This window comes from Allorhizobium paknamense (genome assembly GCF_030815125.1).
In the GTDB taxonomy this organism is placed as follows: domain Bacteria; phylum Pseudomonadota; class Alphaproteobacteria; order Rhizobiales; family Rhizobiaceae; genus Allorhizobium; species Allorhizobium paknamense.
Map to the genome: position 1 here is coordinate 1 of NZ_JAUSWH010000011.1, position 57,671 is coordinate 57,671.

At 61.1% G+C, this 57,671-nt stretch carries 46 protein-coding genes (1 of these 46 running past the window's edge); 28 read left to right on the forward strand and 18 right to left on the reverse strand.

The window, feature by feature from the left end:
• Positions 1-91: 91 nt before the first annotated feature.
• Both QO005_RS15985 and QO005_RS15990 read right to left on the reverse strand, forming a co-directional pair.
• Positions 92-802, reverse strand: a complete 711-nt coding sequence (locus tag QO005_RS15985; RefSeq protein ID WP_307159062.1) for a pyrimidine 5'-nucleotidase — start codon at positions 800-802, stop codon at positions 92-94.
• Positions 803-820: 18 nt separating this feature from the next.
• Positions 821-1,765 (reverse strand): nucleoside hydrolase, encoded by a 945-nt coding sequence (locus tag QO005_RS15990; protein ID WP_307159063.1) that lies wholly within the window; start codon positions 1,763-1,765, stop codon positions 821-823.
• Positions 1,766-1,987: 222 nt separating this feature from the next.
• On the opposite strand from QO005_RS15990, the gene QO005_RS15995 reads away from it, so the two are divergent.
• The 12 genes from QO005_RS15995 to QO005_RS16050 all read left to right on the forward strand — a co-directional run bounded on the left by QO005_RS15995 (position 1,988) and on the right by QO005_RS16050 (position 14,638).
• The gene (locus tag QO005_RS15995) at positions 1,988-2,413 is read left to right on the forward strand and encodes an Hsp20 family protein (RefSeq protein WP_307159064.1); all 426 of its coding nucleotides are present in this window, start codon (positions 1,988-1,990) and stop codon (positions 2,411-2,413) included.
• A 46-nt stretch (positions 2,414-2,459) separates the two neighbouring features.
• On the forward strand, positions 2,460-2,717 hold the full coding sequence (locus tag QO005_RS16000) for a BQ00720 family protein (RefSeq protein WP_307159065.1): 258 nt from the start codon (positions 2,460-2,462) through the stop codon (positions 2,715-2,717).
• A 311-nt stretch (positions 2,718-3,028) separates the two neighbouring features.
• On the forward strand, positions 3,029-4,249 hold the full coding sequence (locus QO005_RS16005) for an alpha/beta hydrolase (protein WP_370878090.1): 1,221 nt from the start codon (positions 3,029-3,031) through the stop codon (positions 4,247-4,249).
• Positions 4,250-4,387: 138 nt separating this feature from the next.
• Positions 4,388-5,452: a proline racemase family protein gene (locus QO005_RS16010; RefSeq protein ID WP_307159066.1), complete on the forward strand. Its 1,065-nt coding sequence runs from the start codon at positions 4,388-4,390 to the stop codon at positions 5,450-5,452.
• A gap of 55 nt (positions 5,453-5,507) precedes the next feature.
• Positions 5,508-6,218: a Crp/Fnr family transcriptional regulator gene (locus tag QO005_RS16015; RefSeq protein ID WP_307159067.1), complete on the forward strand. Its 711-nt coding sequence runs from the start codon at positions 5,508-5,510 to the stop codon at positions 6,216-6,218.
• A gap of 542 nt (positions 6,219-6,760) precedes the next feature.
• Positions 6,761-7,153 carry a response regulator gene (locus QO005_RS16020; protein WP_307159068.1) on the forward strand — a complete coding sequence of 131 codons (393 nt, stop codon included), beginning with the start codon at positions 6,761-6,763 and terminating at the stop codon, positions 7,151-7,153.
• 4 nt (positions 7,154-7,157) lie between these two features.
• Positions 7,158-7,655, forward strand: coding sequence for a putative pterin-binding protein (locus QO005_RS16025; RefSeq protein ID WP_307159069.1), 498 nt, complete (start codon positions 7,158-7,160; stop codon positions 7,653-7,655).
• A complete protein-coding gene (locus tag QO005_RS16030; RefSeq protein WP_307159070.1) occupies positions 7,652-9,919 on the forward strand; it encodes an ATP-binding protein in 2,268 nt (755 codons plus the stop codon). Before QO005_RS16025 ends, QO005_RS16030 begins: the two co-directional genes overlap by 4 nt.
• Positions 9,920-10,084: 165 nt before the next feature.
• Entirely contained in the window at positions 10,085-11,179 is a 1,095-nt protein-coding gene (locus QO005_RS16035; RefSeq protein ID WP_307159071.1) for an HD domain-containing phosphohydrolase, read from the forward strand.
• A gap of 469 nt (positions 11,180-11,648) precedes the next feature.
• Positions 11,649-12,686, forward strand: coding sequence for a dihydroorotase (gene pyrC / locus QO005_RS16040; RefSeq protein ID WP_307159072.1), 1,038 nt, complete (start codon positions 11,649-11,651; stop codon positions 12,684-12,686).
• 148 nt (positions 12,687-12,834) lie between these two features.
• Complete coding sequence (locus QO005_RS16045) at positions 12,835-13,524, forward strand: orotate phosphoribosyltransferase (protein ID WP_307159073.1); 690 nt, start codon at positions 12,835-12,837, stop codon at positions 13,522-13,524.
• A gap of 187 nt (positions 13,525-13,711) precedes the next feature.
• Complete coding sequence (locus tag QO005_RS16050; protein ID WP_307159074.1) at positions 13,712-14,638, forward strand: carbohydrate kinase family protein; 927 nt, start codon at positions 13,712-13,714, stop codon at positions 14,636-14,638.
• A 44-nt stretch (positions 14,639-14,682) separates the two neighbouring features.
• Here the strand turns inward: QO005_RS16050 and QO005_RS16055 are convergent, their stop codons facing one another.
• Entirely contained in the window at positions 14,683-15,423 is a 741-nt protein-coding gene (locus QO005_RS16055) for an SDR family oxidoreductase (RefSeq protein WP_307159075.1), read from the reverse strand.
• A gap of 380 nt (positions 15,424-15,803) precedes the next feature.
• Between QO005_RS16055 and QO005_RS16060 the strand changes: the two genes are divergently transcribed.
• Complete coding sequence (locus QO005_RS16060; protein WP_307159076.1) at positions 15,804-16,436, forward strand: LysE family translocator; 633 nt, start codon at positions 15,804-15,806, stop codon at positions 16,434-16,436.
• A 284-nt stretch (positions 16,437-16,720) separates the two neighbouring features.
• Here QO005_RS16060 and QO005_RS16065 read toward each other — a convergent pair whose 3' ends face one another.
• The 4 genes from QO005_RS16065 to QO005_RS16080 form a co-directional block, all read right to left on the reverse strand.
• On the reverse strand, positions 16,721-18,022 hold the full coding sequence (locus QO005_RS16065; RefSeq protein ID WP_307159077.1) for an ABC transporter ATP-binding protein: 1,302 nt from the start codon (positions 18,020-18,022) through the stop codon (positions 16,721-16,723).
• A 57-nt stretch (positions 18,023-18,079) separates the two neighbouring features.
• Positions 18,080-19,813, reverse strand: coding sequence for an ABC transporter permease (locus tag QO005_RS16070; protein WP_307159078.1), 1,734 nt, complete (start codon positions 19,811-19,813; stop codon positions 18,080-18,082).
• A gap of 633 nt (positions 19,814-20,446) precedes the next feature.
• Positions 20,447-22,072: a glucose-6-phosphate isomerase gene (pgi, locus tag QO005_RS16075; protein ID WP_307159079.1), complete on the reverse strand. Its 1,626-nt coding sequence runs from the start codon at positions 22,070-22,072 to the stop codon at positions 20,447-20,449.
• A 311-nt stretch (positions 22,073-22,383) separates the two neighbouring features.
• Positions 22,384-24,081 carry a long-chain-fatty-acid--CoA ligase gene (locus tag QO005_RS16080; protein WP_307159080.1) on the reverse strand — a complete coding sequence of 566 codons (1,698 nt, stop codon included), beginning with the start codon at positions 24,079-24,081 and terminating at the stop codon, positions 22,384-22,386.
• 342 nt (positions 24,082-24,423) lie between these two features.
• Here QO005_RS16080 and galE point away from each other — a divergent pair, with 342 nt between their 5' ends.
• Positions 24,424-25,407 carry a UDP-glucose 4-epimerase GalE gene (gene galE / locus QO005_RS16085; protein WP_307159081.1) on the forward strand — a complete coding sequence of 328 codons (984 nt, stop codon included), beginning with the start codon at positions 24,424-24,426 and terminating at the stop codon, positions 25,405-25,407.
• A gap of 55 nt (positions 25,408-25,462) precedes the next feature.
• A complete protein-coding gene (locus tag QO005_RS16090; protein WP_307159082.1) occupies positions 25,463-25,744 on the forward strand; it encodes a BON domain-containing protein in 282 nt (93 codons plus the stop codon).
• Positions 25,745-25,913: 169 nt separating this feature from the next.
• Here the strand turns inward: QO005_RS16090 and glgX are convergent, their stop codons facing one another.
• A complete protein-coding gene (gene glgX / locus QO005_RS16095; protein ID WP_307159083.1) occupies positions 25,914-27,995 on the reverse strand; it encodes a glycogen debranching protein GlgX in 2,082 nt (693 codons plus the stop codon).
• A 142-nt stretch (positions 27,996-28,137) separates the two neighbouring features.
• Between glgX and QO005_RS16100 the strand changes: the two genes are divergently transcribed.
• The 3 genes from QO005_RS16100 (at position 28,138) to QO005_RS16110 (ending at position 31,574) form a co-directional block, all read left to right on the forward strand.
• Positions 28,138-28,917 (forward strand): SDR family oxidoreductase, encoded by a 780-nt coding sequence (locus QO005_RS16100; protein WP_307159084.1) that lies wholly within the window; start codon positions 28,138-28,140, stop codon positions 28,915-28,917.
• Positions 28,918-29,042: 125 nt separating this feature from the next.
• Complete coding sequence (locus tag QO005_RS16105) at positions 29,043-30,836, forward strand: cation:proton antiporter domain-containing protein (protein WP_307159085.1); 1,794 nt, start codon at positions 29,043-29,045, stop codon at positions 30,834-30,836.
• Positions 30,837-31,193: 357 nt separating this feature from the next.
• Positions 31,194-31,574, forward strand: coding sequence for a response regulator (locus QO005_RS16110; RefSeq protein ID WP_307159086.1), 381 nt, complete (start codon positions 31,194-31,196; stop codon positions 31,572-31,574).
• Between the two features lie 146 nt (positions 31,575-31,720).
• On the opposite strand, the gene QO005_RS16115 is transcribed toward QO005_RS16110, so the two are convergent.
• From QO005_RS16115 to QO005_RS16130, 4 genes are all read right to left on the reverse strand, one after another.
• Entirely contained in the window at positions 31,721-32,377 is a 657-nt protein-coding gene (locus QO005_RS16115) for a sulfite oxidase-like oxidoreductase (RefSeq protein WP_307159087.1), read from the reverse strand.
• Between the two features lie 100 nt (positions 32,378-32,477).
• Positions 32,478-33,476 carry an Hsp33 family molecular chaperone gene (locus QO005_RS16120; RefSeq protein ID WP_307159088.1) on the reverse strand — a complete coding sequence of 333 codons (999 nt, stop codon included), beginning with the start codon at positions 33,474-33,476 and terminating at the stop codon, positions 32,478-32,480.
• Positions 33,477-33,815: 339 nt separating this feature from the next.
• On the reverse strand, positions 33,816-34,370 hold the full coding sequence (locus QO005_RS16125; RefSeq protein ID WP_307159089.1) for a CAP domain-containing protein: 555 nt from the start codon (positions 34,368-34,370) through the stop codon (positions 33,816-33,818).
• Positions 34,370-34,636: a DUF6460 domain-containing protein gene (locus tag QO005_RS16130; protein WP_307159090.1), complete on the reverse strand. Its 267-nt coding sequence runs from the start codon at positions 34,634-34,636 to the stop codon at positions 34,370-34,372. The genes QO005_RS16125 and QO005_RS16130 overlap by 1 nt, the downstream gene beginning before the upstream one ends.
• Positions 34,637-34,833: 197 nt before the next feature.
• Between QO005_RS16130 and QO005_RS16135 the strand changes: the two genes are divergently transcribed.
• A complete protein-coding gene (locus QO005_RS16135) occupies positions 34,834-35,775 on the forward strand; it encodes a class I SAM-dependent DNA methyltransferase (protein ID WP_307159091.1) in 942 nt (313 codons plus the stop codon).
• Between the two features lie 113 nt (positions 35,776-35,888).
• Positions 35,889-36,524, forward strand: a complete 636-nt coding sequence (locus tag QO005_RS16140; RefSeq protein ID WP_307159092.1) for a DUF6198 family protein — start codon at positions 35,889-35,891, stop codon at positions 36,522-36,524.
• 51 nt (positions 36,525-36,575) lie between these two features.
• Here the strand turns inward: QO005_RS16140 and QO005_RS16145 are convergent, their stop codons facing one another.
• The 3 genes from QO005_RS16145 to QO005_RS16155 form a co-directional block, all read right to left on the reverse strand.
• Positions 36,576-38,789: an FAD-dependent oxidoreductase gene (locus tag QO005_RS16145; RefSeq protein WP_307159093.1), complete on the reverse strand. Its 2,214-nt coding sequence runs from the start codon at positions 38,787-38,789 to the stop codon at positions 36,576-36,578.
• Between the two features lie 15 nt (positions 38,790-38,804).
• Positions 38,805-40,013, reverse strand: coding sequence for an acetyl-CoA C-acetyltransferase (locus QO005_RS16150; RefSeq protein WP_307159094.1), 1,209 nt, complete (start codon positions 40,011-40,013; stop codon positions 38,805-38,807).
• 108 nt (positions 40,014-40,121) lie between these two features.
• Entirely contained in the window at positions 40,122-41,915 is a 1,794-nt protein-coding gene (locus QO005_RS16155; protein WP_307159095.1) for an acyl-CoA dehydrogenase C-terminal domain-containing protein, read from the reverse strand.
• 304 nt (positions 41,916-42,219) lie between these two features.
• Between QO005_RS16155 and QO005_RS16160 the strand changes: the two genes are divergently transcribed.
• The 8 genes from QO005_RS16160 to QO005_RS16195 all read left to right on the forward strand — a co-directional run bounded on the left by QO005_RS16160 (position 42,220) and on the right by QO005_RS16195 (position 53,800).
• Entirely contained in the window at positions 42,220-45,813 is a 3,594-nt protein-coding gene (locus tag QO005_RS16160; protein ID WP_307159096.1) for a peptidoglycan-binding protein, read from the forward strand.
• A 296-nt stretch (positions 45,814-46,109) separates the two neighbouring features.
• On the forward strand, positions 46,110-47,036 hold the full coding sequence (locus QO005_RS16165) for a sulfite exporter TauE/SafE family protein (RefSeq protein WP_307159097.1): 927 nt from the start codon (positions 46,110-46,112) through the stop codon (positions 47,034-47,036).
• Between the two features lie 8 nt (positions 47,037-47,044).
• Entirely contained in the window at positions 47,045-47,836 is a 792-nt protein-coding gene (locus QO005_RS16170) for a TIGR02186 family protein (protein ID WP_307159098.1), read from the forward strand.
• A 108-nt stretch (positions 47,837-47,944) separates the two neighbouring features.
• Complete coding sequence (locus tag QO005_RS16175) at positions 47,945-49,684, forward strand: alkaline phosphatase (RefSeq protein WP_307159099.1); 1,740 nt, start codon at positions 47,945-47,947, stop codon at positions 49,682-49,684.
• A 179-nt stretch (positions 49,685-49,863) separates the two neighbouring features.
• Positions 49,864-50,325 (forward strand): hypothetical protein, encoded by a 462-nt coding sequence (locus QO005_RS16180; protein ID WP_307159100.1) that lies wholly within the window; start codon positions 49,864-49,866, stop codon positions 50,323-50,325.
• Position 50,326: 1 nt separating this feature from the next.
• A complete protein-coding gene (locus tag QO005_RS16185; protein ID WP_307159101.1) occupies positions 50,327-51,010 on the forward strand; it encodes an ABC transporter ATP-binding protein in 684 nt (227 codons plus the stop codon).
• Positions 51,007-52,284, forward strand: coding sequence for an ABC transporter permease (locus QO005_RS16190; protein ID WP_307159102.1), 1,278 nt, complete (start codon positions 51,007-51,009; stop codon positions 52,282-52,284). The genes QO005_RS16185 and QO005_RS16190 overlap by 4 nt, the downstream gene beginning before the upstream one ends.
• A 193-nt stretch (positions 52,285-52,477) precedes the next feature.
• Positions 52,478-53,800 (forward strand): histidine-type phosphatase, encoded by a 1,323-nt coding sequence (locus QO005_RS16195; protein WP_307159103.1) that lies wholly within the window; start codon positions 52,478-52,480, stop codon positions 53,798-53,800.
• Here the strand turns inward: QO005_RS16195 and pdeM are convergent, their stop codons facing one another.
• The 3 genes from pdeM to QO005_RS16210 form a co-directional block, all read right to left on the reverse strand.
• Entirely contained in the window at positions 53,801-54,526 is a 726-nt protein-coding gene (pdeM, locus tag QO005_RS16200; protein WP_307159104.1) for a ligase-associated DNA damage response endonuclease PdeM, read from the reverse strand. It abuts the gene before it with no gap.
• A 10-nt stretch (positions 54,527-54,536) separates the two neighbouring features.
• Positions 54,537-57,044 carry a ligase-associated DNA damage response DEXH box helicase gene (locus QO005_RS16205; protein WP_307159208.1) on the reverse strand — a complete coding sequence of 836 codons (2,508 nt, stop codon included), beginning with the start codon at positions 57,042-57,044 and terminating at the stop codon, positions 54,537-54,539.
• 63 nt (positions 57,045-57,107) lie between these two features.
• A protein-coding gene (locus QO005_RS16210) for a transporter substrate-binding domain-containing protein (RefSeq protein ID WP_307159105.1) crosses the window boundary here: on the reverse strand, positions 57,108-57,671 show its 3' portion. Its footprint extends 132 nt past the window's final position; 564 of the gene's 696 nt are visible here — the last part of the coding sequence; its start codon lies off the right edge, out of view — the gene reads right to left on this strand; the stop codon is at positions 57,108-57,110.

Here is a 57,671-nt window from a genome sequence, read left to right on the forward strand (position 1 = left end):
GAACAAATCTGCTCGTGTCCATTCAAACCTCCTCGGTTGGAAGTTTGAATCACAATCTCAGCAGAAAGGGAATCCTAATTGTCCACACACCCTAGATCAGGCCCCTCAGGAAGGCGGTGAGATCGTCGGTGGCGTAATCGACATGCGCGTGCCCCTCGGTGCTTTCCAGCCGCTCCCACTGTTCCAGAACCACCTCTTCCAGATTGCGCGGCACGATCAGCACGGTCTTCATGCCCAGCGCCTTCGGCACGACAAGATTGCGCGGCAGATCCTCGAACATCGCCGCATGGGCGGTATCGATCCGGTTGAGGCTGTGGAACTTGTCATAGGTGGCGCTGGCGGGCTTGGGCACATAATCCGCCGCGACGATATCGAAGATCTCATCGAAATGGTCGAGAATGCCCAGCGCCCGGGCGGCGGCTTCGGCATGGGCGACGGTGCCGTTGGTAAAGATGAACTTGCGGCCGGGCAGGGCCTTGATCGCCGCGCCCAGCGCCTCGTCCGGCAAGAGCAGCGAATAGTCGATGGCATGGGCCTTTTCGAGAAAGTCGTTCGGATCTGCGCCATGATGCAGCATCAGCCCGGCCAGCGTGGTGCCATGGTCATGGTAGTAGCGCTTCTGCAGCAGGCGCGCTTCTTCCGGCTCCATCTGCAACAGGGTGGCGACATAGGCCGTCATGTTGCGGTCGATCTGGTCGAAGAGATTGATGTGATGCGGGTAGAGCGTGTTATCGAGGTCGAAGACCCAGTCGCGCACATGCGCGAAATCGCGCGGATCGGCATGGGAGGCGGGAAGCGTCATGGTCGACCTCGATCTCTCTCAAAGGCGGGCGAGGCGTTCGGTCAGCAGGGCGAAGAAGCCGTCCGCATCGACCGTGCGCATCACCATGGCATTGGGCTTGCGGCCGCTGACGCGCCACCAATCCACCACCGTCATGCCGACGGTCAGATCCGATTCCGTTTCGATCTCGACATTGCAATGGCGGCCGGCAAACAGCTCCGGCTTGACGAGATAGGCGATCACGGTCGGATCATGCAGCGGGCCGCCGTCCGAACCGTATTTCTCGATGTCGAAGCGTTCGAAGAATTGCAGCCATTCCACCATGACCTGTGCGGGGCGGGTGCCGATGGCACCGATGCGGGCAACGCGCGCCTTGGTGGTCATCAACTGATGGGTGACATCGAGCGGCATCATCACGATCGGAATGCCCGAACCGAAGACGATTTTCGAGGCCTGCGGATCGACATAGATGTTGAATTCAGCGGCGGGCGTGATGTTGCCGCCTTCGGAAAAGCCGCCGCCCATCATCACCAGTTCGCGCACGCGCGGCGCTATGTCCGGCGCCTTTTGCAGGGCAAGCGCGATATTGGTCTGCGGGCCCAACGTGCAGAGCGTGACGGTGCCCGGCTCTTCGCGGCGGATGGTCTCGATGATGAAATCCACCGCATGCTGGTCGCGCACCGTCATCGTCGGCTCATCGACCACCGCGCCATCGAGGCCGGTCTTGCCATGCACGTGCTCTGCCGTCACCTGCGGTCGCTCCAGCGGCTTCAGCGCGCCTTCATAGACCGGCAGGTCGGGACGTCCCGAAAGCTCGCAGACGATACGGGCATTGCGGCTGGTCATGGTCAGCGGCACATTGCCCGCCACCACCGTCAGCCCCAGAACCTCCACCTCGTCCGGGCTGCCCAGCGCCAGCATGATGGCGGCTGCATCGTCCTGGCCGGGATCGGTATCGATGATGATCTTGCGGGGCTGTGCCATGAAGGATGTCCTGCTCGCCTGTGGCAGGGTCGTCTTGAGCCTGCCGGTGTCCGATGGTGGTTTTCGTCGCTGCGCCCGGGAGGGCCGATGTCCTCCCTCCCGGCAGACGCGCTTGATGAACGGCTTGCTCCCTGCTTGTCAAGCGCTTGCACCATCCGGGCAGGCTCACCATATCCTGATGCGTGACGCCCGAAGGGGCCAGTTTGTCATGCCGAGGAAAGAATGCGCCGACCCAAGACCGTTTCCACCCCGCTTCTTTTGGGGTTCGATCTGACAGAAGCCCTGATCGCCCAGCTTGCCCGCGCCAATGACGGCTATCCGCCCTATAATATCGAACTGGTGCGCCGCGCGGGATCGGCCAGCCAGCGCCTGCGCATTACCCTTGCGGTGGCGGGTTTCAGCGAAGATGAGCTGGATGTGACCGTGGAAGGCAATCAGCTGATCATTCGCGGCTCGCAGATGGAGCGCCCCGAGGCGGAATATCTCTTCCGTGGCATTGCGGCCCGGCAATTCCAGCGTGTCTTCGTCATGGCCGACGGCATGGATGTGGCGGGGGCGGCGCTGCGCAACGGATTGCTGGTGATCGAGCTCATTCGGCCCGAGCTTCAGGAAATGGTGAGAAAAATTAACATTTCCGCCTCAGAGTAGGACCATGGCGGAGTATCCGCCGCTCCCTCACTGAAGGAGAACGGACATGTTGATCAAAGAAGCCACCCCGCGTCTCACGCAATCCGAATTTGCCCACCTCGGCTCCGGGGAACTGGCTTACATCCGCAAGATGCGGGTGGACGAGGTCTCGCGATGCTTTCCCGATGCGCCGGACATCGATCCGCGCGCCGATCTCTGGGCCCTGTTCGCCGCTGACGGTACGCCCATTCTGTTGACCGACAACCGCTCTTCCACTTTCTTCAAGGCGGCGGAAGACGAGTTGCGCACAGTCAGCTTGCACTGATCCTTGCTCCTGCATAATTCCTTAAATCGGAATCGATTTAAGGATAAAATTATGCAGCAGCTTTAAAGTGTTACAGCTCCGTGCGATTGATAAAACGCACGGAGCTGTAAGGCGTAATTTGAAGCGTCTAAATTAGGCAGGGCGATTGTCTCTGGCCTTTGCGGCGTGATGACGGTAAAGCGATTTCAACACCTCGATTGACGCCTCCGGGCCTGCATGGATGATCGATGATGATGAAATCGCTGCACGTCCCGACAATGGCTTTTGCAGAAAGGCGCGCCTTTCGCCAGCGCCTGCCGTCGGTCATCGGCATGATCATGGTGCTGGTTGTCATCGCCGGCTGCGCCACCCGGGTGCAGGGCGTGATGCAGCCAGTCAAGCTTTCCACACCCTTGCCGGGTACAGAAGTGCAGATGCTGGCGGCCACGACGCGGGCTCCGGCCGATGACAAGGCGATCCTGTTTACCGGTGAGCGCGGATCCGGCCTGATGGTGGATGCCGTAACCGTCTCCATCCCGCCCGATGCCAATCGCAAGATCGGCGAGGTGCAGTGGCCGAAAAAGCTGCCGCCCAATCCCGCCAAGGATTTCACCACCGTTTCCGTCAAACCGATCCTGAACGAAGCCGATGGCCATGCCTGGCTGCACGCCCATCTGCCGGGCAAGAGGCGCGTGCTGGTCTTCGTGCACGGCTTCAATAACACCTATGAGGATTCGGTCTATCGCTTTGCGCAGATCGTGCATGATTCCCGCGCCGATGTCGTGCCGGTGATCTTCACCTGGCCCTCGCGCGCCAGCATTTTCGACTATAATTACGACAAGGAAAGCACCAATTATTCCCGCGATGCGCTGGAAGACATGCTGACCCGCATCGTGCGCGATCCCCAGGTCTCGGAAGTAACGGTCATGGCCCATTCCATGGGGTCGTGGCTTGCGGTCGAATCTTTGCGCCAGATGGCCATCCGCCGCGGCCGTGTCGACCCGAAGATCGCCAATGTCATCCTCGCCTCGCCGGATCTTGACGTCGATGTCTTCGGACGGCAGATGATGGCGCTGGGGCCGCGTCCGCCGCATTTCACGCTGTTCGTTTCGCAGGATGACCGGGCGCTCAGCATTTCCAAGCGCATTTCCGGCAATGTCGACCGGCTGGGGCAGATCGATCCCACCAAGGAGCCCTATCGCTCCCGGCTGGAAATGGCCGGGATTACCGTGCTGGACCTGACCAAGCTGAAGGCTGGCGACCAGCTCAACCACGGCAAATTTGCGGCAAGCCCGGACGTGGTGCGGCTGATCGGCGACCGGCTGATTGCCGGGCAGACGGTGACCGATTCCAATGTCGGTTTCGGGGAGGCGCTGGGTGCCGTCACGATCGGCGCCACCAATACCGTCGGGCAGGCGGCCAGCACGGTCATCAGTGCCCCGATCACCATTTTCGATCCCCGCACGCGGCGCAATTACAGCCAGCAATGGCGTCAACTGGGCGAGAGCGCGGGCTCCACAGTCGGCGCGGTGGGCGATACGGTGCCGCGCTGACATCGATAATGCCGGCTGGCCATTCAAGTTTCTGCAACAATGCTCTTGAGGCTTTGCTTTCGCATGGCTATGCTCTTCTGATATATCACGGTGGGGCTTTTCTGGCGTCGCCGATGGCTGTTACGGGAGAGCCTTGCCATGAGATGGAAACGTATGATGCAGGTGCTGGACGTGCACTGCGAGGGAGAAATCGGCAAGGTGGCGACCGGCGGCGTGCCGAAAATTCCCGGCGCCACGGTGGCCGAGCAACTGGCCTGGCTGAACAGCGATCCCAAGGGGCGGGAGCTGCGGCATTTCCTGGTTCTGGAGCCGCGCGGCGCGCCGATCGGCTCGGTCAACCTGCTGCTGCCGCCAAAGCATCCGGAGGCGGATGCCGCGTTTATCATCCTTCAGCCCGATCAGGCCCATGCCAGTTCCGGCTCAAATTCGATTTGCGTGACCACGGCGCTGCTGGAAAGCGGCATGGTGGAAATGACCGAGCCCGAAACCGTGATCGTGCTGGAAACGGCGGCGGGGCTGGTGCGCGCCCGCGCCACCTGCCATGACGGCCATTGCGAAAGCGTGGAACTCACCATGGTTCCCTCCTTCGTGCATGCGCTGGATATGGACATCGACACGGCCGAGTGGGGCAAGATCCGGTTCGATCTGGCCTATGGCGGCATTTTCTATGCGCTGGTGGATGTGCCGCAACTGGGCCTGACCATCGAGCCCAACAATGCGCGCCGTCTGGTGGAGGCCGGCATGGTGCTGAAGGAGGCGATCAACCGGCGCTTCACGGTCGTGCATCCCGAAATTCCGGAAATTTCCGGCGTGGCCTATGTGATGTTCCGCGATGTCGATCCCGATGGCGCGGTGCGCACCTGCACCACCATGTGGCCAGGCCGCGTGGACCGTTCGCCCTGCGGCACCGGCAATTCCGCCAATCTTGCGGTGCTGCATGCCCGCGGACGGGTGAAGCCCGGCGAGCGTTTCCTGTCGCGCTCGATCATCGGATCGCAATTCGAGGTCGGCCTGTCCGGCCTTGCCACCGTGGCCGGGCGGCCTGCCGTCATTCCCACCATTCGCGGACGCGGCTTCACCTTTGGTCTGCATCAACTTGCACTTGACGCCTTCGACCCGTTGCAGGCAGGATTTGCATTGACCGATGTCTGGGGGGCGTCCCTGGCTGGTCTTGCCGATGTGCATCCTGCGGACGAGAAATAGCGTCTCGCGGTGTTCCCCGTTGAGAAGGACGCCTGCGGATCAAGATGGAGCGTGAATGGCAGACGCATTGAGCGCAGTTCGGGAACCGGTCCTCAGCAGGGCAGCGATTTTTCGGTCTCTGTCCGAAGAGGACGATCTGCGCTGGTCTCGCCAATGTCTGCAAACCCAGGTGGCCCCCGGAACCGTGCTTTTCGATTATAATGGCGAGGGCACCCATGTGTTCTTCAGCCTTGAGGGGTCGCTGCGGCTGACCGTGCGGCTGGGCGACAGGAAGGAATTGTTCCTGGAGGAATTTCCACCAGGCCAGGTGGTCGGTGATCTTTCGGCGCTGGATGGCCATACCTATGCCGCCTGTCTGATGTCTTCCACGGAAGCGCAATTGTTGATGATGCCGCAGGCGCTGTTTCGCCAGATCGTCGCGGAGCGTCCGCCAGTTTGCCTGGAGCTGGTGACCGTTATGGCCAGACGGCTGCGCAGCCTCATCCAGCGCATGAGCGAACTGTCCTATCTCGACGCGCGCCACCGTCTTTACAATACGCTGCTCAGACTGTCCCAGCCCTGCGATGAGCAGAAGGATCGCCGGATCATCGCGCCGCCCATTATCCATGCCGATCTTGCCGAATATATCGGCGCCAGCCGCGAAACCGTGTCGCGGGAAATGTCGCGGCTGTTGCAGGACGGCGTGATCGAGCGCACCAGCGATGCCATCATCCTGCGCCAACCGCGCGAATTGCTGCGCCGGCTCTCAAAGGTCGGCTTGGCCTGATACCAAGGCTCAAAGATGCATACGCATCCTCGCCTTGAAGGAATTTCGAATATCTCAAATGCATCACGGGCTTGAGACATTCGAAAAGGGAATACCTACGGTCATTTTCAATGACCGTTGGTATGAGGCGGGCGGCGAAAAGTATTATGACCTGAAAAGGTCGAAACTCCGTCCCATTCCTGGGCGGTTGAGCAGGGGAATCGCTAAAATTCTAACTGTCTGCTTCAGTCAATCTCAGTTCCTTGTTGCTAAAACGGGATTGTCAGGTGCCGGGATGCCGTCTTGAAGACGTGCTCCCGACCGGGCCAGGGCGCGGAGATCGCTTTCGATCCTGCATGATGCAAGGCGCGCCCCGCTGGTATAGCCCAGCATGTCATGACCCGCGAAAGCGGCGATCATCCTTCTTTCCTCCGAGTTTTCAAGGTCTTGGATGAGGCGAGGGTAGGAGCCTGATGCTTTGGCGGCACCCATCATTGAGGATCTGATCGGTTCCCTTCCCGGCGTGGCAGGTGCGCGGGATCGAGCCGAAGAAGGAGCAAGCGGTGAGCATTCTGATCGTCGAGGATAACCCGACCAATGCCATGATCCTGAAGCATCTGGCCAAGAAGGTCGCCGACGAGGATATCGTCGTGGAGGCCGATGCCGCCAAGGCGCTTGCTCAATGCCATAACCAGCAATTCGACCTGCTGATCATCGACCAGATCCTGCCGGGCATGAGCGGGTTGCAGTTCGCCAAGGCCATTCGCCAGCTCAGCCGCTATGACGAGGTGCCGATCGTCATGGTCACGGCCGATCATGAGCCGGGCCTTCGCCAGGCGGCGCGAGAGGCGGGGATCGGCGATTTCCTGACCAAACCGGTCGAGGCCTTGGCCTTCCGGCAATTGATCGCCAATCACCGCAGCCGCCGTGCGGCCCCCTCCGACAAGGATGCATAGGCTCATGCCCCGGCTCTTCCTTGCCCTTTTCTGCTTTCTGTCCCTGACCGCCGGGGCGCATGCGCTTGATGCGCCGTCCGGGCCGGTGGTCCTGACGGTGAAAGGTCAGGTTTCCAAGCCCAATCAGGGAACGGCGGCGGTCTTCGATCTCGCGATGCTGGCGGCATTGCCTGCCCGCTCCGCCGAGATGGAAACGCCCTGGACCAAAGGCAAGACACGCTTTTCCGGCCCGCTTTTACGCGCCGTGCTGGATGCTGCAGGCGCTTCCGGCAAGGTGCTGGTGGTGCGCGCGCTCAATGATTACATGGCAGAGGTGCCGATGGAGGATGCCGACAGGCTGGAGACCATGCTGGCGACGCATCAGGACGGCAAGCCGATGCCGGTGCGCGACAAGGGGCCCTTGATGCTGGTCTACCCCTTCGACCTCGACAGCGCGCTGTTTACGGAAAAATACTTCGCCCGCTCCGTCTGGCAGATCAAGGAAATCGAGGTTCTTCCGTGATCCTGCCAACCCGACCAGGCTTTGACCGGCGCCCGCCCCAGCCCAAGACCACCTTGATCCTGCACATTCTCTCTGCGGTGCTGCTGGTCACTTTCCTGCTGCTGTTCAAGGATGTCTCAGACCGCTTTCGCCTGCTCTATGACGATGTCCGCGAAAATGCCGTGTGGTCGGCCTATCAGCTTGACCGTGAGGCCCGCACGGTCAATCACACGCTGGCGGATGTCAGGCGGTTGCAGAGCCCGGATGCGCAGGCACTGTCCGGTCTTTCGCTGCGCTATGACATTCTCGTTTCGCGCAACAAGCTGATGCGGGAATCCCGCTTCGGCGATTACTTCCGCGATAACCGCTCCGTTGCCGACAGTCTGAACGCCATTGACCGGATCATTTCAGGGCTGCAACCGCGCTTCGACGCGATGGCCGCCGGCAAGCTCCCGTCCACCGCAGATATCGCCTTCCTTTCGGACGAGTTGACCACGCTGTCTCAGAAGACCGAGGCGCTGCTGATCTACACCAATACCTATGTGGCCGATGAACGGTCCGGCATCCGCGCCACCATGATCGAGCTGGAGCGGACCTCGGCGATCATGCTGGCGCTGCTGCTCCTGTCGGTGATCTTCCTGGTGGTGACGCTCCGCCGCCAATTGCAGGCGGCGCGCATTGCCGGCCAGCGGCTGGAAGTGGTGACGCGGGAACTGTCTGATGCCTATGAGGCCGCCGATGCCGGAAACCGGGCGAAATCCCAGTTCATGGCGACCATGGGTCATGAAATCCGCACGCCGCTCAACGCCATTCTCGGCATGGCGGAGCTGCTGGAATATTCCGAACTGCCGCGCGACGCCATGGTCAGCGTCAAGACCATCCGCTCCTCCGGGGAAGCGCTGCTGGAGGTGATCAACGAGATCCTCGACTATTCCAAGATCGAGCACGGCAAGCTGGAACTGGAAGAGCGGGCCGTGGATATTTCCGGCCTGGTGGAAGGCACGGTCGCGATCATGCAGGGCCGGGCTGTCGACCAGGGCAATGAACTGGTGCTCGATATCCCGGTGTCGCTGGACGCGCTTTACGTCAGGACCGATCCGACGCGGCTGCGGCAGGTGCTGCTCAACCTTCTCAGTAATGCGGTGAAATTCACCCGCAACGGTTTCGTGACGCTGCGCCTCAGGGAATTTTACCGGGGCAGTGCGCTGATGCTGCGCTTCGAGGTGGAAGATACCGGCATTGGTATTGACGAGGCGGGGCTTGCCAAGTTGTTCAAGCCGTTTTCGCAGGTGGATGCCAGCATCAGCCGCAAATATGGCGGCACGGGTCTGGGGCTGACCATCTGCAAGCAGATCGTCGAAAAGCTGGGCGGCGAACTGGGCATGAGCAGCACGGTGGGCGTGGGCAGCATCTTCTGGTTCGAACTGCCGGTGATTGCCGCCGACAAGGGCGAGGTGCGCCAGAAGCGGTGCCGCAGCCTGCCGGACGAGGATTTCCCGCATCTGAAGATCCTGGTGGTCGAGGACAACAAGGTCAACCAGCAGGTGGCAAGCCGCTTCCTGGAAAAGCTGGGCCAGGACGTGGTGCTGGCCAATGACGGTTCTGAGGCGGTGGCGATGACCGAGGAGCAGGCCTTCGATCTGATCCTGATGGATATGCAGATGCCGATCATGGACGGCATCGAGGCAACGCGGGAAATCATCGCAAGAGGCGGCCCCTCGGCGCTGACGCCGATCGTTGCCATGACGGCGAATGCCTCCGATGACGACCGCCGCCGCTGCCGTGCCGCCGGCATGGTGGGCTTTGAGAGCAAGCCGGTCACGATGGACCGCCTGCGCGACGTGATCCTGGCGTTTGCGCCAGCGGAACCGGCAGCGGGCGATGAACCCCATACGGGGCAAGAGGATATTTTCGACATGAGTATGGCCGGTCGCGGGGCAAAGCCTCTGACGCTTGAGGATCACCTGAATGAATTGAACGGGCTGGACAGCGCCCGTTACGAGGAACTGGTCGAGGCGCTGGGCGAGGATGTCTATCAGGAGCTGATCGAATCCTTCTTCAACGATGCCGACATGCTGATCGGCGAGCTGAACAGGGCGCTTGCCCGTGGCAATCCCCAGGAAATCGACCGGGTGCTGCACACCATCAAGGGGGCGGCGATCAATGTCGGCTTGAGCGATATTGCAGGCCAGGCGCATGCCCTGCGCGCAAGCCAGCCGACGGTCACCGATATCCATCGCCTGCACCGGCAGATCGAGGAGATGAAAATGAAACTCGTTGCCTGAACCGGCTGGTCCGGCAAGGGCGGTGGCGCTCTGCAAGGCCGGGTGACAAGCAAGACCCGGAATATCTTCGGGCAGATCGGTGAATGTATCTGGGATAGTTTATTATGATGCGCTTGATGGTAAGGTTTTCGACTTTGCGCGGGCGCGATTGCAACGGAGGTTGCCATGCGTATTCTGATCGTTGATGATAACAATACAAATTTGAAGCTTTTGACGCGGCTGGTGAAAAAGATCGACCGTTGCGAGCCCGTGGCCTTTTCATCGCCGGATGAAGTGCTTTCGGCCCTGCCGGATCTCGATTTCGATGTGGCGATCATCGATTACCAGATGCCGGTCTATAATGGCGTCGAGCTTTACACCGAGATCGTCCGCTTCGAAAAATACGCGGACGTGCCGGTTGTGTTCATCACGGCAGACAAGGACATGACGACCCGCATGGCGGCGCTCAATGCCGGGGCCATCGATTTTCTGACCAAGCCGGTCAATCCGGTCGAATTCCATGCCCGCATCCAGAACATCGTCAGCCTTGCCGAGGCGCGGCGGCAATTGGCCGATCAGGCTGAATGGCTACGGCGCGAGGTCGAAAAGGCCGTGTCGGAACTGCGGCTGCGCGAACAGGAAATCATCGAGCGGCTGACGCTGGCCGCAGGCTACAAGGATCCTGAAACCTCCCGGCATACGCTGCGTGTGGCCGCCTATTCGGAGGCCATTGCCCGTGAACTTGGTCTGCCGGATCAGGTCTGCATCGATCTCAAGCTTGCAGCGCCCATGCATGACATTGGCAAGGTCGCCATGCCGGATACGGTGATGCTGAAACAGGGCAAGCTCACCGAATCCGAATATCGGGAAATGCAATCGCATGCGCAGATCGGCAGCGAGATCCTGGCGAAATCCCATTCCTCGCTGCTGCAGCTGGCCTCCGAAATCGCGGTGAGCCATCATGAGCGCTGGGATGGACAGGGCTACCCGAACCGGCTGGCAGGCGATGCCATTCCGCTGTCGGGCCGCATTGTCTGCATTGCCGACAATTTCGACGCCCTGACCACCGAACGGCCCTATAAGCCCGCCTGGTCCTATGAACGGACGGTGGAGCATATCCTCGGCCGCTCCGGCACCCAGTTCGACCCCGCCTGCGTCGAGGCCTTTGAAAGGGCGCTGCCGGTGATCCGGGAGATCATGGAGGCAGACCGGCGTGAACAGGCCGAACTGGCCGCCCAGAAGGCGGCGCTGGAGCCGGGACGGCGGCTGGCGGCGGGATAACTCCTGAAGCATTTCCTGACGGAAAACCGGGGCCCACTTTTCCTGGAAATGCTTCCATTCTTTGTTTTACGCATTTCCTGACGGAAAACCGGGGCCCACTTTTCCTGGAAATGCGTTAAGCAGCAAACAAAGCTCTTGTCTCCCGGGCGAAACATGGTATCGACGGCGGGATCGGGATGCGCTTCAAGCATCCGGCTTGCTGCCACGCCTGGTCATCCTGTTTTCGCAGGTTCAGCGGCAGTTTTTAGGCCAAAGCATTTTCAGGAAAAGTACCCTCACGGTTTTTCGCCTGAAATGCAGGAGCAAAGAGCATGGCGCCGCCTGCTAAACTTCTGTTTTGACGCATTTCTGGACGGAAAACCGGGACCCGCTTTTCCTGGAAATGCAGCAACTTTTTGCTTCACGCATTTCCAGACGGAAAACCGGTTCCCGCTTTTCCTGGAAATGCTCTGGCATGATTGGAGGCCCCATGCGCTCGTTGACCATCCGCCGCCCTGATGACTGGCACCTGCATTTGCGAGACGGATTGATGCTTCGAGGCGTGATCGGCGATAGCAGCCGCCACTTTGCCCGCGCCATCATCATGCCCAATCTCGTGCCGCCGGTGGTGACCACGGCTGACGCCGAGGATTATCGTAGCCGCATTCTCGATGCCCTGCCGCAAGGCCATCGCTTCGAGCCGCTGATGACGCTCTATCTCACGGAACAGACCGATCCGGACGATGTGGAGCGCGGCAAGGAGAGCGGGCTGATCCATGCCGTCAAGCTTTACCCGGCGGGGGCCACCACCAATTCCCATGGTGGCGTGCGCGACATCGACAAGGCCATGCCGGTGCTGGAGCGCATGGCGAAGATCGGTCTCAATCTCTGCGTTCATGGCGAGGTGACGACGCCGGAGGTCGATATTTTCGACCGCGAGGCCGTGTTCATCGACACCGTGCTGGATCCCCTGCGCCGCCGTCTGCCGGAGTTGAAGATCACCATGGAGCATGTGACGACCAGCGACGGCATCGACTATATCCGCGCTGCGGACAAGAATCTCGCCGGATCGCTGACCACCCATCACCTGATCATCAACCGTAACGCCATTCTGGTCGGCGGCATCAAACCGCATTATTACTGCCTGCCGGTGGCAAAGCGCGAGAGCCATCGTCTGGCGCTCAGGGCCGCCGCCGTATCCGGCGACAGCCGCTTCTTCCTCGGCACCGATTCGGCTCCTCATGTCGATCCGTTGAAGGAATGCGCCTGCGGCTGCGCGGGTATCTACACCTCGATCAACACGATGAGCTGCCTTGCCCATGTCTTTGAGGAGGAAGGCGCGCTGGACAAGCTCGAGGCCTTCGCCTCGCTCAACGGTCCCGCATGGTACGGGCTTCAGCCGAATGACGAGACCATCACCCTGACAAAGCGCGAGGAGCCGGTGGCCTACCCGGAAAAGATCGATACCGGTGCCGGACCGGTGACGGTGTTCGATCCGATGTTCCCGCTGCATTGGGCAGTCGAATAATACCAAGGCTCGAAGATGCTAACGCATCCTGGCCTTGAAAGGATTTCGAATATCTCAACTGCGTCAGATGCTTGAGATATTCGAAAAGGGAATACGAAGTGTCATCTTCAATGACACTTCGTATAAGACCATACAAAGGAGAAAGCCGATGTCCGCCATGTCCTTCACCGATCCTGCCGTCATGGCGGACCTGCTGGCCAAGATGCTTTGGGAAATCAAGGCGGTGCATTTCAATGCCGCTGAACCTTACAAGCTGTCCTCCGGCATGCGCAGCCCGGTCTATATCGATTGCCGCAAGCTTTTGTCCTATCCGCGCGTGCGCAGCGCCGTGATGGATTTCGCGGTGGCGACGCTGCTTTCCAATGCCGGTTTCGAGCAGTTCGATTGCATCGCAGGCGGCGAGACGGCAGGCATTCCCTTTGCCGCCCTTTTGGCCGACCGGCTGGGCCTGCCGATGATCTATGTGCGCAAACAGCCCAAGGGCCATGGCCGCAATGCCCAGATAGAGGGCCATATGCCGGAAGGTGCGCGCGTGCTGGTGATCGAGGACCTGACCACGGCAGGCGGCAGCATGTTCACCTTCATCGATGCCGTACGCGCCGCAGGCGGCGTTGTGGATCACGGCATTGCGCTGTTCTTCTACGGCATTTTCCCCGAAGCCCATGAGCGTTTCGACAAGGGCGGCGTCAAGCTGCATTATATCGCCACCTGGCGCAATGTTCTGGCCGTTGCCCGTCAGCAGAAGCTGTTTGACGACAAGACGCTGGCCGAGGTGGAAGCCTTCCTCGATGCACCGCTCGCCTGGTCGGGCCGCAATGGCGGCGTGAGCGCGCTTTGATGTGATGCCAATGCCCTGGGTATTTGCTCAGGATATTGGCAGATGCGTGAGAATAATTTAAATCGATTAGGATAAGCAATCCCAGTGAAGGTGGTATCCGGTTTCGCGTCCGGGATTGCGTGAAGCAAAAAATAGAAGGCACGTCCCGTGGACGGGGCTGCTTTCTGTGACCCGAGAGGAGGTAGAGATGATCCTGTGTTGTGGCGAAGCCCTGATCGACATGTTGCCGCGCGAAACCACGCTGGGTGAACCGGGATTTGCGCCCTATGCTGGCGGCGCGGTGTTCAACACCGCCATTGCGCTGGGCCGTCTGGGCGTGCCGTCTGCCTTCTTCACCGGCCTTTCTGATGACATGATGGGCGATATCCTGCGCGAGACCCTGCGCAAGAGCCATGTGGATTTCAGCTATTGCGCCACGCTGTCGCGTCCCACCACCATCGCCTTCGTCAAGCTGGTCGACGGTCACGCATCTTACGCCTTTTACGATGAAAACACCGCTGGCCGGATGATCACCGAGGCCGATCTGCCTGCTCTCGGTGCCGATTGCGAGGCGCTGCATTTCGGCGCTATCAGCCTGATCCCCGAGCCTTGCGGCTCCACCTACGAAGCCTTGATGGCACGGGAAGCCAGGACGCGGGTGATTTCGCTCGATCCGAATATCCGCCCCGGTTTCATCAAGGACAAGGCCGCCCATCTCGCCCGCATTCGCCGCATGGCCGCCATGTCTGACATCATCAAGTTTTCCGACGAGGATCTCGCCTGGTTCGGGCTGGAGGGCGATGAAGACACCCTCGCCCGCCACTGGCTGCATCATGGCGCAAAACTGGTGATCGTCACCCGGGGTGCCGATGGCGCTGTCGGCTATACGGCGTCTCACAAGGTGGAAGTCCCGAGCGAAAAGGTGACTGTGGTCGATACGGTCGGCGCTGGCGATACCTTCGATGCGGGCGTTCTGGCATCGCTGAAGATGCAGAACCTGCTCACCAAGCAGCAGGTGGCGAGCCTGACCGAAGAGCAGATTGCCACGGCTCTGGCGCTCGGCGCAAAGGCGGCAGCCGTCACCGTGTCACGAGCTGGGGCCAATCCGCCCTTTGCCCATGAAATCGGGCTTTGAATTTTGTAAGGGAAGTTGATGAAACTTCCCTTCATTCAATTCTTCTATACCACGCCACCATTGGCGTGAATGGTCTGGCCATTGATCCAGCCGCCTTCCGGGCCGGTGATAAAGGCAATGACGGCGGCGATTTCTTCGGGTGAGCCGATCCGGTTGAGCGGCGCAAGCCGGGCAAAGGCGGCAATCGCCTCCGCGGATTTGCCGTTGAGAAAGAGATCCGTGCCGGTCGCGCCGGGGGCGACCGCGTTGACGGTGATGTCACGCCCGCGCAGTTCCTTGGCGAGACTGGCCGTCATGGCTTCAATGCCCACCTTGGTGGCGGCATAGATGCCGTAGTTTTCGGCGCGAAGGGCCGCCACCGAGCTTGAAACGCTGACGATCCGCCCGCCTTTGCGCATGCGTTGCGATGCCTCCCGCAACCCATGGAAAGTGCCTCTGAGATTGACGGCGATCTGCCGGTCGAACTCCATGTCGTCAATCTCGGCAATCGGCTTGCGCACCATGATCCCGGCATTGTTGACCAGCACATCGACACCGCCGCACAGGCTTTCGGCCCTGTCGAACAGCGCCGGAAACAAGCCGGGGTCGGCAACATCGCCAGCAACGGCAAGGCCGTTCCCGCCCGCGGCGGTCATCTCCGCGACGACCCCCTGAAGCTCTGCTCCATCTTCGAGATCGGCGGCCAATACGGTGAAGCCCTCTTTGGCAAGACGTAACGCCGTGGCAGCGCCTATGCCGCGTGCAGCTCCGGTGATGATCGCCAGCCGTGTTTCAACCCTGCTCAAATCCCATGCTCCTGATCGAGGGTGAACATGTCTTTATATGCATCATAGCCGAAAAGCTTGCCATAACGACCCCGGGAAGTGAGGGGCTTCAGCGTGTCTTCCGCATGATTTTCGGATTGAAGCATTCACTTGCCGGTCCTCATCTCACTCCGGTCGGATTATGCTCTAGCCGCTCACTAGTTTTTTGAAACCGAGAAGATGCGGTGATAAAACTTTTGGTTGAAGCGACTTTCGGTGCGGTTTACCTTGCGGAAAATATGTTTTGACGCATTTTGCAAAACTCTGGTTTTGGGATCTGGAGCATGTCCGGTGAAACCCGTGTTTACCGGAGACTCGAGCGGTCCAGCCTCATCGATAAGGGGCAAACAAGAGGGATGATCATGCCGGACATAACCAGTCTGCTTGCTTTTGCACTCATTGCGCTCGGCATGGTGCTCACCCCCGGCCCGAACATGGTCTATCTGGTTTCCCGATCGATCTGCCAGGGTCGCGCTGCGGGGTTGATCTCGCTCGGAGGCGTTGCCCTCGGCTTTGTGTTCTACATGCTTTGCGCCGCGTTCGGGATCACGGCGATTGTCATGGCCGTTCCCTATGCCTATGACGCGCTGCGCTTCGGCGGTGCGCTTTATCTGCTCTATCTGGCATGGCAGGCCGTGAAGCCGGGTGGCAGGTCACCTTTCCAGGTGAGAGATTTGCCGGAAGACAGTCCCCGAAAACTTTTTCTCATGGGATTTCTCACCAATCTGCTCAATCCGAAGATCGCAGTGATGTATCTCTCGCTCCTGCCGCAGTTTATCAGCCCGGAGCAGGGTAGCGTTCTCGTTCAATCCCTGACCCTCGGCTTCACCCAGATCGTCATCAGCGTCAGCGTCAATGCCATGATCGCCCTTGCTGCTGGAACCATCGCAGGCTTCCTTGCCAGCCGTCCGACATGGCTCGTTGTGCAGAGATGGTTGATGGGAACAGTGCTGGCCGGTCTTGCCGTCCGCATGGCAATGGAAGCCCGCCGGTAGGGCAGATTACATCCAGGTTACGGAAATTCCCAATCGAACAGAAAAACCGGAAACGTTTGTTAGAGCGCTTTTCGATCTGACTGGATCAGATCGGCGCTCTAACGGTTTATTTTTGAAGCATAATCTTGTCGATCCTCGTTTCACTCCGGTCGGATTATGCTCTAAAGCCGTTCCGGGAAAAGTGGATAGCGGTTTTACTGGAAAAGCTTAGAGGCGCTTTCGACCTGATTGGTCAGATCGAAAGCACTTCATAGATTTGGGTTCAGGCCATTTTATCCTCTGGCCTATTCCAGGCTGAACATTTCCGTGTGCTCATCATAGGCGAAAAGCTCGGCATAACGACCCCAGGAAATGACGGTCTTTAGCGTGTCTTCCGCATAATTTTCCGACATGTAATCCTCCAGCTCGGTCAGGAAACGGGCGGCGGGGGCGGTGTGGGAGGGGCGCTCTTCCAGCACGCGGCGCATCAGCCCGGCCAGCGGCACATAGGCCGTGAGGTGGCTGGCAAACAGCGTCTTGCGGCTTTCGGTGTCCATGTCGGCAAAGCGTTTGCCTTCCTCCGTCAGCACCACATCACCTTCGCTGAGCTGGGCAAAGCGCAGCAATTGCAGGGCTTCCGCCAGGTGGAAGAGTTCGTCGGCCTCCAGTTGCAGCACGCCTGCCAGCACCGGCAGGTCGGCGCGGCCATGATAGGGTTCGCGGGCCAGTGCCTCCAGAAGACCGGCCATGACGTTGGTGGAGACCGGCTCCAGGATCATGCCGACACCGGTGCCGGGAATGCCCTCGGCGCTCGGCGCCTTCGGTTCCGGTCGCTGGGTCATGCGGGCATAGATGCTGTCCACCAGCTGGCGGAACATCGGATCGAGACGGTTGCGCGGGTGCGGCAGGTCCACCTTGATTTCCGAGGCGACACGGCCCGGATTGGAGGAGAAGACCAGGATGCGGTCGCACATCAGTACCGCCTCCTCGATGTTGTGGGTGACGATCAGCACCGATTTGATCGGCAGCCGGCCTTCCATCCACAGGTCGATCATGTCGGTGCGCAGCGTTTCCGCCGTCAGCACGTCGAGCGCCGAAAAGGGCTCATCCATCAGCATCAGATCGGGATGCACGACCAGTGCGCGCGCAAAACCGACCCGCTGGCGCATGCCGCCGGAGAGTTCTTTCGGATAGGCGTTTTCAAAGCCGCCGAGGCCGATCAGGTCGATGGCCGCTTCGGCGCGCTTGCGGCGTTCCTCGCGCTCCACACCCTGGGCTTCGAGGCCGAGTTCTACATTTTGCAGAACTGTCAGCCAGGGAAAGAGCGCGAAGGACTGGAATACCATGGCAATGCCGGGCGGCGGGCCGTCAATGGCTTCACCCCGGCACAGCGCCTTGCCGGAGGAGGGCGAAATCAGCCCGGCGATGATGCGCAGCAGCGTGGACTTGCCGGAGCCGGAACGGCCCAGCAGGCCGACGATCTCGCCTTCGCGAATGGTGAGATCGACATTTTCCAGAACCATCACGTCATTGCCACTGCCCTTGGGAAAGGACCGGCAGGCCTGTTGGATGTCGATCAGCGGAGCCTTGTTGATAGTGTCGAGCATGGGGCGACCCTCTTGGTCAGCAGTGAAACATCAGAAAGGTGGAAAGGGTGATGCCAGTTACAGCCGCAAACGCCGTTCGCCGAGCGTGTAGAGCGGCCGCCAGACCAGCCGGTTGAACAGCGTGACGAAGGCGCACATGACGATGATGCCGAGCACCACCCGCTGGAAATCGCCCTTGGCCGTGGCATCGGCAATGTAAGAGCCGAGGCCGGGGGTGGAGAGTTGCTCATTGCCCCAGCTTGCCACCTCCGCGACGATGCTGGCATTCCACGAGCCGCCGGAGGCGGTGATGGCGCCGGTGACGTAATAGGGGAAAATACCGGGCAGGATCACCTTCACCCACCAGCGCCAGCCGGTGATGCCGAAGCTGCGGGCCGCTTCCTTCAACTCGCTCGGATAGGCGGAGGCCCCGGCGATGACGTTGAAGAGAATGTACCATTGCGTACCAAGGATCATCAGCGGGCTCAGCCAGATATGCTGGTTGAGATCGAAGCGGACGATGACCACGACAAAGACCGGGAAGGCGAGGTTGGCCGGGAAGGCGGCCAGGAATTGCGCCAGCGGCTGCACTTTTTCGGCAATGCTGGGGCGCAGCCCGATCCACACGCCGACCGGCACCCAGATGGCCGTGGCCAGCACCATCAGCACCACGACGCGGGCGAGCGTGATGAAACCGTAGAGCACGGATGTGGCGACATCGCTCCAGCCGATGGCGGTTTGCAGATAGCTGATGCTGATGACAGCGGCATAGATCCCGGCCGCGGCGAGAATGGCGAGCCACAATCCGTCGAAGACGCGCGATGAGACGGCGGTATTCTGCGGTGCCGTTTTCGCCCGCTTGAACTGAGGAAACCGGAAGGACCAGACGAGGCGGGCCAGCCAGCCGAGCGGTGCGGTCAGCGCTGCAATCACCCGCGAGCGGCGCATCAGGTCGAGCATCCAGGAGGTCGGCTCCTCGGTGGAGGCGGTGGTTTCGAAACGGAACTTGTCGGCCCAGGCGACCAGCGGGCGGAAGAGCAACTGGTCATAGAGGATGATCACGGCCAGCATGGCGGCTATGGCATAGCCGATGGCGGCGATATTCTGCTCCTTGATCGCCAGCGCCACATAGGAGCCGACACCCGGCAGCGTCACCGTGGTATCGCCGACGGTAATCGCCTCCGAAGCCACCACGAAGAACCAGCCGCCGGACATGGACATCATCGCATTCCAGACGAGACCGGGCATGGCAAAGGGCACGTCCAGCCGCCAGAAGCGCTGCCAGGCGCTGAGGTGAAAACTGGCGCTTGCCTCTTCCAGATCCTTGGGCTGGCTGCGCATGGACTGATACATGCTGAACGTCATGTTCCAGGCCTGGCTGGTGAAAATGGCGAAGACGGAGGCCAGTTCGGCACCCAGCACCTTGCCCGGAAACAGGTTCATGAAAAAGGTGACGGTGAAGGTGAGGAAGCCGAGGATCGGCACCGATTGCAGAATGTCGAGGATCGGGATCATCACCATTTCGGCCCGGCGGCTGCGGGCCGCCACCGTGGCATAGATGAAGGTGAAGATCAGCGAAAACACGATGGCCGCCAGCATGCGCAGCATGGTGCGCAGCGCATAGAGCGGCAGGTTCGAGGGATCGAGCGACAGCGGCGCGGCATCGAGCGCCGTCAGCGGCTGATTGGTGGCCTCGGCCCCATAGGCAATGGCGACGATGATGCCGACGACCAAAAGCAGCGCCACCAGATCCCACAGCGTGGGCAGGACAGAGCGGCGCAGCGCCAGCGGTGCGTTTTTCTGAAAGAGCATTGGCAAGCTCCGAGGCTGAGAAGGCATAAAAGATCGAAGGATTACGCGGCGCAAGCCACACGGATGCGAGAAGCTCGCCACCGTTTGAAGCTTGACCCTGTGCCATCGCCATCCTTGGAAAAGGCCATAGCGACAAGCCCGTGACAGGCTGATGACAGAGGCAGGCTCTGTGCTGGATCAGAGCATGATTCGACCGGAGTGAAGCGAGGATCGATAAAATTATGCTTCAAAAATAGAATGTTAGAGTGCCGATCTGATTGAATCAGATCGAAAAGCACTCTGAGACATGATTGATTGAGAGCGGTCATTGCGGCTCATCCTTTCCCGGTCATCACAGACCGGCGGACGAGCGGAAAGCTCAGCCGGTCGTGGGCCGAATGGTAGAGGTTCTAGATCGACTGGAACTGTCCATAAGCTTTCATCTGCTGGCGACATGCAGGGGAACCATTCCCGCAGCAAGGCGCCAACTCCCTGGTTTGAAACGTCATTCCGGGCCTATGCCGGTCTTGCTTCGTCTCGACGCTGCTCATGCGCCTGTTCTCGATCTTCGTCAAGCGCGCTGGCGTTGTGGGCCGTCAAAAAACAAATGCGGCGCATTGCTGCGCCGCACAAAAATTCGTGATCTTCAGAATATCAGTTTGAGGCTGCGTGGATGGCGGCCACCAGACCGGCGGTCGAGCCGTCCTGTCCGTCGGTTCCCGCCTTGCCCTGCACCACCGGCAGAAGTCCGGTCGCCAGCTCCTTGCCAAGCTCCACGCCCCATTGGTCGAAGGAGTTGATGTTGAACAGCACGCCTTCGACAAACACCCGGTGCTCGTAAAGGGCGATCAGACGGCCCAGCGCATAAGGGGTCAACTGCTCGTAGACGAAGGTGATCGACGGGCGATTGCCGGTGAAGACGCGGTGCGGAGCGATATGGTCGGCCTTGGCCTCGTCGGCGCCGGCCTTCAAAAGTTGCGCCTTTGCTTCTTCCAGCGTGCGGCCCTTCATCAGCGCTGCGGATTGGGCAAGGCAGTTGGCGATCAGCAATTCGTGCTGATGGCGCAGCTCCGGCTCGAAACCATTGGCCGCCACCATGAACTCCGCGGGGATGATGCTCGTGCCCTGGTGGATGAGCTGGTAGAAGGCGTGCTGGCCATTGGTGCCGGGCTCGCCCCAAACCACCGGGCCAGACTGGCCTTCGACCGGCTTGCCGTCGAGGGTGACGCCCTTGCCGTTCGATTCCATGTCCAACTGCTGCAGATAGGCGGCAAACCGCGACAGCCGCTGGTCATAGGGCAGGATGGCGCGGGTCGGATAATCCAGCACATTGCGGTGGTAATAGCCGATCAGGCCGAGCAGCATGGGCAGGTTTTGCCGGAAGGGTGCGGTGCGGAAGTGATTGTCCACCGCATGCGCGCCGCTCAGGAACTGGTCGAAATTATCGGCGCCGATGGCAATCATCAGCGGCAGGCCGATGGCCGACCAGATGGAATAGCGTCCGCCGACCCAGTCCCAGAAACCAAAGACCCGGTCCTTGCCGATCCCGAAGGCGGATACCTTGTCCAGCGCGGTGGAGACGGCGGCGAAATGATCGCCAACGGCTGCCTCGCCCAGCGCATCGGCAATGAACTTGCGGGCTGTGGCCGCATTGGTCATGGTCTCGATGGTGGTAAAGGTCTTGGAAGCGACGATGAACAGCGTGGTTTCCGGCTCCAGCAGCTTCAGCGTATCGGCAATATGCGCGCCGTCGACGTTGGACACGAAATGCAGGCGCGGGCCGTCATGGAAGGGAGCAAGGGCAAGCGTTGCCATGGCCGGGCCAAGGTCGGAGCCGCCAATGCCGATATTGACCACATCGGTATAGGCCTTGCCCGTGGAGCCTTTCAGCGTGCCGGTGCGCACGCCTTCGGCAAAGGCGGCCATGGCATGCAGCACGCCGTTCACATCCGGCATGACATTGTGGCCGTCCACGACAACCGGCGTATTGGCCCGGTTGCGCAGCGCCGTGTGCAAAACGGCACGGCCCTCGGTGAAATTGATGGCTTCGCCGGTAAACATCGCCTCGCGCTTGGCGGCAACGCCGCCATCCTCTGCGAGCTTTTCCAGGAGTGCCATGATCTCGTCGTTCACGGCACATTTGGAATAGTCCATCAGGAGATCGTCCAGACGGGCGGTGAATTTTTCGAAGCGTTTCGGGTCGGACGCGAAGGCTGCGCGGATATCCGTCGCGGATGTCTTTGCAACGGTGGTCTTCAGCTGTTCGACGATGGCCTGCATAGGGTCCTCCAATCCGGTCAAGGGGGGCCGGTAACGGTGGAGGACCCTACTGCATAATTCCTTAAATCGGAATCGATTTAAGGATAAAATTATGCAGCAGATTTAAAGTGCTACAGCGAACCTTTGTGCGCCATATATGTGGCGCACGGCGCTGTAGAGCATTTCCAGGAAAAGTGGAAGCCGGTTTTCCGTCCGGAAATGCGCAAAAACAAAGAGTTAGAGCGCCGATCTGATTCAATCAGATCGAAAGGCGCTCTAAATGCTCAGAGGGTTCTAAACAAGTTGCGAAAGACAGGAAAAATCCTGCGCCTTCACTCCCGCAAATTCTTTCTCAGAATCTTGCCCACGTTCGACTTCGGCAGTTCGCTGCGGAATTCCACATAGCGCGGGCGTTTGTAGTTGGTGAGATTGGCGGCGCAATGGGCCTTCACATCGGCTTCCGTCAGGCTTTCGTCCTTGCGCACCACGAAGAGCTTCACGGCCTCACCGGAATGCTGGTCCGGCACGCCGATGGCCGCCGCTTCCAGAATGCCCGGATGCATGGCCGCAACCTCCTCGATTTCGTTGGGGTAGACGTTGAAGCCCGAGACCAGGATCATGTCCTTCTTGCGGTCGACGATCTTGATATAGCCCTTGTCATTCATCACCCCCATATCGCCGGAGCGGAAAAAGCCATCCGCTGTCATCACGCGGGCGGTTTCCTCCGGCTTGTTCCAGTAGCCCGCCATGACCTGCGGGCCGCGAATGCAGATTTCGCCCACCTCGCCAATGGGAAGGCTGTTGCCGTCCTCATCGCGAATGTCGACGTCGGTGGAGGAAATCGGAATGCCGATATAGCCGGTGAATTCACCGGTATTCATGGGATTGGCGGTGGCGACCGGCGAGGTTTCCGAAAGGCCATAGCCTTCGGTGATCGGGCAGCCGGTCACCTGCTGCCAGCGCTCCGCCACCGGCTTCTGCACCGACATGCCGCCGCCGAAGGTGAGCTTCAGATGCGAGAAATTCAGTTTGCGGAAGCCCTCATTGTTCAAAAGCGCGTTGAACAGCGTGTTGAGGCCGATAAAAATGTTGATCGGGTATTTTTCCAGCTCCTTCACAAAAGCCGGAATATCGCGGGGATTGGCCAGAAGCACATTATGCCCGCCGATCGCCACGCCCATCAGCGAATTCACCGTCAGAGCGAAGATATGATAGAGCGGCAACGCGCAGATGAAGGTCATGATCTCCGGTCGGGGCCGGTTTTCGAAGGAGGAGTTGAGCCAGAGCGCCATCTGCATCTTGTTGGCGATCAGGTTGGCATGGGTCAGCACCGCGCCCTTGGAAACGCCGGTCGTGCCACCGGTATATTGCAGGAAGGCGATGTCGCCGCGGTTGATGGCAACGGGCGTAAAACCGCGTCGGCTGCCTTCCGACAGCACCTTGGCGAAAGGCTTCGCACCCGGCAGGGACCAGGCCGGGACCAGCTTCTTCACCTTGCGAACGACGAAATTCACCAGATGTCCCTTGAGCCCGAGCATATCGCCGAGGCTGGTGACGACGATGCGGGTCAGCCCTGTCCTTGCGCGGACCGCCTCGACCGTATGGGCGAAGTTTTCCAGCACGAACAGCGCCACGGCGCCGCTGTCGTTCAGCTGATGCTCCAGTTCGCGCGGCGTATAGAGCGGATTGACATTGACCACCGTCATCCCCGCCTTGAGGATGCCGTAGACGATGACCGGGTTTTGCAACACGTTCGGCATCATCACCGCAATGCGGTCTCCCTTGCGGAAGCCTTCGCCCTGCAGCCAGCTGGCGATGGCGGTCGCCTTCTCTCCCAGCTCGCGATAGGTCATGGAGCGGTCCATGCTGGTAAAGGCCTTGCGGTCGGCATAAAGGCGGCAGCTCTCATCGAAAAGTGCCCCCAGTGATTCATGCTTGAAAGGCGGCAGTTCCGCCGGCACCGAGCGCGGATAGGACTGGAGCCAGATACGGTCCGGCGCGTGGCCTACAGGCATGGACAGGCTATTCATTCCTCACTCCCCTTTTTCGCCGGCGCGCTCCCATCTCCTCCTGGGGCCGCGCGCCCGTCTGCTCTATCAAGACTATGTCAGCAGCCTTTCGATCCTGCAATGTAGCTTTGCATAACTTTAACGTAAACGTCAAATATTTGCGTGTAGATAATCATTTTTCCCCTTCAGGCTGTAGGGCGCTGCGGAAAGCCGGCGGGCATGATGGCCGTGGAGACGGTGATGAGCGGGTGTTTGCCAGGATCTGGCTCCCGGTCGCAGCCTGAGGGGCACGTAAAACCGCTTTCCACTTTTCCTGGAAATGCTCTAAGACTGCCGCACTGCAACAGCGAAGGAAGCGAAAGCATGACTGAAACGCCTGTTCTCGTGGTCGGTGGTGCCGGCTATATCGGTTCGCATACCTGCCTGGAATTGTCGCGCCGGGGCTATCTGCCCATCGTCTTCGACAATCTCTCCAATGGCCATGGTGAATTTGTCAAATGGGGACCGTTGGAACAGGGCGATATTCGCGACCGGGCGCGGCTGGATGAGGTGCTGGCCAAGCACAAGCCGGCGGCCATCCTGCATTTTGCAGCGCTGATCGAAGTGGGCGAATCGGTGAAGGATCCGGTGGCCTTCTACGAAAACAACGTCATCGGTTCCCTGACCCTGCTGGCGGCGGCGCAGGCTGCGGGCATCAAGGCCTTTGTCTTCTCCTCCACCTGCGCCACCTATGGCCTGCCGGAAAGCCTGCCGCTTGACGAGACCCACCGCCAGGCGCCCATCAATCCCTATGGCCGCACCAAATGGGTGGTGGAGCAGGCGCTGAAGGATTACGACACCTATACCGGCTTCCGCTCCGTCATCCTGCGCTATTTCAATGCTGCGGGCGCCGATCCCGAATGCCGCATCGGCGAATGGCATACGCCGGAAACCCACGCCATTCCGCTGGCGCTGGAAGCAGCCCTTGGCCGCCGCCAGGGCTTCAAGGTGTTCGGCAGCGATTACGAGACCCGTGATGGCACCTGCGTGCGCGACTATATCCATGTGCTCGATCTGGCGGACGCGCATGTCCGGGCGGTAGACCACCTGCTGAAGGGCGGCGAGACGGTTGCGCTCAATCTCGGCACCGGCACCGGCACCACGGTCAGGGAACTGCTCGCGACCATCGAAAAGGTCTCTGGCAAACCCTTCCCGGTGGACTATGTGGAGCGGCGCGAAGGTGACAGCCACACGCTGGTGGCCAACAATGAAAAGGCGCGGCAGGTGCTGGGCTGGGTGCCGCAATATTCGCTGGAGGATATCATCCGCACGGCCTGGCGCTGGCACTCCACCGCCAACGTGCTGTGAACCAAACCGCGCGTCATGCGTTGAAGCCTGATAGCTTCACTGAAAGGAGCGCATCATGGTATTCAAACCCGCGAAGAACCACGGCGAACAGCCCGAGATCATCAGCGAAAACCCGCCCATGGCGGAACTGGAGGCGGCGGTTGCTGCAAAGCTGGCCATTTCCCATGGTCTTGACGCCTCCGGGATCGATGTGACCGCGATGGAAGACGAAATCTGCCTGACCGGGACAGTGTTTTCGGAAGGCGAGGTCGACCGGGCGGTTGAAGTGGCGCTCTCCGTGCCGCATGTCTATAAGGTTTCCGTGGACCTGACGGTGATCAGCCGCACGCTGCACTAGAGCATTTTAATGGTTCACGGAAACATTGAAACGCTCTAAATCTTGGTTTTTACGCATTTCCTGACGGAAAACCGGAGCCCGCTTTCCTGGCAATGCTCTAAACATCGGCTTGATTCCAGACTGAAAAACCCCGGTTTTCCAACCGGGGTTTCTTTGTTTCCTGTTGTGTTTACACCGTTCTGAATACCGCCATGCTACGGCCGCTCAGCGTAACGCCCTGGCCCTCTTCCACGGTCTCACCCCGGCGCTCCGGTTCGGAGGTGACGAGTTCCAGCACCCGCTCGCCGCCGGTTTCCCTGGGAATGGTGAAGGTAATGTCTTCATCGACCGGATTGAATAGCATCATCACATCCGACCAGACGCCCTCCTGGTCGCGCAGATCATCGCGTTGCAGCCGGGCAATGATGGCGTTGTGCCGCTCCCATTGTTCTGGCTTCTGGCGTCCGCCTTTGACATTGTACCAGTCGATCAGCATGCCGTCGCGCCAGTTTTCCCGGCGTAGCAGTGGCTGGGCCTTGCGCAGCGCAATCAGCCGGCGGGTGAATTCGCGCAGCTCTTCGGCGCTGCCGGGCAGGTTTTCCCAGTGTACCCAGCTGATTTCGCTGTCCTGGCAGTAGCCATTATTGTTGCCGAGTTGCGAGCGCCCGAATTCGTCGCCTGCCAGGATCATTGGCGTTCCGTGCGAGAACAGCAGCGTCGCCAGGAAATTGCGCTTCTGCCGGTCGCGGATGGCGTTGATTGCCTCGTCATCGGTGGGACCTTCGAAACCGTAATTATGGCTGCGATTGTCGTTGTGGCCGTCATTATTGTCTTCACCATTGGCCTCGTTGTGCTTGCCGTCATAGGAAACGAGGTCGTTCAGGGTAAATCCGTCATGGGCGGTGATGAAATTGACGCTGGCCCAGGGGCGGCGGCCCCGCAGATCGTAGATATCGCCGGAGCCAAGCAGGCGGGCGGCGAAGTCCGGGGCGCTGTTGTCTCCGTTCAGCCAGTAGTCGCGCACGCTATCGCGGTATTTGTCGTTCCACTCTGCCCAGCCGGGCGGGAAGCCGCCGACCTGATAGCCGCCGGGGCCGATATCCCAGGGCTCGCCGATCAACTTGACCCGTGAGAGAACCGGATCCTGCGTCACTGCGTCGAAAAATCCGCCGCGCTGGTCGAAGCCTTCCGGCTCACGACCGAGAATGGTGCCGAGATCGAAGCGGAAACCATCGACATGCATGTCTTCTGCCCAGTACCGCAGGCTGTCCATCACCATTTGCAGCACGCGCGGGTGCGAGGTGTTGACGGTGTTTCCGGTGCCGGTGTCGTTGATATAATAGCGGTGATTGTCGGGCAGGGTGCGATAATAGGAGAAATTGTCGATGCCCTTGAAGGAGAGCGTCGCGCCCAGCTCATTGCCTTCGGCGGTGTGGTTATAGACCACATCGAGAATGACCTCGATATTGGCATCATGGAAGGCGCGCACCATGTTGCGGAAGCCTTGCAGCCCCTGCGGCCCGTAATAGCGGCTGGCGGGTGCGAAAAAGCCGATGGTGTTATAGCCCCAGTAATTCTTGAGGCCCTTGTCCTGCAGCAGGCTGTCATCGGGGAAGGCATGGATCGGCAGCAGTTCGACAGAGGTAATGCCGAGGCTCCTGATGTAATCCACCGCCGCCTTGTGCCCGAGCCCCTCGAACGTGCCTCTCATCTCCTCCGGGATAGCGGGGTTCAGCCATGTGAAGCCCTTGACATGGGTTTCATAGACAATCGCATCGGCCCAGCGAATGCCAGGTGCGCGATCCTGTCCCCAATCCGCCTGGTGAGGATCGGTGATCCGGGCTTTGGGCATGAAGGCGGCGCTGTCGAGATCGTTGAAGGAAAGATCCTTCTCCGGATCGTCGAAATGGTAGCCGAACACCGCCGGATCCCACTGGATGTCGCCGATCAGTTCCCGGGCATAGGGGTCGATGAGCAGCTTGTTGGCATTGAAGCGGTGGCCATTGGCCGGGTCATAGGGGCCATGCACCCGGTAGCCGTAAAGCGTGCCGGGCTTCAGCCCCGGCACATAGCCATGCCAGACTTCATTGGTATATTCCGGCAGCGTCAGGCGCGCGATTTCGATCTTGCCGGTGGGATCGTAAAGGCAAAGCTCCACGCGCTCGGCATGGGCGGAAAACAGCGCGAAATTCACGCCCTCGCCATCGTAATGCGCCCCCAGCCGCTGCCAATCCCCTGCGATTACGGAAAATTGCGTCACATGCGTGTCCATTGCGGCCCCCGGCTTCGTGCTGATGTGCGCTCATAATTGCCGGGGAAGGGCCTTTGTTCCTTTGCTTCTTCGCCTGCTCCCCGGGAACAAGTTTTCGCAAGCCCGGTTTCCACCCCGATGACACATGCCGTGAGGAGGCTTCATGGAACGGGGTGAAAAAGTGGCGCTCGTGACCGGCAGCGGTTCCGGCATCGGCCGGGCTACTGCCATGGCCCTGGCCGCACAAGGAATGACGGTGGGTCTGCTCGGGCGTACAGAGGAGGAGTTGCAGGCGGTGGCCCGGGAAATCCGCGAGACCGGCGGCGAGGCTCTCGTCCTGGTGGCCGATGTGTCCGACGCCGAGGCCATGGCGTCCGCGATCGCGTCTCTGGTGGATGAAGGAGGCCGCCTCGATGTCGTGGTCGCCAATGCCGGGATCAATGGCACCTGGGCACCGATCGATGACCTGCAGCCGGAGGAATGGGACAAGACCATGGCGGTCAATCTGCGCGGCACCTATCTCACCCTGCATCACAGCGTTCCCTATCTGAAACGTGAGGGCGGTGCGGTCGTGGTGGTCTCTTCCATCAACGGCACGCGCACCTTCACCACGCCGGGCGCCACGGCCTATGCGGCCACAAAGGCGGCGCAGGTCGCCATGGTGCAGCAGCTTGCGCTTGAGCTTGGCCGTCAGGGCATTCGCATCAATGCCGTCTGCCCCGGCGCCATCGACACCAGGATCGATGACAATACGGAAAAGCGCAACAGCGAGCGCGCCGCCATACCTATCATCCTGCCGGAAGGGGAAATTCCGCTGACGGAAGGGCAGGCCGGGACGGCGGAGGATGTGGCGGACGTCATCGCTTTTCTCACCTCGGATGCCTCCCGGCATGTCACGGGTACGGCGATTTTCATCGATGGCGGTCAAAGCCTTGTTCGGTAGGATCTGCTCTACGCTGCGGCATGCCGCGAAAGGGTAAGAAACTCTGCCCTTTTTCTCAGCTTTGCCTTGCACCGGCCCGCTCACCACCCTATCTTCACGAAATATTACAAAGATAAGGAGGGCCGATGCCGCACGCGACACCGTTGATCACCATTCTCGTCGCGGGCTTCGTGCTGGCCTTTCTGTTTGGAACGCTGGCCAATCGGTTCAAGTTGCCGCCTCTTGTGGGCTATCTTCTGGCGGGTATCGTCGTCGGTCCCTATACGCCGGGCTATGTTGCCGATCAGGCGCTGGCGCTCGAACTGGCGGAAATCGGCGTTATCCTCTTGATGTTCGGCGTCGGTCTGCATTTTTCCCTGAAAGATCTTTTAAGCGTGCGATTCATCGCATTGCCCGGCGCGCTGGTGCAGATCGGGTTTGCGACTTTCCTCGGCTGGGGACTGGGTCTTGCTTTCGGCTGGAGCCATGGCGCGGGTCTGGTCTTCGGTCTGGCGCTTTCGGTTGCCTCCACCGTGGTGCTGCTGAAGGCGCTTCAGGAAAGGCGGCTGGTCGAAAGCGAAAAAGGCAAGATTGCTGTCGGCTGGCTGATCGTCGAGGATCTGGCCATGGTACTGGCGCTGGTGCTCATTCCGGCCATTGCCGGAGCCTCCGGCGATGGCCATGGCGGTGGTGGTGGCGATCCGCTGGCGCTCTGGCTGTCGCAGCTTGCCGGGTTCCAGCCGGGGGTGGGCGCGATCATCGCGGTGACGCTTCTGAAGGTTGTGGCCTTCATCGGCTTCATGATGATCGTCGGGCGGCGGGTCATTCCCTGGGCCTTGCATTACACCGCGCATACGGGCTCCCGGGAACTGTTCCGGCTGGGCGTGCTGGCCATTGCGCTGGGTGTCGCCTTCGGCGCCGCCAAGCTTTTCGGCGTGTCGCTGGCGCTGGGGGCCTTCTTTGCCGGGATGATCCTGTCGGAAAGTGAGCTCAGCCATCGCGCGGCCCAGGAAAGCCTGCCGCTGCGCGATGCATTTTCGGTGCTGTTCTTCGTATCCGTCGGCATGCTCTTCGATCCGATGAGCGTCATGCGCGATCCGCTGCCAATGCTGGCCACCATTGGTATCATCATCGTCGGCAAATCGCTGGCCGCCTTCCTGATCGTCATTGCCTTCCGGCGCAGCATGGCAACGGCGCTGATCATATCCGCCAGCCTGGCCCAGATCGGCGAATTTTCCTTCATTCTGGCGGAACTGGGTGTGGGCCTGAATATCCTGCCGGAAGAAGGCCGCCACCTGATCCTGGGCGGTGCAATCATCTCGATCATCCTCAATCCGCTCGTCTTCCTGGCGGTCGATTGGCTGCGGCCCTGGCTGGAAAAGCGCTATGGCAGCGACAGGACGCAGGAAAAGAAGCCGCAGGACAAGCCGGCGGAAACCATTGCCACGGGCGAGGCAGCCGCTGCCGCAGCCCCGGCGGCGCCTGCGGAGGAGCCAGATGACGTGCCGGTGTCCCTGAGCGGCCATGTGATCGTCGTCGGCTATGGCCGGGTGGGCAGCGTGGTGGCGGAAGAGTTGCAGAAATCCGGTCATCCCGTCCTGGTCATCGAGGATGCCGAAAGGCGGCTACAGGCGTTGAACGAGCAGAACCTGCCGCATCTGGCCGGTAATGGCGCACAGGCAGGTCTGCTGGAGCGGGCGAACCTCGCGGGAGCCTCGGCTCTGGTCATGGCCATTCCCAATGCCTTCGAGGCCGGGCAGATCGCCTTGCAGGCCAAGAAGATCAACCCGGCGATCCGCGTGATCGGACGCGCCCATTCCGATGCCGAGGTGGAGCACCTGCAGCAACTGGGCACGGATGAGGTGGTCATGGGCGAGCGGGAGATTGCGCGGGCCATGGCGCACTTCATGACGGCACCGCCTCAGGCTGTTCCGGCCTGAGGCTCCGTTTCGTTTAGAGCATAATCCGACCGGAGTGAAACGAGGATCGACAAGATTATGCTTCAAAAATTATGTTAGAGCGCCGATCTGATTCAATCAGATCGAAAAGCGCTCTAATACGACCGGTCATTGAAAATGACCGGTCGTATTCCCTTTTCGAATATCTCAAGCCCCCGATGCAGGAGACCTATTGTTGCTTTTTGCAATGATGGGACAGAGAAATGAAATTAAGAGCGGGGTAATAAGGGCTGTAATCTTGTAATATTAACCATTCATTTACCATGATATTCTTGATTTGGTTCATAGTTGAACAAACTTCGTTCTGCGGCGTTAGCCCGGCATGAAGGAGATGATGCCATGCAGCCAGAACCGGAAACTGTCCTCATCGTAGAAGACGACGCCTTTATTTCCATGGATGCCGCAGAAAGCGTGGCGCGCGCTGGCGCCAATGTCGTCACCACTGAAACGGTGAGCGATGCGCTCGACTGTCTCGAAGCCAACCGCATCACGGCGGCGATCCTCGACTTTCAGGTTCTGGATGGCAATGTCGCCCCGGTGGTGGAGCGCTTGAAGCGGGCAGGTATTCCCTACCGGGTGGTCTCCGGTTCGCCGGTTCATGAAATTACTGCGCGCGGCATTCCCGCTGACCGGATCGTACCCAAGCCCGCCGATTATCTGAAGGTCATGGTGCAACTGGTCAAGGACCGGCCTTGGAGCGCTTTACGGGCAAACCACTGAAAACTGCATCCCGGTCATCATGGCCGCATGTCCTGAAGATGTCTTTTCAAACCTCTCTACAGCGCCGTGCGCCATTTAGGGCGCACAACGGTTCGCTGTAACGCTTTAGATCTGCTGCATAATTTTTTTCTTAAATCGATTCCGATTTAAGGAATTATGCCGTAGCGTTCCTCGCGCCAGGGATCGCCGCGCATATGATAGCCGTTCCTTTCCCAGAAACCGGGCTGATCGGCCTGCAACAAGGTGATGCCGGTCAGCCACTTGGCGCTTTTCCAGAAATAGAGATGCGGAACCACCAGCCGCACGGGGCCGCCATGTTCGGCGCTCAAGGGCCGTCCTTCCCAGCTATGGGCGAGAATGGCGTCTTCGGCTGCAAAATCCGCAAGCTTGAGATTGGTGCTATAGCCGTCATGGCTGGTCAGCATGACGGCATCGGCCTCAGCTTTTGGGTGCACCAGATCGAGAAGATCGCGCACCATCACCCCGTCCCAATGATTGTCATAGCGAGACCAGGTGGTGACGCAGTGAATATCGGAGAGGGAGCGGCTCTGGGGCAGGGCTTGGAAGGCGGCCCAATCCAGCGTCAGCGGCTCGTCCACCAGTCCCTTCACACTCAGCCGCCAGCCGGTCGTTGACAGCACCGGCTGCTGGCCGAGATCGAGCACCGGCCAGTTGGTCACCAGATGCTGGCCGGGCGGCAGCCGCTCTGTCTCCGGGCGGCTCACCCGCCCGGTGAGAAACCGGCCTTCCGACGCCCAGCGGCGTTTACTGCGGGTCAGCTTGCTGTCTTCGTCTTCAGTCATGGCATACCCCGGAATGTTTTAGAGCAGTGTCCCGAGACAACCGCTAGGCACCTTTCCTCGAAATGCTCCAGTCTGCAAGACAAACCCCGAAACAACGCCCTCAGGCGAGGCTCGCCACCTCGGCCACGTCATAGCGATAGGTGGTGGAGCAGAACTCGCAGGTCACGGAAATGGCGCCATCTTCTTCGCTGGCGGCAATCTCCTCCGCCGTGAAGCCTTTCAGCACGCTTTTGATCTTCTCGCGGGAGCAACTGCACTTGTCCAGCACCGGCTGGGGATCGTAGACCCGCACGCCGCGCTCATGAAACAGCCGGAACAGCAGTCGCTCAATCCCGATCTGCGGATCGGTCAGTTCGTCGCCATCGACGGTCTCCACCAGCATGCGGGCCTCTGCCCAGCTATCATCCTCTTCATGCGCCTCGTTCTCGCTTTCCGTATCGCCATCGCCGCCATGCAGGTCGCGGCTTTGCATGCGCTCCGGCGCTTCCGGCATGAATTGCGCCACAAGCCCGCCGGCACGCCAGCTGTGACGCGGCTTGCCTTCGCCATCGCGGTCGAAGAGTTCGGCTACGGCAAGACGGATCCGTGTGGGGATCTGCTCCGATTGGCGGAAATAGAAACCGGCGATGTCTTCCAGCGACGAGCCATCCAGCGGCACGATGCCCTGATAGGGCTGCATGAAGGAGCCCTGGTCGATGGTGAAGGCCAGCACCCCGGTGCCGAGCAGATCGGTGGGAGAGGCCTTGCCTGCAGCAAGGGCTTCCTTCAAACGCTCCTCATCGAAGCGGGCATAGGCACGGATATTTTCCGGCGTCGCGAAATCGCAGACCAGAAGATCGACCGGCCCGTCGCTCTTGGTCTGGACGATGAACTTGCCCTCGAATTTCAGCGAGGTGCCGATCAGCACGGTCAGCGCAATCGCCTCCGCCAGCAGGCGGGCCACCGCCGGGGGATAGTCGTGGCGACCGAGAATGCTGTTCAGCAGCGGGCCGAGCTGAACGGCCCGTCCGCGCACGTCAAGACCGTCCACCTGAAAGGGAACGACCCTGTCATCACCGGCGAAACCGAATTCGCCAAGCTGGCTTGCTGTTTCTGTCATATTGAACTCCTGACGCGAGAAGCGTCTTGAAACCTGTCCAGCCAAGGCCTGTCCGGACAGGTTTGAAAATAACATCAGGGAAGGGAAGCCCCTTCAAGGAAAAGGTTAAAGGTGCTTGCGCACCCGTTCCGGTTGAGGGTGTGTGAGGATTCAGTTTTGGGTGCGGCGAAAACGGTGATCTTCGAGAACCGGAACGGAGTGTACTGAACGTACATGCGTACCGGAAGCACAGAAAAACGCCGTTTGCAGCCCGCCCAAAGCTGAATCCTCACACACCCGAGCCGACACATGGTATTTTATGCGCCCGAGATCAAGCCGCAACGGGTTTTTCGTGTCCGCTCAGCCGATGCTGATGCCAAGCACGCCGATGCGGGCGGGTGTGGCCGGACGCGGCGCGCCGGAAAGCACCATGGCCCAATAGGGCACATTGCCCTTTGCCGGCAGCCGCGCCACGGCCACGCCCAGACCATGATAGGGACCCAGCATGTTTTCCAGATGATGCGGAGAGTTGACCCAGGCCTCAAAGGCCGCCTCGACACTCTGCTGGCGCATGGCGATGTTTTCTGCGGCGGGCAGTTGCACGCCAGACTCCAGCATGCGCTTGCCGAAACTGTCGCCAAAGCCGATGAGGTGCGACATCTTCTCGTTCTGCGCCATGCGGTTGGCCTGGAACATCGCGGCTTTGGCGGCGGCGCCATCGGCAACCAGCGTGGACTTGCCATTCTTGGCCCGCAACCCATTGACCAGCGGCAGGAATGCCGCCGTCTCATCTTCGATATTGCCCGGAACGGGCGAGGATACCGGCGTGCTGCGGCATCCCGCCAAAAGACTTGCGCATCCGGCGGCACTCAGGATCAGCACCTGCCGCCGGCTGGGAAGGGGAATTGTCTTCATTATTTTCTAAGGCTCAGCAGGCGAATGACGATAAAGGCTGGAATGACGATGCTGGCGCCGAGCAGGAGATAATCCCCCAGCCGCCCCAGCGCCGAAAAGCCTCGATACCAGATATCCAGAAAGAAATGCCGCACGCCCGCGATGATATCGACAGGATAAATCCCGAAGATATTCATAACGAAGCCGACGATGACCGAAACGACGATCAGCTTGAGGATCGTCCGGCCCAGCGAATCGCCCAGAAACCTGTTCACGCCATCGGCCATGCGGCTCTCCTTGTATCTCAGCGGTCTGGGCTCACATAAGCACGCGATTATGGCGCCGCAAGTCCTGATTTATGGCGGTTCCGGAAAATCGGTCTTGCGTTTTTCCGCCGCTTCTTCATTGCTCTCGCCGGGTTTCGCATCCGACGGAAGATGATGGTCGTCCGGCAGACGCGATTTTACAGAGAACAGATCGTATTATGCTTCCCCTTTCGCTTTCCTCCGGCGATGTTACCGCCGACCGCCGCGCCGATTATGCCCGCATGTTGGGCGAGGGCGGAGATTTTGCTGCGGCTGCCGAATTGATGGAGCAGGCGCTGGAACTGGCGCCCGGCTGGGCGGCGGGCTGGTTTCAACTGGGAGAATACCGGCTGAAGGCGGGCGCGGCTGACAAGGCGGTCGAGGCCTATCGCGCGGTGCGGGCGCTGGATCCCGAGGATATGTTTGCCGCCAGCCTGAAACTCGCGCTGATCGGCGCAGAAGCGGTGCCGGAACAGCCACCCAGCCGCTACGTGGAAGCGCTTTTCGATGACTATGCCGACCGCTTCGAAACCTCGCTGGTGGAAAAGCTCCACTATCAGGTGCCACAAAGGCTGGCGGCGTTGATCGCCCGGGTGGCGGGGCAGGGGCACCTGTTTCAGACAGCGATCGATCTCGGCTGCGGCACGGGCCTGATGGGGGTTGAACTTGCCGGGAAGGTGGGCCTGCTGGAAGGCTATGACCTGTCGGGCGGCATGCTGGCCAAGGCGGCGGAAAAGCAGCTTTACCATCATCTGGGAGAGGCCGATCTCTCGCTTGACGCCGCCGCTTGCGGCCTCTTCGACGGTCGTGAAACGCTGCGGGCCGATCTGGTCACGGCGGCGGATGTGCTGATGTATCTCGGCAATCTCTCCGGCGTCTTTGCGCTGACGGCGACCCTGCTGAAGCCCGGCGGCCATTTCGCCTTCTCGGTGGAAAAGCAGGCGGAGAGCCAAGGCTTCACGCTGGCCCCTTCGCTGCGATACCAGCACAGTTTCGCTTACGTGACGGCGACCCTTGCCCAAAGCGGCTTTACCCTGCTCGAAAGCGAGGAGGCCACCATTCGCATGGATGGCGGAAAACCCGTCCTCGGCATGCTGTTTATTGCTGCAAAATCGCGGTGAAGGATCGAAAATTGCGATTTTGCCGATAGGTCAGGATCGCTGACCTTGGCCTCTTGAAAACCCTTGTTTTTCAGGCATTTTGAAGCTGCGGAGGACATTTGGAGCGCGAGGCCATGGCAAATTTGAGCATGTTCGGCATCTGGAATCAGAACCCCGCCCGCCACAGCCCCGTCGAGGACGCACAGGGCATTCTCTGCGGCACCATGATTGCCGCCCTGGGGCTTTATATCCTCGCCAAGATCGGTCTCGTCACCAGCGGCATGGCGGGCCTCGCCTTCGTGCTGCATTACTGGAGCGGCTGGAGCTTCGGCCTTCTGTTCTTCCTGCTCAATCTGCCCTTCTATCTGCTTTCCATTAAACGGGTTGGCTGGGATTTCACCCTGAAAACCTTCCTCGCCGTTGGCCTGACCTCCTTCCTCGTCGAAATCGAAAACCGCTTCCTGCATATCGAATCCATCCATCCCATCTGGGGGGCGATCATGGCGGGCCTGCTGCTCGGCTTCGGGCTTCTGGCGCTCTATCGCCACCGCGCCAGCCTCGGCGGCATCGGCATTCTTGCGGTCTTCGTGCAGGATCGTTTCCATATTCCCGCCGGCCTCGTGCAGCTTGCCTTCGACCTCATCGTCATGGCGCTCGCCTTCACCGTCGTCAGCCCCACTGTCGTGCTGTACTCCTTCATCGGCGCCGTGGTGCTCAATCTCTTCGTGCTGATCAATCACCGCTCGGATCGGTATATCGCGCTGCGGTAATATCCTTGCCCGGCAATAAAAAAAGGCGGCCCGTGAGCCGCCTTTTCCTGTTTATGCTGCCTGCTTGGCCTGACCATATGGATCAAACCGGCCATAGAAGGTTTCGCCCTTCTCGGCCATCTCCTTCAGCAGTGGCGTGGGCTTGAAATGCGGGCCGTAATCCTTGGCCAGCTTCTCGCACAGCGCCACGAAGGTCTTGACCCCCATGCCGTCGATATAGGACAGCGCGCCGCCCGTATAGGGCGCAAAGCCGAAGCCGAGGATGGAGCCGACATCGGCTTCGCGCGGGTCGGTAACGATGCCTTCTTCCGCGGTGCGGGCAGCTTCCAGCGCGATGGTTGCCAGGAAGCGCTCCTGCAAGACCTTCACATCCACCTCTTCCGCCTTCTTCTGCGGATAGAAATCCTTCAGGCCCGGCCAAAGCGATTTCTTGGCGGGCTTGGCCGGATAGTCGTAGAAGCCCTTGCCGTTCTTGCGGCCAAAGCGCTCTTCCTTCTCCACCATGCGGGCGACAAGTTCCATATGGCGTGCATCCACGGCCTTTTCGCCGAGATCCGCCACGGTGGCCTTGAGGATCTTGTACGAAAGGTCGATCGCCACTTCATCGTTGAGCGACAGCGGTCCGACCGGCATGCCGGCAAACTTCGCGGCATTTTCGATCATCACCGGCGGCACGCCTTCGATCAGCATATCGTAGCTTTCGGCCATGTAGCGCAGCACGCAGCGATTGACGAAGAAGCCGCGCGTATCGTTGACGACAATGGGCGTCTTCCTGATCGCGGCGACGTAATCCAGCGCCACGGCCAGCGCCTTGTCGCCGGTCTCCTTGCCAAGGATGACTTCGGTCAGCATCATCTTCTCCACCGGCGAGAAGAAGTGGATGCCGATGAAATCCACCGGGCGCTTGGAGTTCTTCGCAAGGCCGGTGATCGGCAGCGTCGAGGTGTTGGAGGCGAAGATCGCCCCTTCTGGCAGCACAGCCTCGACCTTTTCGATCACCGCCTTCTTGACGTCGCGGTCCTCGAACACGGCTTCGATGACGAGGTCGGCATCGGCAAGGGCGGCATAATCCGGTGTGGGCGTGATGAGGCTGACCAGCTTTTCGCCGTCTTCCTTGGTAAGTTTACCCTTACCGATGGCGTCCGAAACCAGCTTTTGCGAGACACCGAGCCCCTTGTCGGCAGCTTCCTGGTCACGATCAATCAGCACCACGGGAATGCCCGCCGCAGCCGTGACATAGGCGATGGATGCGCCCATGAAGCCCGCGCCGACCACGCCGACCTTCCTGATCTCGCTCTTCGGCTGGCCTGCCGGACGGCGGGCGCCCTTGTTCAACTCCTGCATGGAGATGAACAGCGAGCGGATCATCGAGAAGGCTTCCGTGGTCTGGACGATCTCGGTGAAGTAGCGCTGCTCGATGCGCAGCCCCGTATCGAAGGGCACCTGCAGGCCTTCATAGACGCATTTCAGGATAGCGAGCGCTGCCGGGTAGTTGCCGGAGGTTTCCCGGCGCAGAATGGCCGGCGCGGCAGGCCAGAGCTGCGCGGAGGCGGGCGTCCAGATGCCGCCGCCGGGGGCCTTGAAGCCCTTTTCATCCCAGGGCGCAACGGGTTTCAGTCCATCCTTGATCATCTGTTTGGCGGCGGGGATCAGTTGATCTGGCTCCACCACCTGATGCACGAGGTTCATGGCCTTTGCGCGTTGCGGTGTCAGCGTCTGGCCAGTGGTCATCATTTGCAGCGCGTCCTGCGTATTGGCAAGACGCGGCACGCGCTGGGTGCCGCCAGCGCCGGGGAAAATGCCGACCTTGACTTCCGGCAGCGCCAGCTTCACCGATTTCGCATTGGAGGCCACGCGGCCATGGCAGGCGAGCGACAGCTCGAAAGCACCGCCCATGCAGGTGCCGTTGATGGCCGAGACCCACGGCTTGCCGCAGGTTTCGATCTTGCGCCACAGCCAGCTCATGCGGCCTGCGCCATCGAAAAGCTTCTTCACGGCGTTTGCCGGATCTTTCGCCCGCTCTTCCTCCACCATGGAGAACATGCCACGGATCATGCTGAGATCCGCGCCGCCCGAGAAGGAGGACTTGCCGGAGGTGAAGACCACGCCTTTGATGGCGGCATCCGCCACCACGGCATCGACGATCTTTTCGATTTCGTCCATCACCTCGACGGTGAAGACGTTCATGCTCTTGTCCGGCATGTCCCAGGTGACGAGGGCAATGCCGTCTGCGTCGGTCTCGACGGTGAAATTCTTGTAAGTCATTGTCATCCCTCCCGATCAGATCCGCTCGATCACCGTTGCCGTGCCCATGCCCGCCCCGATGCAGAGCGTGACGAGCGCGGTGCTCTGATCGCGCCGCTCCAGCTCATCCAGCACGGTGCCGAGGATCATCGCGCCGGTCGCGCCCAGCGGATGGCCCATGGCAATCGCTCCGCCATTGACGTTGATCTTGTCGGTCGGAATGTCGAAGGCCTGGATATAGCGCAGCACCACGGCGGCAAAGGCTTCGTTCAGTTCGAAGAGATCGATGTCGGAGAGCGACATGCCCGTTCTGGCCAGCAGCTTTTCCGTGACGTCCACCGGACCCGTCAGCATCAGCGCCGGATCGGAGCCGATATTGGCGAAGGCCTTGATGCGGGCGCGGGGCTTCAGCCCCATGCTCTCGCCGCCGGCCTTGGAGCCGAGCAGCACCACGCCCGCGCCATCGACGATGCCGGAGGAATTGCCGGCATGGTGCACGTAATTGATCCGCTCGATATCCGGATGCGCCTGAATGGCGACAGCCTCGAAGCCGCCCATCTCGCCCGGCATCTGGAAGGAGGGGTTGAGGCCTGCCAGCGTCTGCATGTCAGTGCCGGGGCGCATGTGCTCGTCACGGTCCAGAATGGTCAGCCCGTTCTGGTCCTTCACCGCCACGACGGACTTGTCGAAATAGCCGTTTGACCAGGCATGCGCCGCCCGCTTCTGGCTTTCCACCGCATAGGCATCCACATCATCGCGGGAGAAGCCGTATTTCGTGGCGATGAGATCGGCAGACACCCCCTGCGGCATGAAATAGGCCGGGAAGTTGACCGACGGGTCCATGAACCACGCCCCGCCCGACATGCCGAGCCCGACGCGGGACATGCTTTCCACGCCACCGGCGATCACGATGTCATCGGCCCCTTGCGCGATTTTGCCCGCTGCGAAGTTGATGGCGTCGAGGCCGGAGGCACAGAAGCGCGAGATCTGCATGCCGGGAGCCTTGGTGGAGTAACCGGCCTCGAAGGCGGCGCCCTTGGCAATCACCGCACCGGCATCCATCACCGGATCGACGCAGCCGAGAATAATGTCATCGACGGTTGCCGTATCCAGCCCGTTGCGGTCGCGGATCGCTTCCAGCGTCTTGGCCGCGAGACGAACGGAGGGCACCTCGTGCAGGGATCCGTCCTTCTTGCCGCGCCCGCGCGGCGTGCGGACGTGATCGTAAATATAAACGTCACTCATATCTCTCTCTCCCTTGGGCTTCGCGCCCGAAATCTCTTTTTCCAACGGGGCCAATTGTCTTTAAGCATTTCCGGACGGAAAACCGGATTCCACTTTTCCTGGAAATGCTCAGAACGCGTCCGCCGCCAATTCCATCAGGCTGTCGGCGCCTGCTTCGATGCGGGTCTTGCGCAGCGCCGTTTCGGGCATGATCTTTTCCATGTAGAATTTGCCGGTGATCAGCTTGTTCTTGTAGAAATCCGCATCGCCCGCGCCGCTGGCCAGCGCTTCTTGCGCAGCCTTGGCCATCTTGGCCCACATATAGCCCAGTACCACGATGCCGAAGAGGTGCATGTAATCGGTGGAACCGGCACCGGCATTGTCGGGCTTTGCCATGGCGTTCTGCATGAACCACATGGTCGAAGCTTGCAGGTCGTTCAGGCCCTTCTTCAGATGCTTGGTGAAGAAGGACAGCTTTTCGTCGCCACGATTTTCCTCGCAGAAGGTGCCGATCTCGTTGAACAGCGCCATGACGGCGCGCCCGCCATTCATGCCGAGCTTGCGGCCCACCAGATCCAGCGCCTGAATGCCATTGGCGCCTTCATAGATCATGGCAATGCGGGCATCGCGCACATACTGGCTCATGCCCCATTCCTCGATATAGCCGTGGCCGCCATAGACCTGCTGGGCCATCACCGCATGGTCGAAGCCCTTGTCGGTCAGCACACCTTTCAGGATCGGCGTCATCAGGCCGAGAATGTCATCCGCCGTCTGCTTTTCCGTGGCATCGCCGGAGCGGTGGGCGATGTCGGATTTCAGCGCCGTCCACAGCGTAAAGGCGCGGCCCGCCTCGTTGAAGGCGCGAATGGTCATCAGGCTGCGGCGAATATCGGGATGGACGATGATCGGATCGGCCTTCTTCTCCGGCGCCTTGACGCCGGAGAGCGCCCGGCCCTGAATGCGGTCGCGGGCATAATTGGCGGCGTTCTGATAGGCGATTTCGGAAATCGACAGACCCTGGAGACCGACGCCGAGACGCGCCTCGTTCATCATCACGAACATGGCTGACAGGCCCTTGTTTTCCGCGCCGATGAGATAGCCGGTGGCCTCATCGTAATTCATCACGCAGGTGGCATTGCCGTGAATGCCCATCTTGTGCTCGATGGCGCCGCAGGAAACCGTGTTGCGTGCGCCGACGGAGCCGTCCTCGTTGACGAGGAATTTCGGCACGATGAACAGCGAAATGCCCTTGGTGCCTTCCGGCGCGCCTTCGATACGGGCCAGCACCAGATGAATGATATTGTCCGACATGGTGTGTTCACCGGCGGAGATGAAGATCTTCTGGCCGGAGATTTTATAGGTGCCATCGCCGTTCGGCACGGCCTTGGTGCGCAACAGGCCGAGGTCGGTGCCGCAATGCGGCTCGGTCAGGTTCATGGTGCCGGTCCAGATGCCTTCCACCATTTTCGGCAGATAGGTCTGCTTCTGTGCGTCCGATCCATGCACCAGAATGGCGGCAATGGCGCCCTGCGTCAGGCCCGGATACATCATCAGCGCCATATTGGCGGACGACATGTATTCGCCAACGGCGCTGTGCAGCACGTAAGGAAGACCCTGGCCGCCAAATTCGGCGGGAACGGAAAGGCCGAGCCAGCCGCCCTGGCAATAGGCGTCATAGGCTTCCTTGAAGCCCTTCGGCACGGTCACGGTGCCGTCGTCATGGCGTGTGCAACCTTCCTGGTCGCCGGAAAGGTTGAGCGGGAACAGTTCTTCTTCCGCAAGCTTTGCCGCTTCGCTGACGATTGCCTCGATCATGTCGGGCGTGGCGTCCTCGAAACCGGGCAGGTTGTTGTAGCGGTCAAGACCGAGAACCGTGTTGAGGATGAAAAGCGTGTCTGCGACCGGAGCCTTGTAGACGGGCATGGGATGCGTCCTCCAGAGAGTGAGCGGCCGTCTTCCTCCACGGCCTTTGCTCTCCAAAATATTGACGTGCGCGTAAACGTCAATACGCAAAAGTGTGAAAGACACCATCTCTCGGCTGAGGCGAGGGGGTGAGGCCGGAAAGGTTAAAAAATTCCTCACTCTCTTAACGGCTTGTTTACCACGTTTCGGGATTGTTGCGGTTGAACGATTTGCATCGGACCGTCCGGATTGATTCTCCCCTTTTCGCACCCGGCCCGATGCTTCCTGAATGGCTCAAGGGCCAGACCAAGCAGCGGGCTAGACAATGAACGGACAGCGGTCTCCTTCTCCTCGCCAGACGGGCGCCTCGTCGCTCGATGCGCTGAGCCGGACCATAGAAGGTCTGGAAGCGCGCATCGAAGGGCTGATGGGCACGCTCCCGCGTGAGACGCGCGCCGAGCGGCCGCCGCTTGAGCGCCATGCCGATACCCGTTCCCCCGGGGCAGACGTGCCGCGTCCCGATCCGCTGGCGGAAATCCGCGAGCGGCAGCGGGCGCTGGAAGCGGCCCGCCCACGCTTTGCCGCCGAAGAGCGCCGGGCGGAGCGCCCGCGCGAGATCGAACCCCGTTCCGCCCTTCGCGAGGGCAGCCTTGCACCACAGACTGCAGCCGTCCCCGTGGCGGAGGCCGGGCCGGAGCTCGGAGAGACGCTGACGCGGGAACTGCAAAGCCTGCGTGCCGAAATCCGCGAAATTCGCGATCTGGCCCGTCACAGTCGGGAGAGCGGCGACATGCGCGAGGACATGGCCCGGGTGACGGCTGGTCTCGACCGGCTGGAGGAATTCGCCCGGCCCGAGGCCCGCGGCCTGCGCGCCGATGTCGAGCAATTGCGCTCGCTGATCGACGGGCTGGCGCGCGAAGACAGCCTGCGGCAGATGGAGGACCGCTTTCACGCTGTCGAAGCACGGCTGGAGACGGTGGAGCCCGAGCGCATCCAGAAGGAATTGCTGTCGCTTGCCTACCGTCTGGACGATATCAAGCACCAATTGTCCAGCATTGGCGATGTGCGCTCGGTCAGGCTTCTGGAAGACAAGCTGATCGCCATTGCCACGGCGCTCGAGCATATCGGCGCGCATCTGGAGCCGAATGGGCGGGCGGTGCTGGAGCAGTTTTCGCTGCTCGACGAGCGGCTCAATGAAATTTCCCGCGCCATTGCCAGCAATCGCGGCGCGCCCGCCACCGATCCCCGGCTGGTGGAACGCCTGGAAGAGCGGATTGCGCTGATTGCCCATCATCTTGAACTGATTTCCGAGCAGACGGCGGAGCGCGGCGAGGCCGAGCAGCTTGCCGAACGCATCGAGTTTCTGACGCAGCGCATCGAGGATCTGGCCAACCAGCAGGCGGCGGAGCGGCTGAGCGAGCGGCTGGACGAATTGACGGCCATGCTGAACCGGCCCCAGACCACGGGTCTGGAACCGGAAATCACCGGCTATCTCTCCGATATTTCCCGCAAGATCGATGCGCTCGACGGGGTGGGCCTCAGCGACCGGTTGGCCGACCAGATCGCCATCATTGCCAGGCGGATCGACGATATCGAGCGCCAGCCCGTGCCCGTCATGGATCAGCATGTGTTGCAGAACCTCGATGACCGGCTCTATTCCATCGCCGCGCGGCTGGATGAGACGGTCTCTGCCCCTTCTGCCGACATGGCGGCCATTGCCGGGCTGGAGCAGCAGATTGCCCATCTCTCCGCGCTGATCAGCGCCCAGCCCTTCAGCGGTGCTGCGGATGCACCGGCGCTGGACGGGCGGCTGGCAAAGCTTGAGGACTATCTGGCCACCAGCGATGAATATATCGTCGAGGCGGCGCGTCAGGCTGCCGAGGCGGTGATGGATAATTATGCACGCCAGGCCCCTGCCGCCAGCGACCAGACGGCAGAAACGCTTGCCCTTGTGGCGGGCCATCTGCGCCAGCTGGAAGACATCAGCCGCGGCAGCGAGGAGCGCAGCCATCGCACCTTCGAAGCCCTGCATCAGACCCTGGTGCAGATTGCCGAAAAGCTCGAACAGATGGACCGGCGCGCTGCGCCGCCGGCTGGCCCTGCGGCTGGCGTGACCGACGCTCTGCCCAATGCCGAACCCTCGCCCGTCAAGGCGGCGCATCGCGAAATCGAGGCCGCCTTCCAGACGCCCGCAGAGCGGGAGGCAGCGGTGGAGCCTGTGGATGCTCCGGTGGCCGCAGATATCGTCACGACCCCTGGGGCTGATGAGATCAAGGTTCGCGCCAGCCTGCTGGCCGGTCTTGGCCGCAAACTGGCGGCACGCGCCAAAAAGACCGATACTCCCGCCGAGCCTGTGACCGTGACCCGACAGGCCGTCGATCCGGCCCCCTCCATCGACCCCGCCGATGTCATTCCGCCGGAAGAGGCCAATGAATTGCTGGAGCCCGGCTCCGGCACACCGGATGTGCGCCGCATTCTGGAAAAGGTCCGCGCCCGCCAGGCCGAACAGGCGGCTCCGGCGCGTGGACCTGCCGCCGCCGCACGCGGCGATGACAAGATGGATATCATTGCCGCTGCCCGCCGCGCCGCCCAGGCCGCTGCGCAGGAGGCCGAACGTGGCGCCAGGACCGCCCGCAAGCCGCTGGCGCGGGAGGTTGAGGGCCAGTCTGCCTCGGCCTTCGCCCGCTATCGCCGTCCCATTCTCATGGCCGTCGGTGCGCTGCTTCTGGCGGCCATGGTGCTGCCGCTGGCAAAAAGCCTGACCCAGGGCTCACCCGCACCGCAGGTGGTAGAGCCGCCCGCCGCCTCCCAGCCTGCCCCGGCTCAGACCGAAAATGCCGTGCCGCAGGCCGAGAGCAAGCCGGAGGCCGTGACGCGCGCTGCGCTGGCGCCGCTGGACAATCGGGACACCCCAACGGCCCCGCCCGCACCCGGGGTCAGCTCCGTGGGTTCGGCCAATCTGTCACCGGCCCCGCTCAGCGGCACCGTGCCGGATAGTTTTGCCCCGAAGGCCGACCCACAGACGCCTCAGGCCGCAGCCCCTTCGCCCTCGCAGCCCGCCGCTTTCGAGGTTCCGGCGGAGATCGCCCCCGCCTCGCTGGCCGCAGCCGCCGCCAGCGGCCAGCCGGCCGCCCTTTACGAGCTGGGCGCCCGCTATCAGGAAGGCCGTGGTGTCACGGCCGACTTTACCAAGGCGGCCATATGGTATCAGCGCGCCGCCGATCAGGGGCTGGCGCCTGCGCAATATCGTCTGGCCGGGCTCTACGAAAAGGGCACCGGCGTGCCGCGCGACGTGGTCAAGGCCAAGGCGCTCTACGATCAGGCCGCCAAGGCCGGCAATGCCAGCGCCATGCACAATCTCGCCGTGCTCTATGCCTCGGGCGCCGATGGCAAGCCGGATATGCAGGCGGCAGCCGAATGGTTCGCCAAGGCTGCCGATCTCGGCATTGCCGACAGCCAGTTCAATCTGGCGGTGCTCTATGCGCAGGGGTCGGGGGTCAAGGCCGATCTTGAGCGCTCCTACACCTGGTTTGCCATTGCCGCCAAGGGCGGCGACAAGGATGCCCAGGCCAAGAGCGATGAACTGGGCCGCGCCCTGAAGCCTGAGCAGTTGCAGCGCGCCCGCGCCGTGGCGGATGGCTGGGCGGTAAAGCCGCAAAATCCCGATGCCAATTCGGTCAATCTGCCGGACGCCTGGCAGGGCCAGGGTGTGACCACCGGCAGCGTCGATATGGAAAAGGCGATCCGCAACATTCAGGCCATTCTCAACCGCAATGGTTTCGATGCCGGCAAGCCGGATGGCAAGCTGGGCGCCAGGACCGTCGCCGCCATCAAGGCGTTCCAGACCTCGGTTGGGCAACAGCCCACGGGCCGGGTGTCGAACGATCTGGTCAAGGCGCTGCTGGCCCGGAATTCATGAGGGGAAGGGCGGTCCTGCTGCCGCCTTTTTCATCATGGCAACCAAATGGTCATAAAACCCATTTAACTTAACGGGCACGGCCGCGTTTCCTTAAATCCGTCGGGATTGACGGGAGAGTAAGGTCAATTCATCAAAGGGCGAAATGCGGTGGGCCTTGATCGGGTTCCGCTTGCTCTAGAGCGTTTCATTCTTTCACGGAAACATTGAAACGCTCTAACTCTTTGTTTTTACGCATTTCCAGGAAAACCGCTACGCACTTTTCCTGGAAATGCTCCAATCGCTGTTCGGGGACCGGTGTGACAATCTATCTGCCCATTGCGGAACTGTCGGTGAATATTTTCATCATTCTCGGCATGGGCGCGGCTGTCGGCTTCCTGTCCGGCATGTTCGGCGTGGGCGGTGGCTTTCTCATCACGCCGCTTCTGATTTTCTACAATATTCCGCCGGTCGTTGCGGTCGCCACCGGGGCCAATCAGGTGGTGGCGTCTTCCGTCTCCGGTGCCATCAGCCATTTCCGGCGCGGCACGCTGGATATGAAGCTGGGCGGGGTGTTGCTGATCGGCGGCCTTGCCGGGGCCTCCATCGGGGTGGTGATCTTTTCCTGGCTGCGGCGGCTCGGTCAGCTCGATCTGATCATTTCGCTGCTTTATGTGGTGTTTCTCGGCACCATCGGCTCGCTGATGCTGATGGAAAGCCTGAATGCCATGCGGCGGGCGGCGAAAAACCAGCCGGTCAGCCGCAGGCGGCCCGGCCAGCACAATTGGGTGCACCGGCTGCCGTTCAAGATGCGCTTCAAGAAATCGAAGATCTATCTGAGTGTCATTCCGATCATCGGTCTGGGCTTCGGCATCGGCCTGCTCACCTCCGTCATGGGGGTAGGCGGCGGCTTCATCATGGTGCCGGCGATGATCTATCTCCTGCGCATCCCCACCAGCGTGGTGGTGGGGACCTCGCTGTTCCAGATCATCTTCACCACCGCCTATACAACCGTGGTGCAGGCGGCCACCAATTACTCGGTGGATATCGTGCTGGCCTTCCTGCTGATGATCGCGGGCGTGATCGGCGCGCAATATGGCGTGCGCGTTGGTCAGAAGCTGCGCGGCGAACAGTTGCGCGCGCTGCTGGGCCTGCTGGTGCTGGCGGTGGGCCTGCGCCTTGCCATCGAGCTGGTGATGACGCCGGACGATCCCTATTCCATCGTGCTGATGGGATCTGGCCGATGAGGGCGGGCATGCTTCTCGCCTGTCTGGCGATCCTGGCTTTCGCACCCCAGGCGCTCGCGCAGGTGCCCTATCTCACGGCGGAAAACGGCGTGAAGGAAACGCTGGAAATCGGCACCTCCACCAATGAAATCGCCATCACGCCGGATTTTCGCGGCGCCGATCTCACCGTCTTCGGGGCAGTGGGCAATGTCGATCAGCTTCTTCTCGCCATCGGCCAGTATGATGTGGTGGTGACGCTGGAAGGCCCGCGGGAAACCGCGACCGTGCGCCGCAAGGAGCGGCTGATGGGTATCTGGGTCAACCGGCAATCGCTGAATTTCGAGCGCGTTCCCACCTCCTATTCGGTTGCCGCCACCCGGCAGGTGCCGGATATCGCCCCGCGCGCCGTGCTGACCGGGCTTGGCATCGGCGTCGATTACCTGCCGCTGACGCCGACCGGCTATCTGGCGGGCGATGTCAATCTCGGCGAGTTTCGCGAGGCCTATCGCCGCCTGCAGCAGACGAGCGGGCTTTACACGCGGGAAAATGCAGGCGTGCGCTTCGTCAGCGCCAATCTCTTCCGCGCCAGCCTGAGGCTGCCCGCCAATATTCCGGACGGCGTGCATGTGGTGCATGCCTATCTCTTCAAGAGCGGCGCATTTTTGACCCAGAAGGAATTGCGGCTCAGGGTGGTGAAGACCGGCCTGGAGCAGGCCATTACCGATGCCGCACACAATCAGCCGCTGCTTTATGGCGCATTTTCCGTGCTGCTGGCGCTGCTGACCGGCTGGCTTGCCAGCATGATCTTCCGCAAAACGTGAGTTGACGGCCTCCGAACCGCCTTTTTCTGTTCCCGCTGTGTCACGCAACTGTCATGCGTGAAGACTAACAGGGCGGTGCAATGTCAACGCGAACTTCGGGAACATGTTATGCGCGCTTTGCTTATCGGCCTCGTGGCCACCACCGCCTTTTACGGCGCCTCCGCTCAGGCGGCAACCGTCTATCCGCTCGACCGTGCAACCATTCTCAACGGCTCGCCCTTCGACTTCAAGGTCGAGCTGAAATCCGTGGTCAAGCCGGAAGACGTGAAGATCACCATCAACGGTGAGGATTATGCCAAGGTGCTTGGCAGCCAGGCCGAATTCACGGCCGAGGAAAAGGGCAAGGAAGACAAGGTCCTGGGCTCGGCTCTCATCCTGCGCGGCGCCAAGCTGAAGGCTGGCTCCTACAAGGTGGAAGTCGCTGCCGGCGACGAGAAAAAGACCGTGACCTGGGACGTTTATGAAACGCCCGCCAAGCCGAAGGCAAAGAACATCATCTTCTTTCTCGGCGATGGTCTGTCCGTGGCTCACCGCACCGGCGCGCGCATCATGTCCAAGGGCATGACCGAAGGCAAGGCCAATGGCCACCTCAACATGGATACTCTGGACCACATGGCCTTTGTCGGCACCTCGTCCACCAACGCTATTGCCACCGATTCGGCCAACACCATGTCGGCCTATATGACGGGCCACAAGACCGCCGTGAACGCTCTCGGCGTCTATGCCGACCGCACGCCGAACCCGCTGGACGACCCGAAGGTGGAAACCATTGCGGAGGCGCTGCGCCGCACCACCAGGAAGTCTATCGGCATCATCTCCGGCGCGGAACTGGAAGACGCAACGCCTGCCGCCGTGGTGGCGCATACGCGCCTGCGCGCCGAAAAGGCGGCCATTGCCGAAATGATGTATGAGATCAAGCCGGACGTGCTTCTGGGCGGTGGCTCAGCCTATTTCCTGCCGAAATCCGTTCCGGGCTCGAAGCGCAAGGACGACAAGGATTTCATCGGCATGTTCAGGCAGGCCGGCTATGAAATCGCCACCGACAAGGCCGAACTTGCCAATGCCAAGAGCGACAAGCTGGTCGGCCTGTTCCATACCGGCAACATGGATTCGGTTCTCGACCGCGGCTTCCTGAAGAAGGGCACCGTGGACAAGTTCCCGAACCAGCCCGGTCTGGTGGACATGACCAAGGCAGCCCTGTCGCGCCTGGCCAAAAACCCGGAGGGTTTCTTCCTGATGGTCGAAGGCGCTTCCATCGACAAGATGTCCCACCCGATGGACTGGGACCGCGCCCTTTATGAAACCATCGAATTCGATCAGGCCGTTGGTGTCGGTCTTGAGTTCCTCAAGAACAACCCGGATACGCTGATCGTCGTGACCGGCGACCATACCCACGGTATCTCCATCATCGGCACCGTTGACGACGACAAGCCGGGTACCGAAATGCGCGAAAAGGTCGGCGTCTATGCCGATGCCGGCTTCCCGAACTATGAAGACAAGAATGGCGACGGCTATCCGGACAAGGTGGATGTCTCGCGCCGTCTGGCTGTCTTCTCGTCCAACTTCCCGGACTATTACGAGACCTTCCGTCCGAAGATGGATGGTCCCTTCGAGCCGGCGATCCAGAACGAGAAGAAGGAATATGTCGCCAACGAGGCCTATAAGTCGGTGCCGGGCGCTGTCTTCCGTCAGGGCAACCTGCCGAAGAGCGCCGATACCGCCGTTCACGCCGTGGATGACATCGTGCTGCAGGCCACCGGCCCCGGCGCGGAAGAGTTCAAGGGCTATATGGAAGAAAGCGACATCTACAAGGTGCTGGCCGACAGCTTCGCCATCGGCGCGAAGTAAGGTTTGAAACTGCATTCGGGCAGGGTATGAGGCCCTGCCCGGACGTGTCGGTGAGAGCATTGTCCCGAGAAAAGTGGAAACCGGTTTTCCGCCCGGAAATGCGTAAAAACAAAGACTTAGAGCATTTCGGTGTTTCCGTGAAACACTGAAATGCTCTAAGAGACTTCGGGAGTTCCGTCATGGTTCACCATCACCCCCTGACCATCAGCCGCAGAGGCTGCCTCGGTATGATGATGACGCTGCCCCTGATGGCGCGTCAGGCTTTCGCCGCGCCCGTTTCCATCGATTTCGACCATCTCTATGGCAAGATCGGCGTGTTGGGGCTGGAGTTTTCCGATCTGGTCAAGCAGCAGGCGGGCAAGGTGGTGACCATGCAGGGTTTCATGGCCCCGCCGCTGAAGGCGGAGGCCACCTTCTTCGTGCTCACCGAAATTCCCATGGCGCTCTGCCCCTTCTGCTCCTCCGATGCCGATTGGCCAGACAATATCGTCGTGGTCTATCTCGACCGCAAGCAGACCTTCGTGCAGCCCAGCGCCCGCATCGAGGTGACGGGAACGTTGGACATGGGCTCCTGGACCGATCCCGACACCGGCTTTGTCAGCCTGCTCCGGCTGCGCGATGCCGCCTATAGAGTGGTGTAAGATGCTGATACTTCAGATTGAAAATCTCACCGTCGCCTATCGCGGCCTTGCAAGCCCCGTTCTCGCCGTTCCGTCTTTCCGGCTGGGTGCGGGCGAGGGGTTGGCGGTGACGGGTGCTTCCGGCTCCGGCAAGACCACCTTCGTCAACCGCATCACCGGGCTTGAGGCGGTGGAAAGCGGCCATGTGCGCTGGGGTAACGAGGATCTGGCAACGCTTTCGGAAGGCGCGCGCGACCGGTTTCGCGCCGCCCATATCGGCCTTGTCATGCAGGAGTTTCATCTCTTTCCCGGCCTGTCGGCGCTGGAAAATGTGCTGCTGCCCGCCCGGCTCGCCCGTGCGGTGGGCCGGGCCGACGTCACCCGCGCCGGGGAGCTTCTCCTGCGCTTCGGACTGAAACGTCCCGATCAGGATGTGAAAACCATGTCGCGCGGCGAAATGCAGCGTGTTGCCGTGGCCCGTGCCCTGCTGCGCCGACCGGGGGTCATCGTTGCCGATGAGCCGACCGCCAGCCTCGATACCGAGGCGGGGGCGGCGGTGACCGATCTTTTGCTTTCCGTGGCGAAGGAGGAGGGCAGCAGCCTGATCGTCGTTACCCATGACCCGCGGCTGATGGCGCGCCTGCCGCGGCGCATCGAGCTTGCCGCCGGGGTCATCGTTCAGGATAGTTTGGGAGAGGCGGCATGATCCGGTTCATTCTTGCCGATCTGCGCCGCCTCTGGGCGGGGTCGCTGGTCATTTGCCTGCTGGTGGCGCTCTCCGTCGGGCTGGGCTTTGCCGTGACCCTGCAGGAGCGGGCGCTGCGGCTGGGCAGTGCCCGTGCTGCCGACAAGTTCGATCTGGTGATCGGCGCTGCCGGTTCCGAAACGCAACTGGTGTTGTCGTCGGTGTTTCTCCAGCCCGCGCCGCTGCCGCTTCTGGGCGGCGATGTGCTGGCGGCATTGCAGGCCGATCCGCGCGTGGACTGGGCCGCGCCGGTCGCTTTTGGCGATAGTTTCATGGGCACGCCCATCGTCGGCACCACAACCAAACTCATTCAAAGCACCACGAGCGGCTTTGCCGCAGGCCATATGTTTTCCCATGAAGGCGAGGCCGTGGTGGGCTCCGCCGTGGCGCTCCATCCCGGCGATACCGTCAAGCCCATGCATGGCACGGCGGAAGAGGGCGGTCATACCCATACCGAACTGGCCTACAAGGTGACTGGCCGCCTGAACCCCACGGGTACAGCCTGGGACCGCGCCATTCTCGTTCCGGTGCAGGCCGTCTGGCACATTCACGGCCTTGGCAACGATCACGATCATGAGGGCGCGGAAGAGCATCACGAGGATGGCGCCGAGACCGCCGGACATGACGAGGATCACGATCATGACCATCACGGCCATATCGATGCCGATGCGGCGCTGAACGAGGTTTTCGACGCTCAAGACCCCGGCGTTCCGGCCATTCTGGTCAAGCCGAAGAGCATTGCTGCGGCCTATAAACTCCGGCAGGATTATCGCGGCCATGGCACAGTCGGCGTCTTCCCCGGCGAGGTGCTGACCAGGCTTTACGCCACATTGGGCGACGCCAAGCTGGTGCTGCAGGCCGTTTCCATCGGGGCGCAGGTGCTGGTGGCGGCAGCGCTTCTGCTGTTGACGGTGGTGCATATCGGTCAGCGGCGCAAGCAGATCGGCGCGCTTCGCGCCTTCGGTGCGCCGCGTGCTTCCGTCTTCACCATCGTCTGGCTGGAGCTTTTCCTGTTGATCCTGATCGGCGTGGCGTTGGGTGTGGCGGTTGGCTTCGGGGCGGCGCGTTTCATCTCCGGTCTCGTGGAGGTGCGCAGCGGCTTCAGCCTGCCGGTGGAATTTGCCCGTGAGGATCTCTGGCAAGGGGCCGCCGTGCTGGGTTTTGCCGCCATCCTGTCTGTAGTCCCGGCACTCTTGGCCTATCGCCAGTCCCCGGCTGCGGCGCTGCGCGGGTGAAAAATGTTATGTCATAACCCTATCATAATGCCGGGATAGAGACGCTTAGAGCACCTCCGGTGAACACGGGTTCACCGGAGGTGCTCTAAGTTCTTTTTCTACGCATTTCCGGACGAAAAACCGGCTTCCACTTTTCCTGGAAATGCTCTCGTTTCGACTGCCCGGCCTTTCCGGGCCATGATGGATGATCACGATGAAAGCCCCCCGTCTGCTGGCCAGCCTGCTGCTGTCCTTCTCCTTTCTGCCCGCCGTCGCCAGTGCCGAGACGCTGACGCTCGACAAATATGTGGTGATGATGCGCCATGGCGTTCGCCCGCAAACCAGTATCAAGGAAATCGAGCCGCTCTCCTCGAAACCCTGGGCGAAATGGGATACGCCGGACGGGCAGTTGACGCCGCATGGCGCGGAGGCTGCCAGCCGTCTGGCCGCCTGGGATGGGGCAATGCTGCGCGAACGCGGCCTGTTGCCGAAGGAGGGCTGCCCGGCGCCCGGCACGGTGTTCGGCTGGGCCAATGGCTCGGTCAAGCGCACCATCGATACCGGCAATGTGATGTTCTCCACCCTGTTTCCCGGCTGTGGCCTGACGGTCGGTTTCAACAAGACCGATGATGTCGATGTGCTCTATGCCCCCTCGGATACGAAGCTTGGCGCTGTCGATCCCGAAAAGGCCAAGGCGGCCATTCTGCAGGCCGCCGGTGGCGATCTGGAAAAGCCGCGCGCTCGCGCCGCGGCACTTATGAAGGAGCTGGATGGCATTCTCGATTGCTGCGCGCCGAGCCTCTGCGACAAGGCCGCGAAGGCCTCCGACTGCACCCTGTCTGAACGCCCATGGGCTATCAAGGTCAAGGAGGCCAAGGGCGAAAAGCCCGCCAGCGTCGAAGTGACGGGGCCGTTGAAGGAGGCGGGCACTGTGGTGCAGGTTTTCCTGCTGCAATATGCCAATGGTTTTCCGGCGGATCAGGTTGCCTTCGGCAAGGCGCCGACGGCGGATGACATCATCCGCCTCTCTGAGCTGCGGCAGATCAAATACGATGTCAGCGTGCGTGTTCCCTATCTCGCCGCCCGTGACGGCTCCAATATTCTCAATCAACTGCTGCTGGCGGTGGAGGCCGATCCGGCCAAAGGCGCGGTCACGGATGGTCCGCCCAATGCCCGCCTCGTGCTCTTTGCGGGGTCGGACACGCAGCAGGCGGAAATCGGCGCCATTCTGGGTCTTCACTGGCATATTCCGCCCTATACCGATGATGAAACGCCGCCGACCGGCACGCTCGCCTTCGAGCGTCTGCATGATGCCGCAGGCAAAGCCTATGTGCGCCTGCGCTTCATCGCGCCCAGCCTTGACCAGATTCGCACAGCCGCCGTGCTGGATAGCGCCCATCCGCCATTGCAGGGCGAGATTGTCATGCCGGGCTGCGAAAGCCAGATGGTGGAAGGCGCCTGCCCGCTCGATACCTTCCTCAAGCTTGCCCGTCCGAAGCTGGATATGAGCGCTGTGGGCCAGCAGGTCTACAACTGATTATCCCATCAAGTTGCTGTACCGCACCGCATAGACGCGGTCGCGCCCCAGAAGATGCGCCACGAGGCCGGGCTTGGAAAACAGCCCGGTAAAGGCCTTGTGGCGGAGATCGAGCCCGCCGGTGGTCACCCCGAAGGCGGGCATGATCAGCCGCTCGCCGTCGCTGGCGAAACAGGCGCGGCGCACGGATTTTTCCTGCCGCCGCACCGTGGCGGCTGGGTGCAGGTGGCCAGCGATTTCGCCATGCGCAGATCCCGCCTGCGGCTCATGCCGGAAGGTCAGCCCGCCATAGCTCAAGATATCGGCCTCGATCCCCGGCAGACCGGTCACGCCATCGGGATCGTGATTGCCGTTGATCCAGATCCATTCCCGGCCCTTGGCAAGCCCCGTCAGCGTCTGGCGAAAGGCCTCCGGCATCAGCGCCGATCCGGCCCGGTCGTGGAAATTGTCGCCAAGGCTGATGACGATCGCGGGATTGTAGCGGCCAAGCACCGCGCCCAGCTTCCTGAGTGTCGAAAGCGTGTCGTAAGGCGGCAGCAATTGGCCGCGCCGGGCAAAGGCGGCCCCCTTTTCGAGATGGAGATCGGAGACGATCAGAAGCGACAGCGACGGCAGGTAGAGTGCGCCGGAAAGATCGCAGACTGCCTCGATCCCGGCAATCTGCGTTTGGGTATGGCCTGTCATCTGTTCCGGCACGGTGATCCGCGCTGCCGTCAATCCTGTCATCGGTATGTCGTCATCCCATCGCCTCTGCGATCAGCTCTTCCGCCGCGGCTTCCGCCAGAAGCTCGTCCTGGGCTTCGCCGGAAACGCTTTCACGGCCGATTTCCAGCATCACCGGCACGGCCAGTGGCGAGACATGCTCCAGCGCCTTATGCACGATATGGCCCTTGATTCGCTTCAGCATATCCCCAAGCCGCTGAAGATCCAAAAGTCCTGTTGCCGCATCCATGCGCGTGGCCTGTAACAGGATATGATCCGGCTCATGGCTGCGCAGCACGTCATAGATCAGGTCGGTGGAGACCGTCACCTGCCGCCCGGTCTTTTCCTTGCCCGGATGGCGCTTTTCGATCAGCCCGGCAATGATGGCGCAGGTGCGGAAGGTGCGCTTCAGCATGGCGGATTCGTTCAGCCACGCTTCGAGATCATCGCCCAGCAGGTCTTCCTCGAAGAGTTCGGAAAGCCGGAGCGTGCCCGTGGCGATCATCCGGCCCATATCCTGCAAGCCCCAGATGGTCAGCGCGTAATCGGTGGCGACGAAGCCGAGGGGTTTTGCTCTCAGCCGCTCCAGCCGCCGTGTCAGCAACATGCCGAGCGTCTGGTGCGCCAGCCGTCCCTCGAAGGGATAGAGCACCATATAGAATTTCTTCGCGCGTGGAAAGGTTTCCACCAGAAGCTCGCCGCGCCGTGGCAGCATGGATTTTTCCCGCTGGATTTCCAGCCAGTCGCGCACCTGATCGGGCAGGGCGGCGCGGCGGGCGCGGTCGTCCAGCATGGCGCGCACCTGATCGGCGAGATAGGTGGAGAGCGGAAACTTGCCACCCGCATAGGCAGGAATTTTCGGATCCTCGGAATAGGCGTTGGAGACGAGACATTCACTCTCGCGAATGCCTTCGAAGCGCAGCGTCTTGCCGGAAAACAGGAAGGTATCGCCCTGCGACAGCTGCTCGACGAAATATTCCTCCACCTTGCCCAGCGTCATGCCGCCGCGTCCGAGCGACCCCAGATGATTGCGCTTGGCGAGCCGCACATTCAGCATCGCCTCTTCAACGATCGTTCCGAGATTGAGCCGGTATTGCTGGGCGACCTGCGGATTGGAAACCCGCCACTTGCCCTCCTTCGTCTGGCGAATGCGGGCATAGCGCTCATAGGTTCTGAGCGCATAGCCGCCGGTGGCGACAAAGTCGACAATGCGCCGGAAGGTCTCGCGAGAGAGGTTTCGATAGGGCAGGGCGGAGGTGATTTCCGCGTAAAGCGCATCCTCGTCAAAGGCTTCGGCACAGGCCATGCCCAGCATATGCTGGGCCAATACGTCCAGCGGTCCATCGCCCACGGCCTGCGTATCCTGTGCGCCGAGATAGTTGGCGTCGAGCGCGGCCTGGCATTCCATCACCTCGAAGCGGTTGGCGGGCACCAGAATGGCGCGGCTCGGCTCATCCATGCGGTGATTGGCGCGGCCGATGCGCTGGGCCAGACGGCTTGCCCCCTTGGGCGCACCGACATGGATGACGAGATCGACCTCCCCCCAGTCGATGCCGAGATCGAGCGTGGATGTTGCCACCACCGCCCGCAGCCGGTTTTCCGCCATGGCCTGTTCCACCTTGCGGCGCTGGCTGACATCCAGCGAGCCGTGATGCAGGGCAATCGGCAGATTGTCGTCGTTGACGGTCCATAGATCCTGAAAGACCCGCTCGGCCTGCGAGCGGGTGTTGACGAAGATGATCGTCATCGAAAACTGCTGGAGGACCTTGTAGACATCCGCAATGGCGTAGCGGGCTGAATGGCCCGCCCAGGGAATACGCTCCTCGGTTTGCAAGATGGTGATGTTCGGCTTGGCCCCGCCCGCCACCGTCACCAGTCCGGCCAGATTTTCGCCTTCCTCCCGCTGGGCCACCAGCCAGCGCTGCAATTCCGGCGGATCGGCCACCGTTGCCGAAAGGCCGATGGTTTGCAAAGCGGGCGCGAGCTTGCGCAGCCGCGCCAGCCCCAGCGACAGCAGATGGCCGCGCTTGGAGGTGACGAGGGAGTGCAGCTCATCCAGCACCACATAGCGCAGATCCTTGAAGAAGCGGCTGGCCTCGCCATTGGCGATCAGCAGCGCCACCTGCTCCGGTGTGGTCAGCATGATGTCGGGCGGGTTGAGCTTTTGCCGCTGCCGTTTGGATTGCGGGGTGTCGCCGGTGCGGGTCTCGATGCTGACGGCAAGGCCCATCTCCGAGACGGGCTTCAGCAGATTGCGCTCGATATCCACCGCCAGCGCTTTCAGCGGTGAAATATAAAGCGTGTGGACGCCGCGAAAAGCGCTGCCCGGTGGCTTCCTGCCGCGCCGGGAAAGGTCAACCAGCGCGGGCAGAAAGCCCGCCAGCGTCTTGCCCGCGCCGGTCGGGGCGATCAGCAGCGTGCTTTCGCCTTTTTCAGCCCGCTGAAGCAGGTCCAGCTGATGCGGACGCGGCGTCCAGCCCTTCTCGGCAAACCAGCGGAGAAAGCGATCCGGCAAGAGTGGGGTGGGCTGATCCTGTGACACGGTGCGGATGTAGGAAGCCTTTGGAAAAAGGGAAGGGCGGCGCAAGGGCCGCCGCCGTTATTGTCAGTTCATTGCCGCGTCGAGGTCTTTCTTCCAGAGGCCGTTCTCCAGCGCCTCCTTCATGAAGCCGTCCACCTCGGCCTTGAAGGCGGCATCCTTGCGCAGGAGATAGGCGTTTTCAAAATGGGTGAAGGGTTCGGCGACGGCAGCGGGGCAGAGAACACCCGGATGCAGCTTGGATTGCAGATCCACCTCCACGCCGTCCGTTACCATTACGTCGGCGCGGTTGGCGGCGATTTCGTCGAAAATCACCTTGTTGTCGGGAAAGACGGTGATCGGCGCGGTCTTGAAATGCTCATGGGCGAATTTGTCATTGGTGCCGCCGGGATTGACGATGACCCGCACCTCCGGCTTGTCGATGGCCTCGATGGTCACGTATTTATCCTTGTCGGTGCAGCGGGTGATGGGGCGCTTGCCGTCCTTGACATTGGGCAGGGAGAAATCCCCCACCTCGGCCCGGGCGGGGTTGACGGTGATGCCCCCTGCCACCATGTCGAACTTGCCGGCCTTGAAATCCTCCAGCATGGTTTTCCAGGTGGTGGGCACGAATTCCGCCTTCACGCCGAG

Bases quoted from the DNA above. Each gene is read 5' to 3' on its own strand.
- QO005_RS16050 (WP_307159074.1), top strand. From the start codon at position 13,712: ATGATCCTGTGTTGTGGCGAAGCCCTGATCGACATGTTGCCGCGCGAA.
- QO005_RS16190 (WP_307159102.1), top strand. From the start codon at position 51,007: ATGATCCGGTTCATTCTTGCCGATCTGCGCCGCCTCTGGGCGGGGTCG.
- QO005_RS16010 (WP_307159066.1), top strand. From the start codon at position 4,388: ATGAGATGGAAACGTATGATGCAGGTGCTGGACGTGCACTGCGAGGGA.
- QO005_RS16060 (WP_307159076.1), top strand. From the start codon at position 15,804: ATGCCGGACATAACCAGTCTGCTTGCTTTTGCACTCATTGCGCTCGGC.
- QO005_RS16110 (WP_307159086.1), top strand. From the start codon at position 31,194: ATGCAGCCAGAACCGGAAACTGTCCTCATCGTAGAAGACGACGCCTTT.
- QO005_RS16105 (WP_307159085.1), top strand. From the start codon at position 29,043: ATGCCGCACGCGACACCGTTGATCACCATTCTCGTCGCGGGCTTCGTG.
- QO005_RS16080 (WP_307159080.1), bottom strand. From the start codon at position 24,081: ATGAATAGCCTGTCCATGCCTGTAGGCCACGCGCCGGACCGTATCTGG.
- QO005_RS16155 (WP_307159095.1), bottom strand. From the start codon at position 41,915: ATGCCCGTCTACAAGGCTCCGGTCGCAGACACGCTTTTCATCCTCAAC.
- QO005_RS16195 (WP_307159103.1), top strand. From the start codon at position 52,478: ATGAAAGCCCCCCGTCTGCTGGCCAGCCTGCTGCTGTCCTTCTCCTTT.
- QO005_RS16130 (WP_307159090.1), bottom strand. From the start codon at position 34,636: ATGGCCGATGGCGTGAACAGGTTTCTGGGCGATTCGCTGGGCCGGACG.
- QO005_RS16000 (WP_307159065.1), top strand. From the start codon at position 2,460: ATGTTGATCAAAGAAGCCACCCCGCGTCTCACGCAATCCGAATTTGCC.
- QO005_RS16170 (WP_307159098.1), top strand. From the start codon at position 47,045: ATGCTTCTCGCCTGTCTGGCGATCCTGGCTTTCGCACCCCAGGCGCTC.
- glgX (WP_307159083.1), bottom strand. From the start codon at position 27,995: ATGGACACGCATGTGACGCAATTTTCCGTAATCGCAGGGGATTGGCAG.
- QO005_RS16025 (WP_307159069.1), top strand. From the start codon at position 7,158: ATGCCCCGGCTCTTCCTTGCCCTTTTCTGCTTTCTGTCCCTGACCGCC.
- QO005_RS15995 (WP_307159064.1), top strand. From the start codon at position 1,988: ATGCGCCGACCCAAGACCGTTTCCACCCCGCTTCTTTTGGGGTTCGAT.
- QO005_RS16160 (WP_307159096.1), top strand. From the start codon at position 42,220: ATGAACGGACAGCGGTCTCCTTCTCCTCGCCAGACGGGCGCCTCGTCG.
- QO005_RS16065 (WP_307159077.1), bottom strand. From the start codon at position 18,022: ATGCTCGACACTATCAACAAGGCTCCGCTGATCGACATCCAACAGGCC.
- QO005_RS16175 (WP_307159099.1), top strand. From the start codon at position 47,945: ATGCGCGCTTTGCTTATCGGCCTCGTGGCCACCACCGCCTTTTACGGC.
- galE (WP_307159081.1), top strand. From the start codon at position 24,424: ATGACTGAAACGCCTGTTCTCGTGGTCGGTGGTGCCGGCTATATCGGT.
- QO005_RS16070 (WP_307159078.1), bottom strand. From the start codon at position 19,813: ATGCTCTTTCAGAAAAACGCACCGCTGGCGCTGCGCCGCTCTGTCCTG.
- QO005_RS15990 (WP_307159063.1), bottom strand. From the start codon at position 1,765: ATGGCACAGCCCCGCAAGATCATCATCGATACCGATCCCGGCCAGGAC.
- pdeM (WP_307159104.1), bottom strand. From the start codon at position 54,526: ATGACAGGATTGACGGCAGCGCGGATCACCGTGCCGGAACAGATGACA.
- QO005_RS16120 (WP_307159088.1), bottom strand. From the start codon at position 33,476: ATGACAGAAACAGCAAGCCAGCTTGGCGAATTCGGTTTCGCCGGTGAT.
- QO005_RS16135 (WP_307159091.1), top strand. From the start codon at position 34,834: ATGCTTCCCCTTTCGCTTTCCTCCGGCGATGTTACCGCCGACCGCCGC.
- pyrC (WP_307159072.1), top strand. From the start codon at position 11,649: ATGCGCTCGTTGACCATCCGCCGCCCTGATGACTGGCACCTGCATTTG.
- QO005_RS16090 (WP_307159082.1), top strand. From the start codon at position 25,463: ATGGTATTCAAACCCGCGAAGAACCACGGCGAACAGCCCGAGATCATC.
- QO005_RS16005 (WP_370878090.1), top strand. From the start codon at position 3,029: ATGATCATGGTGCTGGTTGTCATCGCCGGCTGCGCCACCCGGGTGCAG.
- QO005_RS16180 (WP_307159100.1), top strand. From the start codon at position 49,864: ATGGTTCACCATCACCCCCTGACCATCAGCCGCAGAGGCTGCCTCGGT.
- QO005_RS16125 (WP_307159089.1), bottom strand. From the start codon at position 34,370: ATGAAGACAATTCCCCTTCCCAGCCGGCGGCAGGTGCTGATCCTGAGT.
- QO005_RS16015 (WP_307159067.1), top strand. From the start codon at position 5,508: ATGGCAGACGCATTGAGCGCAGTTCGGGAACCGGTCCTCAGCAGGGCA.
- QO005_RS16140 (WP_307159092.1), top strand. From the start codon at position 35,889: ATGGCAAATTTGAGCATGTTCGGCATCTGGAATCAGAACCCCGCCCGC.
- QO005_RS16145 (WP_307159093.1), bottom strand. From the start codon at position 38,789: ATGACTTACAAGAATTTCACCGTCGAGACCGACGCAGACGGCATTGCC.
- QO005_RS16185 (WP_307159101.1), top strand. From the start codon at position 50,327: ATGCTGATACTTCAGATTGAAAATCTCACCGTCGCCTATCGCGGCCTT.
- QO005_RS16115 (WP_307159087.1), bottom strand. From the start codon at position 32,377: ATGACTGAAGACGAAGACAGCAAGCTGACCCGCAGTAAACGCCGCTGG.
- QO005_RS16100 (WP_307159084.1), top strand. From the start codon at position 28,138: ATGGAACGGGGTGAAAAAGTGGCGCTCGTGACCGGCAGCGGTTCCGGC.
- QO005_RS16150 (WP_307159094.1), bottom strand. From the start codon at position 40,013: ATGAGTGACGTTTATATTTACGATCACGTCCGCACGCCGCGCGGGCGC.
- QO005_RS16035 (WP_307159071.1), top strand. From the start codon at position 10,085: ATGCGTATTCTGATCGTTGATGATAACAATACAAATTTGAAGCTTTTG.
- QO005_RS16045 (WP_307159073.1), top strand. From the start codon at position 12,835: ATGTCCGCCATGTCCTTCACCGATCCTGCCGTCATGGCGGACCTGCTG.
- pgi (WP_307159079.1), bottom strand. From the start codon at position 22,072: ATGCAGGCCATCGTCGAACAGCTGAAGACCACCGTTGCAAAGACATCC.
- QO005_RS15985 (WP_307159062.1), bottom strand. From the start codon at position 802: ATGACGCTTCCCGCCTCCCATGCCGATCCGCGCGATTTCGCGCATGTG.